The organism is Lysinibacillus sp. FSL K6-0102 (genome assembly GCF_038003545.1).
GTDB classification, from domain to species: Bacteria; Bacillota; Bacilli; order Bacillales_A; family Planococcaceae; genus Lysinibacillus; species Lysinibacillus capsici.
On record NZ_JBBOPH010000001.1, the window covers coordinates 4,437,835 to 4,494,993 of the forward strand.

Genomic DNA, 57,159 nt, shown 5'->3' on the forward strand with positions numbered 1-57,159 from the left:
TATGCGCGACAACAGGTTTGAACGAAAAAACAGCCCTAGCAAATGGCTTTCAAGCAAAAAGTGTTTATTTGATAGCTCCAGACAAAGTAGGACTAATGCCAAATAGTAATCCACTTCACTTTAAGCTCGTTTATGAAACACCGACGGGTAAAATACTAGGGGCTCAAGCAATAGGTAAAGGTAATGCAGATAAGAGGATTGATGTTATAGCTACCCTCATCACAATGGGCGGTACATTAGAAGATTTAAAGGAGCTAGAGTTATCCTATTCTCCAATGTTTAGCACTGCCCGTGATATTGTTAATTTGGCAGCTCTTGTAGCTCAAAATCTATTACACGGACACTTTAAGCAGGTAAAAGTTGATGAAGTAAGGGAACTCATTGAAAATCAAGCCTTTTTCTTAGACGTTCGTGAAAAAAATGAATTTGAATCCGGTCACCTTATCAATGCACACAATATTCCTCTAAGTGAACTTCGGGAAAGAATGGATGAAATTCCGAAGGATCAAGCAGTGTATGTGCATTGCCGATCTGGTCAACGTAGCTATAATGCTGTTATGGCCCTTCAAAATAGCGGTTTTTCTAACGTCTTTAATGTAAGTGGGTCATTCCTAGGGATTTGCTTATACGAATATTTTACAGATATCACAACGAACAGAGATAAAATAGTAACTGCTTATAATTTTAAATAAGTTAAAGGGATGCCAATTATCAGCATCCCTTTTCTTCGTTAATTTGTAGACAAAACTTTTTCCCAGTCAATCGTACCATTTTTAACTTGTTCACGTTTTTCCTTAGTCATGATGTCATTTGGACGCCCGCCTTTTGGCCAATCTTTTTCATGGTTCGCCCACTCTGGACGATCTTGCGATAAAATAAAGGCAGCTAAATCTGCAGCTTCTTGATCTGTTAATGTTCCCGCTGCACCTATCGGCATATTATTTTGAATATAGCCAGCCATTTTTGACATACGTGCCATACCTGCGCCATCATTAAATGAATTATCTCCCCATAAAGCTGGGCCAGTATTAGCACCAGTTCCTGCGCCATCAGCTGCATGACAGGCTATACAGGACTGTGCATAAAGCTCCTCACCATCTGCAACATTTGGAATCGGCACATTCTTCATATCACTTGTGCCCGCCCATTCACGTTTTGCTCCAATTGGAACACCTTCAGAAATATAAGCGAAATACGCCACCATAGCCTCTAGTTCATCACTATTCATTTCGAATTTTTTACCATTCATACTCCGAACCATACAGCCATTAATCCGTTCTTCTATTGTAACTACACCACCTGAGCGTCCAATATACTGTGGATAATTTGCCATTACACCTACTAATGATGAGGCTTGCTCGTCATAGCCAGCACCGGCATGACAGCTTGTGCAAGATAATTGGTTGCCCACATATTCATCTGCCGCAACATGTGTGTTATTAACAAGTTCATAGCCCGTTAATATTGCTTCTTTCATTGGACCATCTGGTACTTCTTCAATACTTGGCGGAGCATAGACCACTGACTGAGCAGCTGCTGTTGTTGGTATTTGTGTTTGCACTGTCGCTTCTTTCTCACTCACATTCGAATCAACTGTAATTTTGTCACTGACAAACGTCCCAACAAAAATGGCGCCTGCTAACAGTACTGTTCCTGCTACTCCTGCTACTATAGGTTTCATCTATAATACCCCCCTTTGTATTCTCACTTATATTTTAGCAACATAACAATTTATTGGATGTGATTTTTCTCACACTACCATAAAATAGAACCATTCAGATGATAAAAAAGGATAAATTATACATTTTATTTTGTTGTATAACACAGAAAACAAGACTTAATACCTCTTGCAGTATTCATTTATTCGAAAAAAAAGCGTCAAGTACACTTACGCACTCGACACCTTTAAAGTCTTTTATAGTTTACACTGTCCATCAGCACATGCCGATTCTCCATTACCATTTATCATTATCGTTGGCTGAATCCCAGCTATTTCCGCAGCTTGATGCAAAGTTCGCACAAACACTTCATTCGGCTCAGCCCCTTTAATACCATAACGATTTTCAAATACAAAGAACGGTACACTTTGTACGCCAAGTTGCTGTGCTTCATAGCGATCCTTGTCTAGCTCTTCACTAAAATCAGTTGAAGCTAATATTCCCGCTGCAACTTCTCTATCCAAATCTAATTGCGCAATAACTTTTAATAAAAACTCATCTTTGTTCAAATCTTCACCATCTTTAAAATAACCAGCCATTAGTGCTTCCGTATAAGCTGTCGCTTTACCAAATTGCTGCGTCCATTTAGCTAAACGATGAGCCTTTTCTGTATGCGCTGTTTTCATCTTAGCAAAATCATAATGCAAACCAACTTCCGTTGCTCTCGTAGCTATACCCTCGACCATATCTTTCACTTCATCTAGCGTGACATCATACTTTTTAGCCAGCGCCTCATAAAAAGAGGGTGCATTCACTTCCGGGATATCTGGGCCTATTTGAAATGCTTTATATTCTATTTCCACTAATCCTGTATAGCCTGCGATGTCAATCGCCCGTTCCAGTTCTCGTTTGCCAATATAACAAAATGGACATGTAAAATCAGAGAAAACTTCAATTTTCATTACCATACCCCCTTATAATATATCCATCCAAATTTTAATAGCTGTTGCTAATATAAGAACCGCTAAAATAATTTGTAGGAATTTAGTATTTAACTTGCCCCCTATTCTCGCACCCAGAGGAGCAGCTATTAGACTAGCTACAATCAAGATGAGCGCTGGATAATATTCCACTTGCCCAGTCATTAATTTACCAATAGTTCCTCCTACTGAGGAGATAAACGTAATAGCAAGGCTTGACGCAATGGTCATACGAGTAGGGATTCCTAAGACCACAAGCATGATTGGTACTAATAAAAATCCACCAGCTGCTCCTACAATTCCGGAACCGATACCAACAACGAAAGCTAATAGGGCCGACAATGGTTTATTAAATGTAACAGCCTGCATCGGTTTATCATCAATTTGCTTTTTCGGTATGAACATCATCACAGCTGCAATCAATGCAAGGATTCCATAGACCATGTTAATACCAGACTCAGATAAAAATTTTGAACCGAAGCTACCCACAAAGCTTCCCGCTAATATGGCGCTCCCCATATAGATAATGAGTGATTTATTTAAATACCCACCTTTACGATAGACCCAAACACCTGAAAGAGCAGCAAAAAGTACCTGAATCGCACTTATTCCTGACACCTCATGTGCAGAAAAGGCCGCAAATCCTAGTAATGGCGGTATATATAGTAGCATCGGGAAATTAATGATGGCACCGCCAATACCTAACATCCCTGATACAAATGAACCGAGAAAACCAATAAGTAAAATGGTTAAGATCCATGCAATATCCATTTAGTTTTCCTTCTTTCTGGCTGTATTCAACAAAAGGAAAGAAGGGTTGTTCTACTGTAATAGACAACCCTCAATCAGCCCTATGCTTTCTGAATGAAAAATGTAATAACGCCAGCCTCTTCAGATTGATCTAAAATGATATGACCTCCTGCTTTTGCCCAAGCAGGAATATCCGCTAAAGCTCCTTTATCTGTCACCTGAACTTCTAAAACTTCCCCAGACTTTAGGGTATCTATTGCTTTTTTTGTCTTCACAATAGGCATTGGACAAGAAAGGCCTTTTGCATCTAGTTGTAAACTTGATTTCATCATATTCTCCTTCAACTCGGCAAAGGTTGTAAGCGATTTTGCCGGTTCTTCTTGTTTTATATCTTCATGAAGGATGAGCGCCTTCAATTCACGAAATTTAAATAAAATAAGCATACATGCATACTCATTGCACTTTAGCATGTTTTATCGTACTGCACAGCGATTTGGTCCAATTTCCATTTCTGTTTGCTCATCTAACGCAGGTGTGATTTTCCCCATATTCACCTGACGAATTTCCTGATAAGCATTTGGTTGTGGAGGTAATTCATCTGTTACCACACGTCTAAATTCTTCTTCATCTTGAATATTTAATCCATGGTTTTGTACAAATAAATCCCCTAGTCGTCTAGCAACCGTCCCATCTTCATTCAGCTCATCAATAATCATAAAATGTGCTGGTAAGACAATAAGTTCATCAGACAATTCTCGATAACGCTTGTAAAGCGTGTCTCGTAAATCTCCAACCCAGTCATCAGCAAGGCCAGCTAAATCAGGACGTCCGATTGAATCGATAAATAAAATATCTCCTGTTAATAAATATTTGCTGTCAACAACAAATGAAGTAGAGCCTATCGTATGACCAGGAGAATAGATAGCTCCTACATCTATTTTTGATGCACCGATTTGAACAGTCGTTCCATCAACTAATGGTGTATAGTGGAACACAACTTCCTCAGCGTCCTTAGGTGGCAAATAATAGGTTGCGCCTGTCATCTCTGCAATATGGCGCCCACCTGAAATGTGATCAGCATGTAAGTGTGTATCAAAAACATGTTTAATTTGGACATTTTTATGTTCTGCAAAATTTATAAACACATCTGTAAAACGTACAGCATCAATAATAGCTGCTTCACCTTCAGAAAGGACCATATAAGACAGACAGCCCTTTCCTAAGCGAACAAACTGATAAAGCTCACCACCGCCTGTTAAATCACCTACTTTAATTGGCTCTAAATATTCACTCCAGGATTTCATACCTCCAGCTAAATAGGCAACCTCAATACCTGCCTCAGCTAACATTTCAGCAACCATTAAAGACGATCCTTCTTTAGCACAAACGACTAATACATCTTTATCAGTTGGGATATTCGGTAAAATATTATCAATACCATCTAACAGTTCAAAATACGGTATATTTAAGTACTCAAAACGATGTCCATCGATTTTCCAATCTTCGAATGCATCCGCATTACGAACATCTAAAATAAACAACTCTTCATTGTGAATAACCTTTTTAGCTACTTGTGACGCGCTCCATTTTTGAATTGACATCTCTTTTACCCCCATTGGTATTGTTTTTATGTTTTTTATAGCGGAGAGGGGTGCCCTCTCCGCTTTTATAGGTAGGTCACTAGAATGTAAGTGACGGTGCTGCGTCTTTCGCGAATTCTAGGAACGTTACGGCTCCTCCCACTTCAATACCCTCAATGAAATCTTCAGTAGTTAAACCCATAACATCCATCGTCATCTGACAAGCAATAAATTTCACACCTAATTCTTGTGCCATTTCCACTAGTTGAGGAATAGCTGGCACATTTGCTTTTGTAAACCCTTCAGCATAGTGTTCTGCTCCAGCTGGCATTGGTAATGCATGCATACCTTGCTTATGAATTAAATTCAAACCTTCAAATGTAAAGAAGATAGCTACCTCTTTCTCAGAAGCTGCCGCAGCTGTTGCGATATTAAATACCTTATACGCATCAAATAAACCACCGTTACTTGCAATGATTGCTACTTTGTTCGACATAAAAAAATTCCTCCAATTTAAATGTTTTTTGTTAAATCGCCTGACCAGGATGTCATACCTGGTAAGACGTTAAATACTTTCGTAAAACCATGTGAAGCCAGCTTTTGCGCAGCCATGTCACTGCGTTTTCCAGTACGACAAATAACATATATCTCCTGCTCTTTATCAAGCTCAGAAAGTCGTGTCTCCAGTTCGCCCATTGGTATCGATTTTGCTCCCGCAATATGCCCAAAAGCGAATTCCGCTTCCTCACGTACATCTAGAATTAATCCTTTACGACTTGTGATTTGCTCTAAATCAATTGTTTGATCAAACGTCATTTCTTCTATTTGGTCGTTTGTACATTTACGAATATAGTGTTTCAGTACACCATCATCTTCTAAAGTACCAATATACTGATGACCTACAGTTTCAGCCCATGCCGCAATATCAGCTTTAGATCCTTTGTCAGTCGCAGCTACTTCTAAAATTTGACCATCTACTAAATCAGCCATCGCTTTTTTTGTTTTCACAATCGGCATCGGGCAAGAAAGACCCTTGGCATCTAGCTGAAAATCCGCCTTCATACTTTTCATAACCTCCATATACCTATAAGGGTATTATTTTAATCAAAAAAATATAGATTTAACCTATTACTGTACTTTTCCCTCCCAAGCTAACATACCACCAATCATGTTAGTTACATTAAAGCCATTACTTTCTAATAGTTGAGTAGCCCGAGCACTTCGTCCACCTGATCGACAAACCATAATATACGACTCCCTCTTATTTAATTCAGGTAGTCGAAACTCTAATAAACCTAGCGGGATATGAATAATGCCCGGGATGTGGCCAGCCTCTACTTCATCTACCTCTCGCACATCAATAAGATTCAGCTTCCCTCCTTGCTCCATCGTTTGTTGAACTTCTTTTGCTGTAATTTCTTTCACTTTTTTCTCCTCCTAGTATGCACTCATTCCACCACGAACATTAGAAACACGCTCAAAACCTTGCTTTTTAAGTTGCTTACAAGCCTGACTACTTCGCATACCACTCTGACAAATAACTATGATCTCTTTATCCTTCGGAAGGTTTTTAAAGCTCGACCCAAGCGGAACATTTTTAAATTGCGAGATATGCCGACCTTTATACTCAGCAGGCGTGCGTACATCAATAAATATCTTATCCTTATCATTCAGCATATCTTTTAATTGGGCTGTAGAAATTGATTGAACGCCCTTCGCTGGCTTCATTCGCCAAACGAAAAAGGCCGCCACAAGCGCGATAATAATCCATATTTCCATATGACCAGTCCTCCTTTTTATACGATTATGGGTATATCAAGTTATCGACTTTTCACGACCAAGTCCATCGCCTCTTGGATAGCAGCATTCATTTTTTCAGCATTGCCTTCAGCAGTCGATACACAATCTAATAAATTTTCACTTACAATGACACCAATCGTCCGGTCAACAGCAGAACGCACGGCAGATAGCTGTGTAATAACATCTTTACAACTTTGACCTTCTTCCATCATGCGTAAAATACCCCGCATTTGACCTTCCATACGTTTCACACGATTTGCAGTGTTTGAGCCATACGCCATTCTGTTATGCCCCCTTTCAAACGATAGATTGAACTTCCTTACGAGATTTATATTATACCCCTATAGGTATGTTGTCAACATAAAGCTTCTATCTTTTTTAAAATGCTGCAATTGCGAGTTACAATGTTCTCCCTATCGCTTTAACCTCATCTATCTGCTTCCTTATTATTTCAACAAAAAACCCTGCTACGAGTTATTACTCATAGCAGGGAGTTTATTTTTATTTAGCTAATTGCATGGCTGGCCCAAAGAATTCATAGTGAATTTTTTCATCTTTCACGCCAATTTCCTGTAAATTTTTAATAACCGCTTCCATAAAGCCTACAGGGCCACATACATATACATCTGCATTATCAGCAACTTTTTCAGCCAGCAATTCTTTTGTAATAAGCTTGTCTTCATCAGAGTATAAAGCTGTATAGGATGCATTCGGTAAGACGTTTACTTTCTTTTGAATGTCATCACTGAACGCTACAACCTTCTCATTACGAGCACATTGGATAAAGTTCACTTCATTCACTGCATTATCATTTAGAGATTGCAGCATACTGTTTAAAGGTGTTACACCGATACCTCCACTTACAAATGTAATTGGTGCAGCCGTTTCTTCTAACACAAATAATCCGGCTGGAGCACTTACATCTACCAAATCTCCAACTTGTAATTGATCATGAATATAATTTGACACTTTACCATTTGGCGTATGATCACTTTCACGTTTCACCGAAATACGATAGCCATCTTCTGCACTCGCTTGTGAAAGTGTATATTGACGGTTCATTAAATACTCTTCTCCTGGCACTTTCACTCGAATAGAGATGTATTGACCTGGTTCATAAGTTGGTAGTGGTGATCCATCTTCATTTACAAAATAAATAGAAGTTACTAAGTCACTTTCTACAACTTTTTTTGCCACTTTCAATGGTTTAAATAGACGCCAACCACCATTGTTCTCAGTTTTTTGGTATAACTCTTCTTCTACTTGAATGAAAATATCTGCGATAACGCCATAAGCCTCGGCCCATGCACCAATAATGTCATCAGTTGCTGCATCACCAAGTACTTCTTTAATCGCTTTTAATAAGTTTTCACCCACAATTGGGTAATGTTCAGGTAAAATTCCTAAACTACGGTGTTTATGTGCAATAAGCATTACGGCTGGTAAAATTGCTTCTAAGTTTTCAATATGAACTGCTGCAGCGTAAACAGTATTTGCTAATGCTGTTTGCTGACGGCCTTGTTCTTGGTTCGTGTGATTAAAAATATTTAGTAATTCTGGATGAGCTTGAAACATATTTTTGTAAAACGTCTTTGTGATTTCAACACCATGAACTTCTAATACAGGTACTGTCGCTTTAATAATTTGAATTGTTTCTTGTTTTAACATATCGCTTACCATCCTTTCGTGATTACAATATAACGCTTTCATTCTCTTAAAGCAATATATAAAATACATCTTTAACAAAATAGACATAATTAATGTATTTTAAATACATCTTTAAAAATAGGTTGTAGATATTATACTTCAATGTAAAAATGCTATAATTATTTTGAATTATAGAAAGTAGGGTGTTTAGATGCGCTTAACTTTATACACAGACTACTCTTTGCGCACACTTATTTATTTAGGCGCAAAGGAAGATGGTCAATTATCGACTATTCAAGAGATCTCAGATGCTTATAATATATCGAAAAACCATTTAATGAAGGTGACACACCAGCTCGGGTTATTAGGTTACATTGAAACAATCCGTGGACGTGGCGGTGGAATTCGCCTTGCTATCGATCCAAAAACCATTACCATCGGTGAAATTGTTCGTCATACAGAAGAGGATTTTCATCTTGTAGAATGTTTCGACAAAGAAAATAACCTATGTAAAATAGCTCCAGAATGTCAATTAAAGGGTGTACTGTATGAAGCTTTGCAAGCCTATTTGAAAGTATTAGATCAATACACCTTGGACGATTTCCTTCATTCTAAGGAAAAATTAATGGCTCTACTGCTCGGTAAATAAAAATACCCGCTCAACATTTGTTGAACGGGTATTTTTTTTAGAAGTTTGCTTATAATTGCTTTGAAAAGAAAATCATATCCAATGCACGAATACCATTTTCATAAATTGGTTCTGGGTAATGACTGAAGAAGTCCTTTTCAATAGCCTCCATGCGAAAGCCTGCTTTTTGATAAAAAGCGATATTATCAATACTTGAGTTCGCCGTTCCAACTAATACCGTTTGATAACCATCCTTTTGACATTCTTCAGTGAGCTGTCGCAATATCTCTTTGCCTATTCCCTTCCCTTGATACTTTGGTACAATAGCAATATTCTTCAATTCAATTGTAGTATTAGTTTGAGGAATGACTAATGCCACTCCCACCAACAGTTCTCCACAATTAATTTTATATAATGTACCCTTATCTAAATATTTCCGAACTGCCACTTCACTCTCATCAGCTAATAAAAGCTGAGGTAAAAAGGCTTCTCGGTTTCCTTCTACCTTTTCTAGGGATGTTCGATAACGGACATAATCTTCTCGTTCAAAAACATTTAACACACATGGTTGCTTTTCCTTCACTTCTAACCACGAATGCTCCTCAGGATAATCTTTTTCCACCCCTAATCGAACAAAAGGTAGCTTTTCTTGTGCTTTTTGTGAACGGATATTAACCTTTCGGGCTCCTGCAAAAACACGTGATAATCCCAGCTCAAAAAACGCAATATCTAAAATAGCCGTTTTTGCTTCAAGATTATAGCCCTTCCCCCAAAATTGATAGCCAAGCCAAGAGCCGATATGACAGCTCTTTTTATGACGATCGATAAACATTAATGATGTCACACCAATGACTTGCCCCTCCTCATCTAAAATCACACGAGGGACGGTCTTACCTTCTTCTTCATCTATACGTTCACGCTTAATAAAATGAATTGTGTCTTCTACCTTGCCAGCAGGTAAGCCTAGGGCATCTCGAACCTGTGGCATAGAAGACAACGCATGCATAGCCTCAGCATACTTCACATCATGCCTTACTAACGTTACTGCCATCTTCTATTCCCCTTTATTTCTTAGGATTGAAAACTTATTCTTTATATATACTCCATATACTATAGATTATTCAAAAGCCTTGTTTTGCTAGTATAACTGAATATCCATCTACTTTATATAAATATAGAAAAATAAAAATTGAGAAAGTGAGCTTTTACTACACTTTCTCAATTATTTTTATGGTTGAACTGGTATAGTGATCTCTAGTTCAGGTATATATTGAATTTTCGGATAACCGTTTTTATCCAATTGAAACATACCTTTTTCGTTTTCCTTGAAAAGATGGATATAGGGTTTTAAGGTTATTGTTTTTGGAACAGATTCAAAAGGAGTGTACCGAAGATCATCAAGATGAATGTTTCCATTGGTAGCGTTCCAACCGTTTCCTCCAATTAATTCAATTTCACGACCATGCTCATCAATAATAACTATCCCCATTGTTAGTAGTGTTAAATTATCAGTGAACGTTGAATTATCAGTTAAAACCATCCGTGTTGTGATACTTGTTGTAACTGGTGTTAGCTTGACCTTTTCAAGAGTCAAATGAATATTGTCATATTGTCGACTTATATTTGGTGCTAAAGCTACATAGTCTTTCACTTTATTTTTCACAGGAATATCAATTTCAATGGGGTTTTCTATACCTTTGACAAAAGCTTGAATGGTTAAATCAAATTGCTCTGGGAAAGGCTTCCCTCCCTGATTTCTCAGATCTGAAAATTCAATAATGACAGAAGCATTATCTTTACCAGGGTACATAAAACCACTAATAGAATTGGACTCACTCGGAGCAAAAGAATTAATAGGCTCATCATTTATAAACAAATTATAATTACTGATACAATCCATTAAAGCTTCTTTCTGATCTTCTTTATAGGGGCGTTCAATAGCAATTGAAACACGTGTACCGTCATACGCTACTTCCGATACACTTAATGTAAACCCCTCCTGTGTCACACTTACCTGTGGTTTTGTAGAAAGTCCTTTTTCATCAGCCATCTGCAACCCCAAATCACCAGCGAGACGGAAAATTGAGGATAGTACAGGCACTTGTTTAAGCGTTGCAGCCATTGTTGGTGAAATAAATGATGTAATAAATAGTAAGCTAACTAGCATGGCTGTTGCAAAAGCAACTTTATAGTGCCATTTCTTCTGGTGCTTTACTACTTGTGGCTGCTCGTTACGTTCATATTTACTAATTACACGATCAACCAAATCAATTTCTACAGGTGTTTCTCGAATTAGCAGCTCTATTCGTGCCATTTCTTTATCCTTCTGCTTTGAATGAATGCTCATAAAATCCACCTCCTAACTTATTTTCCTTTATTAATTTTTTGCGTAATCGTTCATATTTTTTTCTTATTGTAGCTGGTTTCATATCCATAATTTCAGAAATTTCTTCAAAGCTATATTCTTCAATAGAACGAAGCAGTAAAATCCTTTTTTCATCTACATGTAAGTTTTCCAATAGCCTATGCACCATCTCATCATATTCAGGTATCGGTGCTTGCGTCTGTTTCACCTGTTCTCGCTTCACACTTAGCCAAAATTTATAGCCCCTATTTTTTGCTTTTATGACATCAATACAATGGTGGTGAGCGATTTTATAAAGCCACGCCGATAAGGAAACCGTATAAGAAAATTTATGAATATTCTCTAGTCCTTTAATAAAAATATCTTGCGAAGCATCCTCCGCCTCCTCTTTGGTTCCTAGCATATAGTAACAATAAATATAAATTTGCTTTTGAAAACAACGAATGATTTCTGCATAGTCATGCGTATCCCCTGATTGAACTTGCTCCACGATTGATTGAATATCTATATCAGCTCGCTCTTTTGATGGTTCTCGTGTAGTCAATGTTGTCCCCCCTCTCCAATCTATATAACTGAAATTATTAGAAGTTTGTGACACTAGATAAAAAATCTTAAAAATATTATTGAATGTCATCGAGTTACTTGGAGAAATCTTTTATATCTTCCCTTCTTCGCCTATATAACTGAAATCAACAGCCATTTGTGACACACTATAAAAATTTTTTCACAAAAATAAAACGCTTAAGGGTAACCTAAGCGTTTGAGTCTCACTATTTTATTTTGGAGCTTGTTATAAACCCTTTAATAATTGGGATAAATACTCCTATCAATACAATGGGTAGGAACCACCATCCTAATGAATTTACCTCACCAAGACCAATACGAACCATCTGAATCGATATAAAAGCAAATAAAATGAGACAGATATTTTTTACTTGATTTAGTATTTTTCTGCTATTCAAATAAAATGCTTTTACATTACTTTCATCCAAACGTGACGGATAATTATGCATATGAGGTGCTTTTTCTAGCAGCCACATAACAATCCATAAAAATAAACCGATGAACGGAAGAATGAATAATTCTATTTTTGATCCCCATCGATCCACCTCACCTAATCCATTAAAATGACCAGGTATTTCATCAGGCAACTTGCCCCATGCCAATATAATATAAAAGATGGATAAAATAAATATACTACCACCAATATAGTCCCATATCTTTTCTGATCTTGTTTTAGGTAACTTTAAAATTGGCCTATACATTTTCTCCACCCCTGTTCTTTTCCTTTACTACATCTACGTTATGACTACTATTAAAGTTTCAAAATTTATGAAAATTGACTTAATATTCAACATGCACCATTAATTATCCCTATTATTAGTAGCATTATAGCGATAAAATCTACTTTTTTTATTACTTCATATATAATTTATACCCATTTTCAAACTACTAATTACTGTAGAAATACTCATAATACTTTGTAAAATTCATATAATCTGATATAAATGATATATATACATATTTCATTATTTTGTAACATTTCTACTAATTACTGAGAAAGGATATTTCAACTATGCGATTTACTATCTACAAGAAATTATTACTCGGTTTTTTTATAGTTATTTTGGTACTCGTTACAACAATCGGCTTAAATATAAAACAGCTTGATTCTGTAAATAAGACCTATCGTACATTATTGGAGGAACAAACTACTAAATCTATAAGTATTCAGGAATTACGGGTGATTGCAAAACAGGAAATTGTCAGCATGCGAGGCTACTTACTACTTGGAGACAAACAAAACTTTCAAAGTAATCAAGCCTCACGCGAGGAATTCAAACAAAAATCTGAAGAATTAATGGCTACTTTAGATTCAGAAAAATCAATTAAGATGCTTGAAGCTATTAATAAAAGTGAGCAAAATGTGCAAGAATTTGCAGATCGTATGTTTGAGTTAAAAGCTGCTGGAGAAACAGAGAAGTACGAAAAATTGGATAGTACTCAAGGACGCTTAATTATTAAACAATTCGATGAACGTGTTGAAAACCTTTCTAATTATCAAAATGAATATGTAGAAGGTAAAATGGCTGCTACATCCAATCAAATTCAAGACATCAAGCTCCAAATGATGCTTCTTGGAGTCTTTGCTGTTGTCATAAGTCTGATAATTGCTATGGTTGTTGGTAGTCTAATGTCTCGTCCAATTAACGGTATGGCTAAAGCTGCGAAAAAAATAGCTGAGGGTGACTTAACAGCTGAACAAATTCGTATAAAGAATCGTGATGAAGTAGGTGATCTAGCGCTTGCGTTTAATCAAATGGCTACAAATTTAAAGGATTTAATTACGAATGTGCGCCAAAACACTGTACAAGTAAGTGGCTCTGCTGCTGAGTTAACAGCTAGTGCAGAGCAAACTATACAGGCTACAGAACAAATCACTTCTTCTATTCAAGAGGTTGCTAGTGGCTCAGAGGCTCAAGGGAAAAACGCAACTGAAAGCTCAGAAGCAATGAAAAACATGACAAAGGGTATACAACAATTAGCTTCTACTACTGCGGCTGTTTCTGAACTGGCAATCGAAACAAATTCAGAGGCTAAGAAAGGGAATGATTCTTTACATCGTGTTATCTCTCAGATGACAACAATCAACACGGCTGTTTTAGAGTCAGCAAGTGTTGTTAAAAATCTAGACGGGCATTCCATTGAAATTGGCAATATCATTGGCATTATTACTGATATTGCAGAACAAACAAACTTATTAGCACTTAATGCTGCCATTGAAGCTGCTCGTGCAGGCGATCATGGACGAGGCTTTGCAGTCGTTGCAGATGAAGTGAAAAAGCTAGCAGAGCAATCAAAAAAATCCGCTGAGCAAATCGCTACCTTGATTTCTGAAATACAGCAGGATACAAACCGTGCTGTAACGGTGATGGATACTGGAACTCAAGAGGTTCAAATTGGTATGCAAGTAGTGAAGGTAGCAGAAGAAGGTTTCTCTAAGATTGTTGAGCTGATTGAGCAAGTATCCATGCAAATCCAAGAAGCAACGACAGTGTCAGAGGAGATGTCCTCTAGCGCAGAGCAAATCTATGCTTCCTTTGATGAAATTGCAACTATTGCACAGATGTCCTCATCTAATTTACAAAATGTTGCTTCTGCTTCCGAAGAACAATTAGCTACTATCGAAGAAGTAGCTGCTTCAGCAGCAACACTTTCAAATATGGCAGAAGAACTTCACACGCAAGTCTCTCGTTTTAAGCTAGAATAAAAGACTGCTCGTTTTCTTTAGGTTTATAGAAAACGAGCAGTTTCTTCATACAAAGAAAAATAGCATGATTTTTCTACCTATCGTATGCTAACCCTACTCACCATTTTTTCCTAGTAAATACATTCTTCACCACTTTATTTTACACTTCACCAAATATCAAATTTTTAATAAAATAGACATTACTTAAGACAGAATTTAATAAATTTTTAGAATATTATTGACAGGCAGTTAATATCCAAGTAATATTGCTTTCAACAACACATTGCAGGCCAAGATTGGAAATAGTAAAAGTGATTGTGTACTTGTAGAGAGCCGATGGTTGGTGTAAATCGGTAGGCACACATTTTGAACTCGTCCATGAGCTACTCCCTGAACTTTTTAGTAAGGGATGTCGGTTTCCCCCGTTAACAGGATAGACAGTGATAGCTGTCGATAAGGGGACTTTTTCTATAAAGAGAAGGTCAATTAGAGTGGTACCGCGAGCATAAACTCGTCTCTATTTTTAAATAGAGACGGGTTTTTTTATTTTTTTAATGACTTATTGGCCTAAGTGTAGATTTTAGATACTAATCACTAAAAAGGAGTGTTTGAAAATGGGAAGAAAAATTTGGGTGTTTGATACAACTTTACGTGATGGCGAACAGGTGCCTGGAGCAAAGCTAAATCTTTATGAAAAAGTAGAGATCGCACAGCAGCTGAAAAAATTAGGTGTCGATATTATTGAGGCTGGATTCCCCGCTTCCTCTCAAGGTGATTTTGATGCCGTCAAAGCTGTAGCTGAAAAGGTTGGCAATACAAACGACATTATGATTACAGCATTAGCACGTGCTGTAAAGGCTGACATTGATGCTGTCTATAATGCTGTGAAGTATGCTCAAAACCCGATGATTCACATGGTACTAGGAACCTCTGATATTCATGTGGAGAAAAAATTCAGCAAGTCAAAAGATCAAATTTTACAAATTGGCGTGGATGCTGTGAAATACGCTAAAACATTATTGCCGCAAGTTCAATATTCCACAGAGGATGCCTCTCGTTCTGACTTTGAATATCTTTGGAAAACAATTGAAGCTGTTATGAGAGCTGGCGCAACGATGATTAACGTTCCTGATACGGTTGGCTTTGCAGAGCCAGAGGAATTTGGAGAAATGATTTTTAAATTAAATGACCGTATGAAAAATTTAGATGATAGCGTTCTTTTAAGCGTTCATTGTCACAATGATCTTGGCATGGCAACGGCTAATACGCTAGCTGCAATTAAAAATGGTGCAGATAAGGTAGAGTGTACAATCAATGGTATCGGTGAACGCGCAGGTAATGCTGCATTAGAAGAAGTTGTCATGGCACTTAAAACTCGTAGCTCCGTCTACAATGCAGAAACACGTATTAATACAAAAGAAATTATGAATACTTCACGTCTTGTTTCTAGCTTTATGGGCTTAGATGTACAGGTCAATAAAGCCATTACAGGAGATAATGCATTTGCCCATTCTTCTGGTATTCATCAAGATGGTTTGTTAAAATCGCGTGATGCTTATGAAATCGTCCATCCTGAGGATGTAGGTCTTGATGATATGGAGCTAGTACTAACAGCTCGCTCTGGTCGCCATGCAGTGAAAAATGCTCTTGAAAAATTAGGTTTTACTAATCTTTCAACAGAGGAATTTGAAGGTATTTTCGAAGGATTCTTAAAGCTAGCCGATGCGAAGAAAGAAGTATATGATCACGATTTATATGTTATTGTTGAAAGCTATTATGAAAAACATGATGCCAATAATAAAAATGCTACACATTATAGTGAGCAATTCTTTGATTTTGATGATCTACAAGTCGTCAGCAATACAAGCTTCCCTTCAGCAAGTGTTAAGGTTCGAAAAGGCGGCGAAGTATTTAAAGCTAGTGCAGTAGGCTCTGGTCCAATTGATGCCCTCTATTCAGCCATTGCAGAAATTACAAATATGGATGTAAAACTAGTGGAATATAATATCAATAGTGTTTCACGAGGCAAAGAGGCTTTAGGTAAAGTAAAAATTACGATTGAGCATGAAGGCGAAAAGTATATTGCAAAAGCAGCAGATACAGATATTCTTAAGGCAAGTGCATTAGCCTATATTAATGCGATCAATAGCATTGTAGTGACAAAATTAACACCTGTTATGAATTAAATGAAAATAGCAAAGCAGTATGGCACTTGTGCCATACTGCTTTTTCAATCCTAGTGACTATCCCTAACTAGTTTTTGATATTCCTCATCGATTCGTTCGATATCAAGACGTTCAAATAATGGTGTCACCTCTCGAATGACTTTAGGGAGATCTACTTGCTCATGCCACATCATTTCATTTATACCTAACATATTTCTTACTTTCTTTGCTGAAAACGGTAAGAAAGGATGCAGCAGCTGTCCTAAATTCGCAATGATATAGACGCAAGTTGCTAATGTACGATTACCTGCCTCTACGTTTTCTTTTACCTGCAGCCATGGCTGTTGTTCATCAAAATAACGATTAGCACCGCGAATATACTCAAAAATCGATTCTAACGCCTGTTTGAAATGACCACCTTCGATAAGAACACCCGCTTCATTAAACAATTGTACGGTTTGTTTTCGAATGTCGCTATCCACCTCCGCTTGTGGCACCTGACAAGCAAATGATTTCTCAATAAACTTCAATGTACGGTTTACAAAATTGCCATAGGCTCCGAGTAGTTCGCCATTATGGCTATAAATAAATTCCCGCCATGAAAAATCAGTATCACGATTTTCTGGCGCATTCATCGTTAAGAAGTAACGAATAGAGTCCGCATCATAACGGCTTAAAATATAAGGAACCCATACAGCCCAATTCTGACTAGTAGATAATTTGCGTTTTTCTAATGTTAAATACTCATTAGATACGATATGGGTAGGTAATGCCTTGGATCCAATTCCCATTAAAATGGCTGGCCAAATAACTGTATGGAATGGAATATTATCCTTCCCATGTACATAGTATGAAATGGTCTCTTCATTCCATAAATCTTCAATAGCTATTTGATGTTCTTTTGCCCATTCTAAGCTTGCTGTTAAGTACCCTGCTACAGCTTCAATCCATACATATATTTTTTTCCCTTCAAAACCTGGCACTGGAACATCTATGCCATTCGGTAAATCTCTTGTTACTGCTCGGTCGGGAACTCCCTCTGCCAAGTATCGCTCCGTTAACCCTAAAGCATTGTCACGCCAACGTTTCTCGACTTTTGCTTGTGCTAAATAAGACTCCAACCTTCCTTGAAATTGACTAAAGGTAAAATAAAAGTGCTCAGTTTCCCGAATAACAGGTTCGTTCCCACAAATTTTGCAGCGCTTATCAATTAAGTCCAATGGGTCTAAAATTTCTGAGCAGTTATCACATTGATCTCCCCTTGCTTTCGCTCCACAATTTGGACAAAGACCTTCGACAAATCGATCTGGTAGAAATTGATTATCCGTCTCACAGTAAGCCTGTTCAATTTTCTTTTTGTATAAGAAATTATTAGCCAGTAGCTGTAAGAAAAGGGCCTTAACGGATTCATGGTGGTGCTCCGCATCCGTTCTTGTGTACAAATCATAGGTAAATCCTAAATCATGAAAGCATCTTGTAAACTCATCATGATAGTGATTAGCTATAGCCTCTGTCGTTGTATTCTCTTGTGCGGCCCGTATAGAAATGGGTGTACCATTACAATCACTGCCTGATACATATAAAACCTGCTCGCCTTTTTGTCGGTAATATCTAGCCAAAATATCACCTGGTAATAATGCGGCAACATGCCCTAAATGCAAAGAGCCATTTGCATACGGCCAAGCGCCTCCAATAACAATCGTCATTCTAAATTGCTCCCCTCACAGAAAAAATGGTAAAAAAAAATCGCCCTAATCAAATCTGATTAGGACGAGTATACCCGTGTTACCACCTATATTTACAAATAGCTCACACTATTTGCCTCTATCAGTACGTCTTCATTCAAAAAGAGAGATACTGCCGCTGTTGTAACGAGTGCCCATCTCGTCGTAATCTACTGGCTAAAAAGCTTTCGGTACGAAGCTCAAAGGTCATTTTCAAAAGGGTTCACTTACCTCATTTCCACCAACAGAGGCTCTCTACAAAATGCTAATCCAATTTACTTTTCCTTCTCAATGCTTTTTCTATAGGATTGGCATTATTTTACGCCTTCTTGTGAGGAAATGCAATGTTTGTCTCTAAATCATCCCTTATTTTGATACACTTTCTTAAGTTAATCTAATGTAACCTTTACCAATGCAGTTAAATCATCAATTACTATATCTGCTTTTTCTAACTCCTTGTCTTGTGCAAAGTCAAAGCGAACACCTATTGATAGTAATTGATTGTCCTGTGCAGCTTGGATATCCGAAGAACGATCTCCTACCACTGCTCCATAATCAATTTTATTTTCATCTACAACTCTTTTGACCAGATCCGATTTATGCCCACTTGCAATTGCTTGAATGCTATAGATTCCCTTTATAAAACGCTCCAACTGATAGGTTTCGACGATTGCTTGTAAATAGTCAACCTGTCCATTACTCGCTATGTATAACGGATAATTCTCTGACAATGTTGCAAGGGTTTGTTCAGCGTTTGGATACAAAGCACCTTTATGTCCACGTATTTGCTCAATCAGCTTTACATGGAATAATACATTGCTCTCTTCTCGTATCTCTAAAGCATGCATAGGACATAATGTTTCCCACACAACAGGTAAAGGAACCCCCATTATTTCTCTATATTTTTCTATAGGTGTTTCCCCCTGCCACAAGCCGTTTGTCCGCAGCACATCAAATGTTGCATCGAGAGCAGGCTCTAAAATAAGATTGGTTTGAAATAATGTTCCATCCATATCAAAAATAAACGCTTTATTCATAAAATCTCTCCTTAATTAGTTATCAAAAAACGCCATATGCTGCTTTTCTTGCTTATAATAATCCAAACGATCCTGCAAAGTTCCTGTATGAAATTCAAATTTATGACCATCAGGATCTGTAAAGTAAATTGATTTTTTATCCTTTTCATCTCTTTGCCGACCTGCTAAAATATTGACCTTTAGCTGCACCAATCTGTCATACACCTTATCAAAGTCATCCTCAGCGATTGTGAAGGCAATGTGTGTATAGGAATGATGGATGTCATTACGGGGTATATCCTTTTCTACATTCAGAGCTAGCCACAGTCCATTTACATCAAAATAGGCTGTGCTGTTCCCCTTTACTAGCAACTTGGCATCGAATACTTTTTCATAAAAAGTGATGGATTCCTCTAAATTAGAAACTGAAAACAATAAATGATTGATGTTTTGAATTGTCATGGTTGTGCTCCTATTGATTATTTCTTCCCCTTTTTCATTCCCTTGGCTATTTGCTTCCACTTGCGCTGCTCCTCAAGTTTTGCTTGCGTATTTGTTTTGCGCTCCATATAAGCCAATTCTCTTTGCAGCTTAAAATAGCTTTGTAGGCGATATTGGTCCAAGTCCCCATCTACTATAGCTTGCTGGACAGCACAATAAGGCTCTTTTTGATGTGTACAATCACGATAACGACAAGCTGTTGCTAGTTCCTCAATATCTTGAAAGCTAGAAGCTAAACTATCCCCTTGATCCCACAATTGAAGCTCACGCATCCCTGGCGTATCAATTAGACAGCCACCAGCAGGCAATACTACTAGCTCTCGATGGGTTGTTGTATGTCGTCCCTTGGCATCATCCTCACGTATACCCGCTACTTTCATCAGTATCTCACCACATAAAGCATTTGTTAATGTGGATTTCCCTGCTCCAGAAGACCCCAATAGTGCCCCCGTGACCCCCTCTGTGAATAGCGTCTGAATTTCCATTAGACCTTCGCCCGATAGAGCACTCGTTACAAAGATATCCACACCAAAGGCTACAGACTCCACTTCTTGTACTAAGCTCGAAACATCTTCGCATAAATCAGCTTTTGTCAGGACAATAATGGGCTTTGCCCCTGAATCCCAAGCAGCCACTAAATATCTCTCCAAACGTCGAATATTAAAATCTGCGTTCAAGCTCATAACAAGTAACACAATATCGACATTTGATGCGACAATCTGTTCTTGAATTTCCGTTCCTGCAACTTTACGTGAAAATACAGATTTTCGTTGGAATAGCTGATGAATAATTGCTCGTGCCTCTCCGGGCATTTTCTCCACTAGCACCCAATCACCAACTGCTGGATAGTCCTCCCTCGCTAAAGATGTATACGCATAATGACCAGCAATTGTCGCAAGCCATTCTCCCTCTTCAGCTAACACCCGATAAGAATGCTTATGCTCTAAAGTAACCCTTGCAGGCACACAATTTTTTAATTTAGCCTGTTTTTTCATTTCTATCATTTGCTCTTCAAAATATGTTGTAAAACCTAATGTTGTTAAATTCAATTTATTTTCCTCCTAAACGTATGATGCCTCAGCGAAAATAGTTGTCATCCGCAAGAGGCCCTATCGCAATTCACCTTTTGGAACTACAATAAAAAACCTTGTAGCTGCAATTCGGCAGTTACAAGGTTTCACAGGCACGTTTAAAAGATACACAAATACCCCGAGTTATGGCACGGCGTCACTTTGTATATTTTAGGCGTGTGAAATTGAACAAACCGGATTGCAGTTCGCTAATTACAGATCTATTCATCATGTCACATCACCTACTTTCCATTTAGTTGTTATCAATATAGCTAAATTTTCAGAAATTGTCAATTACAATATTATAAGCATTTATTCCAATCATCCACGCATACAATGAACAAAACCATTAAATGCGAGGAGATGTTGGATTGCCTAAAATCATTTCAATTAGCACATATCAACCACCTTACACATTACAGCAAGATAACGCAGAGGAACTAACGAAAGAGCTTTTTTATGCAAAAATTCCAAAACTAGAGCGCTACTTAAAGGTTTTTGAAAATGGTGGCATCAACACACGCCATTTTTGTGTGCCAGCTGAATGGCATCGTACGAATCACTCCTTTGAAGAACGTAATAATTTATATATTGAGTTAGCTACACAATACAGTGTAAGTGTCATTCAAGCATGTTTAGCTAATACAGCTTTTTTATCCTCACCTATTCCTACTGAGGACATCGATGCCATCATTTTTGTTAGCAGTACAGGAATTTCAACACCTAGCATTGACGCACGTGTTATGAACAAGCTTCCCTTTTCAGATCGACTTAAACGCATTCCTCTATGGGGTCTTGGTTGTGCAGGAGGAGCCGCTGGTATAAGCAGAGCCTATGATTTTTGTAAAGCCCATCCACATGCAAAGGTACTTGTCGTTTGTGTCGAGTTATGTAGCCTCACTTTTCAGCCAAATGATTTTTCTAAAAGTAATTTAATTGGTGCTTCTCTTTTTGCCGATGGTGCAGCATGCATACTTGTTTGTGGGGATGAAGTAGCTATCGCAACAAAAAGGCCAACCCCTAATATTCTAGCTACAGGTTCTAAATGGATGCCAGATTCGGAAAATGTAATGGGTTGGGATGTGAAAAACAACGGGCTTCATGTCGTTTTCCAAAAAAGTATTCCTTCTATTATTACCAATTGGCTCGGACCTTTCATTGAGCAATTTTTAATGGAACAAGGACTGTACAGCGAACAATTGACTCATTTTATTGCGCATCCTGGAGGAAAAAAGGTATTAAAAGCTTACGAAGATACACTTTATCTATCTCCCCAAAAAACCGACATTTCTCGGGAAATATTGAGACGACATGGTAATATGTCATCACCGACAGTGCTATACGTATTAGAGCAGTTTATGTTAAATGAAGGACAAGTGGAGGATACAGGCTTGCTCGTAGCTCTTGGCCCTGGTTTTTGTGCAGAAGCTGTATTATTAAACTGGAGGGAGTAACATGATCTTCTATTTTATTTTTATCCTTGTCGTTCTACAAAGATTGACAGAAGTTGTGATTGCCAAGCGCAATGAGAAATGGATGCTTTCACAAGGAGCCTATGAAGTAGGTGCTTCACACTACCCCTATATGGTAGCCATGCATATTAGCTTTTTTCTGTTTTTAATAGTGGAAATCGTCACAAACAACAATGGTATCTCGCCCTTATTTCCGTTATTTTTTATATTATTTTTAGCAGTGCAGGCTTTGCGGATCTGGTGTATTCGCTCTTTAGGCACTTTTTGGAATACAAAAATCCTCATTTTACCTGACGCACAAGTTGTTCGTAAAGGGCCATATGAATATATGCGCCACCCCAATTATGCGGTAGTTTGTTTAGAAATCCTTTTGCTACCACTCATGTTTCAGGCTTACTTTACAGCATTTTGTTTTACATTACTCAATATTACAATGCTTTCTGTCCGAATACCTATAGAAGAAAAAGCATTACGAGATGCTACTAATTATAATCGTGTATTTCAAAAGAAGATTTCGGAGTCTTAGCCGAAATCTTCTTTTCTTCTTTATTGCCATTCCCAGTTAAAGGGATCTTGTAGACGTTCCCAAGGGTTCCGAAACTCTTCATTTGTTAACAAACAGTTGTCCAACTGTTTAGTGATGTCTTCTCGATCTAGATCAATGCCAATAATCACAAGTTGTGTCATTCGATCTCCGAACTCTTCATCCCAATCTTCCAATACTTCAGGGCTTTGCTGGAATACATCCTGCTGCTGGGCTTGAGAAAGTGCCGCTACCCAATAAGAGACTGGTTCAATTTTTGCAGATGACCCCGCTTGCGATAATAATAGCGCAACTTCCTGATGTCTTGCACTCCAAATAATACCCTTCGCTCGTACTATTGAATCTGGCATGTGATCACACCACTCAACAAAGCGCATCGGATGAAACGGTCTTTTGCGTTTATAGGTAAAAGAAGAGATCCCGTACTCCTCAGTCTCTGGTGTATGGTTTTCATGACCAAGCTCCAACTCCTTTAACCAACCAGCCGATTCAGAGACACGTTCAAAGTCAAAGCGCCCCGTATTTAAAATTTCAACTGGATCAATAACACCATTTGTTGTACGTATAAGTTTTGCCTCAGGCTGTAATGCACGTAAAATACGTTCTAATCGCTCAAGCTCCTCTGAGGATACTAAATCGCACTTATTTAAAATAAGGACATCACAAAATTCAATTTGATCAATGAGAAGGTCTGCAACATCACGCTCATCTAATTCACCAACAGCTTCCTTCCGCTCCAATAAGCTTTCCCCAGACTGAAAATCATGCCAAAAACGATGGGCATCTACGACAGTAACCATTGTATCTAATCGACAAAACTTCGTTAAATCAATGCCAAGCTCCTCGTCTAAATAACTAAATGTTTGTGCAACTGGAATCGGCTCACTAATCCCTGTCGATTCAATCAAAATGTAATCAATATTGCCTAGCTTCGAAAGACGTTCCACCTCCTGCAATAGATCCTCTCGTAATGTACAGCAAATACAACCATTCGATAGCTCCACAAATTTCTCTTCTGTACGTGATATACCGCTACCATTTGCGATAAGCTCCGCATCAATATTAATTTCACTCATATCATTCACAATAACAGCGACACGTAAATCTTTTTTGTTTTGCAATACATGATTCATCATTGTTGTCTTACCAGAACCTAAATATCCACTCAATACTGTAACAGGAATTTTCTTTGTCATTCTTACAACTCCTTAAATCGTAATCATTACTATTTACAATTTGTAATTAAATCATATTACTTTGGAAAATGCAAAGCTTTTTATTACTAGTGAAATTAAACTTGACAATCTCCAGTGAGAAATATATTGTTTAAATCGTAATAATTACTATTTAAAAGGAGGTCCTTCAATGCGTGTACAAGTAACACTAGCCTGTACTGAAACAGGTGATAAAAATTATATTACTACTAAAAATAAACGCAATAATCCCGAAAGATTGGAGCTTAAAAAGTACTCCCCTCGCCTGAAGCGTGTAACCCTGCATAGAGAAACAAAATAATATTGGAATGGGGGGTCATGATGAGATCCTCATGAGCGGGTCTGACCTGTTTTAGAGCGGTGTCTTCTACTTTGTGAGCGGGGTTAACCTGCTTTGGAGCGCCTTCCTCTTCTTTGTGAGCGGTTGAACCTTCTTATAAGCTTTTTATGCAAATCAAAAAATGACTGTTTCAAAGGCATATCTTTGAAACAGTCATGATGAAATTTTATAGCTAAAGCTGCTCACTATTGATTTCTAACGCTAGTTCATTCAATTTCGCATCTAATTCATCGAGCATGCGTAATCTAAAATCTATTTGTTCGTCAATATTAACTCCTTGTTTCATTGATGTGCTACCATCCTTAGATTGTTTCTTTAATGCAACGATTTCATTGGATAATCTCTCAATATCTAGATTTTTCGTCTCTAACTCACTTAGTAAATGTCGATGAAGGTTGTCTGATTCTACTTTCTCTCTATGGTATTTTTCTAGTGTCTCTAAAATATTCTCCATTTGTTTACTTGCTATGGTTGTATAGTCACTTAACTTTTTATCTATGCCTTCCACAATAGACCTTTCATTTGAATCGATCGAAGCCTCCTTTGATGCTTGAAATTTGTCCATCAATGACTTTTTTTCAGCCCGCAATTCTGCCAATTCCTTTAATAATGCCTCAATGGATGCAATTTGCTTTTTTCTTTGCGCTTCTCTCTTCTGAATTTCTTCATCGTAAGCTTGCAATTCTTTATCAAAGTCTCTTTTCAACTTTAGGAGTTCCATCGAAAGTTCTTTTTTATGCCTTGTTAATTGAACATTTTCTCGTTCAAGTCGAAGAACCAAAGCATAATAATCACTATCTCTAAGTCTTTTTACTTCATTTTTGTACTTGGCTAACTCGGCCCTTAAAAAAATAATCATTTGTTGGAGCTGTATTGGATCATTGTTTTTCACAATATCATTGTCCATCATCACACCCCCTAGCCTGAATATCTTTTTAGTAAATCGACCACCTCTTCAAGCTGCTCTCTACTTTCCTCTAGTAAATCATCCAGCTGCTTCATCCATTTTTCTTCTAACTTTGAATTCTCTATTTGTTCAACATGACTCTTTTCGTCTGAAACAAGATAGGCTATTAATAGCTGTAATGTACTTTTTTCAAGAAAGGCAAAGCTATTATCTTGTTCATTACGACGACTTAGCTGTTCCTTTACTAATTGTTGAATTACACTACCAAACTCTTGTTTTTCGTTGTCACCCATTGTCTTCCTCCTGTGTTTGGCCCATTCCATTTAGATTAATTGGATTTAAAACAACAACACCTTCTGTGAGCTGATCGCAATATGTAAAACCCATAATCGTGCCTGAATATGATAAATTATGGGACCATTTTATTTGAAAATTGGTAAATGAAATGGTTTCATTCGGTTCGATTGTTGATTTACCAACTGGTCTCAGCCAATACTCCTCTTTGCTTGATTTGTCATTAAAACGCTCCCACTGACTCTGCCCCTGAGTTTTAAAATTCGGAGTGAAATTTTCATGAACATATCTCCCTGAAAAATAAAACGGTGACTCCTTGGGTATTGTTATACACAAAGATGGGTTCGTGACAGCTGCACTACCAATATTACGAATATGATAGGAGCCTAAACATAAACTCTCTTGCTCAGGATCATAAGAAATATTAAGTGCAGTTGTAAAATAACTAATGAGGTTAATCCTATTCGGAATTGCTAATTCCTCAACCAACCTTTTAATATCATGAACATAGGCATTTGTTTGTTCTTTTAGTGCCTGTATCTTGTCTTCAATACGATCTGCCACTTTAAACCTCCTTGTTATTTCCATTAAAAAAAGAGAGGATTACCCTCTCTTCATAGTATGACTTTCTTCTTTTTGTTATCACAATTAACCAACAGTTGGGAAAATAACTGGGCATTGTTGTGGACGAACCGCAGTTGGACATGAGAATGGTAAGTCTGCTCTTGGTTCGCAGAAAGTTGCTAAAAATTCCACAGTAACTGGGAATGTAGATTGAATACTTTGACAAACAGCAACAGTAATTGTCAACGCAGAGAACGTGATTGTACCTGCTGCAGCACCTGTTCCAACACTAAGTGTTCCAGTTGTACAAACGAAGCAATCTAAATCTGTGTATAAAATTTCAACGTCTGTTCCCTTAGGTGCACATAATGTCACTTGCTCACAGCGAGAAACTGGAATATTATTGCTTGTGAAAACAGTACCATTAGGTAAAGTAACGACAATTGTTAGAATGAAGTTCTTTTGAACATTTAGATGTTGCAGACAAACAGTTGATCCATCAATAGAGAATTGGCGATTCTCACGGTTCAGAATCACAATTGGATTTGTAGTTGCTGGAATTACTCGACAAGTAACAATAGCACCTGTTAAGTCAGTAGTTGCTGTAACACCTGGGAATGTAATTGGTCCAGTAGGTGAAATATCAAACGACATTTCTTTTACAATCCAGTCGTATACCTTATCAACATTTATACAGATTAGTTCCTGCGCCTGGGATGGCATATGCTCTTGCATCCTTTTGACACCTCCATAAAATTTTTATCTTTCGTTTGTAGCATATGTTTTTCAGCTATAAGTGCATGGGCTAACAAATAGTTACATTGGATATTTATTAAAATCAATCAAGATTTGTTTTCATACACTTCCCTCATTAACGATACGAATCAAAATGTTGAAAGAACCGTTATATTTGTAACAGAAAGTCAATATTTTTAATAAACTAATAATGGACTGAAAGGGGTGAACTACAATGGAAGAGTCAAAATTGTATACCACTCAAGAAATTGAAAATTTAAAGGAAAAAATTGAATCTTATAGAGAATCGTTAACCTCGTTAAAAATGGGGAAGTCAATTGAAGATTTCCTTTATATGAAGCAGGAGTTTGATGGACTAAAAACACAGATGGCCCATTTAGAAGGGATTACAGAGACATTGGATACTAAACAAAATTCATATATAAAAGGATACGACGATCAAATTAGGGTTCTTTCAACACAGCTTGAGTCTTTGAATCAAACCATTGAAGGAATGAACCAAGAGATTTTATCAATTTTAAATAAACTGTTGCCAGTTAAAGGAAATGATACAAAAACCATAATGCCCTCCATTGACATGCCTGCTCAAACCTATTCTAATCTTTTACCTAGACAACCTAGAATGACACAGACAGCAGATCAAACTACAATTACATCAGCACAACCTTCTTATAGACTACTACAAAGTGTGGCAGGTAAAGCCAAAAACCACCAACCAAATGTAAATATCGGGGGTCCCTCTCCTCAGAATGGTCTACCGGAAACTAAACCTGAAGAACGGCATTTTAATCAGCAATATTTCCAATCAATCAATACGCACCCCAGCCAAATATACAATGGTTTATACAGAAACACGACAGTTGAATCCACCTTCCATTTTAAAAATGCCATGGATGCAAAGGAAGTTCCAGTAAGTGTATATGATCCATCTGCCGTACAGCCTGCTTCAAGAAAAGAAAACATCGAGAATGATACTTTACAATCTTCTATAGTTAATGAATCAGATAGCACTAAAACTGAAACATTAAATAATCCTATGGAGGCTGTGAAAATTGAGAATGAACATAACAATCTTGAGAATCCCATTGTAACGAATGAATCGATAGAACAAGTTATCTTGGAGCAACTTAGCGAACCTGTTAGTCAAGACATTGAAGCAATAGCTAGTGAGCCTCTCAACCAAATCATTGCAGAAACAGTAGCAGAACCTTCAGCTATAGATCATTCTCCTTCATTGGAAACAGAAGAATATGTTGAAGTGTATCATGCTGATGCAACCTATGAGGTTCATCTGTCCTTTGAAGAAGAGATCATGCAACTTGAATCTGTAAACAAGCCGATTGAGGAAGACCATAAAAAGGGAAAAAACTCATTTTTCGATTTCTTTAAAAGATGGAGTTAACATTATCTTAAACATCCACTATGTCAAAACATACATAGTGGATGTCTTTATGTGTCAAATAAAAGCAGTCATTAAGAAATCATTGAATTTATAGGTGAAATAGATAATTGCCCTTAACCCCTAATCTGAAATGAATAGAATAATGAAGAAAGGGGGTGTAAAAATGTGTTTGAATAACTCAATGTGTGGCTGTTCAGGTAACGGTCATGGTAACGGGGAGTGTACTGCACTGGGACCTTTTGTTGCAATTGACGCTGCATGTATTACTCCACCAGTAGCTACTGGTTCTATTATCCCATTCTCATCAGGAATAACTCCTGTTGCTTTAGTGTCTCTTGCTACTGGTTTAGTTGGTACTGTAAGTCTTGTTGGATTTGGTACATCTGTTCCAGGAGTTGCTCTTGCTGGCGTTAATATCGATTTAACATCTAGTCTTGCTACTGAAGCATTTACGGTTCCACGTCCAGGTACAATTACATCTATTTCTGCTACAATCTCAGCAACTGCTGCTTTAACTCTAACTGGAACAGCGACTGTCAGAGCACAGATTTACCGCGCAGTTCAAGGAAGCAATGTATTCAGCCCTACTGCAGCATTTGTTGATTTATTACCAGCTTTACCACTAATAGCATTAGCAGTAGGTACGATTGCAAGTGGTAATGCAAACGTTTCAGTACCTGTAAGTACTGGTGATCGTTTACTAATGGTATTCTCTATGACTACTACAGGAGTTGCTGCTACACTTGCTGGTAACGCAAGTGCTGGTATTACTATCGTATAAAATAAACTTAAATAAAAAATGAAAACAAGTGATTTCCTTATTAGCAGAAATCACTTGTTTTTTCATAAAACATCCATATTTATTTAACCAAAGCATTCTGAATATGTGCCAAATGATGCTTACCATGCCATGCATAAAGGCCAATTGCATGCTCAAGAGTCGTCAGGCCTGAATCAGGATGATTAAAGGCTCTTTGTAATTGTTCATCCGATAAGCTTGACAGTAAATAAACCCAACGTTCATGTAAGCTTTCAATTAAATTAAAAGAAATTGCTACTGGCATTTCAGAATCTGGTAGCTGTGCCCATTCTGCCTCATTGTATGGCTTAATGGTTGGTACATCCTCTGTTAACGCTAGCTTAAAACGAATATAGCTATTCATATGACTATCAGCAATATGATGGACTAGCTGTGTCACTGTCCAGCCATTTTCACGATAAGATTTTACTAAGTCTTGCTCGCTTGCACCACTTAATGCCTCTGCAAGTTGTTTTGGTAACAAACGAATTTCATTAATCCACTCTAGTACTTGCTGTGAATTCATTTCTTTGGGAAATTGGAATTGTCCAATAGGATAACGTAAATCTTTCATATTGCTGACCTCCATTTTACTTTTTATCTTACCAATTTAATATTTTTCTTGCTACAACCATGCACTGTAATTATCTATGTTCAATAGCTTTTCGCATTTAAATTTCTGAATGGCGTCTTCAGCATCTTGTGCATTTCAGAAATATGAAAGCATTACACAATGCAAGCTTACATGCGCTCACCATACACCTCCTTTCCCAATACATATACAAACATCAAAAACCCTTATTTTATAAGTATAAATACTTACAAAATAAGGGTTTACTATTATTCCTGGATATCGTATATCAACGTATCAAAGTATTTTTCATTTGTATACAGTAGAATAGCCCATTCACCAGGCTTAGGAACTTTCACATGAGAAGGTGTATGAGCATCTGCTCCATTAACAGGTCCTCCGAGACCTATGCTCCAACCATTCACTAAAATCGGTTGTATGACTTTAGAGTCTCTATGGTATCCAATAACCGTTAATTCTGTATCTCGTACTTCATCTATTCCCCATAGATGCCACATCCATTTTTGTGTGCTTAAACTTGGCATATCTGCACCAATGACACCCGATTTATCAGCATTACCAATAATACCTCTTTCCCCAAATTCCTCTGCCTTTTGATTCCAATCAACTGATGCAATATCACTTTCTTTCACAAAATCAGGTAGATCCTCTGGCATTGTAACATTTGCTTTGTCTGTACAACCCACTAAAAATAATAGCAATATACATCCAAATACAACTCGTTTCATAACATCCCCCTTTCTTATGAAACGTTTGTTTTAACCAGATTGTTACAGATAATTCTGTAAATTATGAAACTATCATTTTATCGTACTCTTTACAATATCAACTAATGACTTTAATGGATGGAGAATTGTAATCGCCGTGTGATCTTCAAATCGTTGTGCTGCATCCACCATCGATAGCTGGGCAACCGATATGGATTTTTCTTCAGCTGACAAATTATGTAAAGCCCTTAAAATAGCATCATCATAGGCTTCCTTTTTCCCCTGCATAATGAGATTAAATGTATGCTCAATAATTTTTCCCTCTACATCTACTGATACTCCTTGATGCTTAGCATATTGGTGAAGTCTTGCCATCGTTCCTTTGACAGTTGCAGGATTTGTAAAAAGAATAAATTGAGGCTGTTGCTTACATATACTTTCAAAATAGGGCTCATCTATCTTTATGATAGGGATCAAGGGATCGAACAAAGTTTCATCCTCTAATAAAGCAATATAATTTGTACACGTTATTAAAATGGCATCCACATCACAGCTAATCATCCATTCAATTTGCTCCTTAACTTTACGTGCTAAACCATCACTACCTTTAGACACGTGCTGTATCACGCCAGGGTCTACAAAATGGAGTATCTCTATGTCTTCAGCGCTTTGAAAAGCCTGCTCAATGTATTGTATATTGGAATAATGAGCATGCAAGCAGGCGACCTTTTTTCTCAATTAAACTCCTCCTCATTGGAAAGTCTCTTTTCCATTGTTGCTATTACTAGAGAGTTACCATTACGATTCTTCACCATTTCCTCTTTCGTTACAACATAACCTAAAGAACGATATAACTCAATATTACGTGGAACACTCATACGTACTTTGCACTGACTAATTGTAATCCCCTTCGATAGTGTATATTGTTCAAGCCAAGAAATTAGTGTTTTAGCTAAACCTTGTCCCTGTCTTTCTGGGATAACTGAAAGTCTAAAAAAATAAATTCCCTTTGTACTGAGGGTAAACCTTACCATGGCAACTGGCTGTTTATTGATATAGCCAATAAACGCTTGTTCACTTTGCTGCATTGCCTGCTCAATAAAATCCACCGTTTCACTTAGTGCACTGGATGGTGGAGTAGCTTTTTCATATTCTTGAAACGCCTGTAGCATCACCTGATGTATAACTGGGGCATCCTTGCTCTGTGCTAAAACAATTTCCATCCTAAAGCACCTCTTATCGTTTTTTATTCATAATAGTGCATGTTAAAACAAAAAGAAACCGTATTATTTCGAATACGGCCTACTACTTAGTATGTTTATCTTTCACTTTTGCTTCCTTTTCAATATGCTTTCTCGCTATTTTCAAACGTTGGATATCCTTTTTCTTAAGAGGAATAATCTCTTCCTTCATCATCTTAATATAAGAAATCATTAATAAAAGTAACACCACTGTAAAGGGTAATGCAGCAATTAACGAGGCCGTTTGTAATGCTTCAAGACCTCCTGTATACAATAAAACACCTGAAATAGCTGCCATCAAAACACCCCATACAAACTTTGATAAAATGGTGGGATTTAAAGATCCTTTTGTCGTCATACTTGCCATAATAAAGGTGGCGGAATCAGCAGAGGTAATTAAAAATATTATGATTAAAAGTATTCCAATTGTGGATGCAATCATTGAAAGTGGTAAGTGTTCAAAAAGCTGGAAAAGAGCAACCGTTACATCATTATGAACAGATTGAGCGATTTGTGCATCTTGATGTAAATCAAACCACATCGCAGTTCCTCCAAAGGTCGCGATCCAAAAGCAGGCAATGAGGGGCGGAATAATTAATACACCTATAATAAATTCTCGTATAGTCCTGCCTTTGGATACACGAGCTATAAAGGAGCCTACAAATGGTGACCAAGCAATCGCCCATGCCCAGTAAAAGATTGTCCAATCCTTCACCCAAGTTCCCCCAACATATGGCTGCATCCTTAAACTATATTGAATAAAATTTGAAATATAATCACCAATAGCTAATGTAAAGGTTTCAAGTATAAAGATTGTTGGGCCTGTAATAAAAACAAATAAGAGTAAGACGATTGCTAAAGTCATATTGACATTACTCAGAATCTTCATCCCTTTTTGTAGACCTGTTGTGGCTGATAACATATAGCCAATAAACATGATAAGAATAATGGCCACTTGCAAGATAAATGTATCTGGCAAACCAAAGACAAATGTCAAACCTCCATTTGTTTGTAATACGCCTAGCCCTATAGACGTTGCTACCCCCATGACGGTAGCAATTACTGCGAGAATATCGATCGTTCCTTTAACGACTCGATTTGTTCCAGTGACAGGCTCTAAAGCAGTGGAGATGAGCATATTTCTTTTTTTATTGAATTGTACAAAGGCCATAACAAGGCCCAATATGGCATAAACAGACCACTGGCTTAATCCCCAATGAAAGAATGAATATCCCATCGCAAGTCGGGCTGCATCCGTTGATAGAGGCTTTGTGTCACTGAATGGAGGTGAAAAATAATGACTCATCGGCTCAGCTACACCCCAAAAGACCAGACCGACACCAAGTCCAGCTGAAAAGAGCATGGAAATCCATGTTAGAAAACTAAACTCAGGACGACCATCTTCTGATCCTAAACGAATAGTGCCATATTTGCTAATTGCCAGTCCGAATAAAAAAAGAACGATAATAAAGACTGACATTAAATAAAACCAGCCGAAATAATCCGTTGTCATATGAAATACGCTGTTTGCTACGTTCTTAAATTTTTCTGGTATCGTTGCTCCGATAATGACCAAAAGAAAAATTGCTCCACTTGAAATAAGAAATACTGGGTTTCTTAAAATTTTATTTTGCATACAGCGCCTCCATTTATCCCAGACAGATGACCAAATTTCCTTTATTATGCGTATCATTCGTTAATTTTATTAATAAATAAAAAAGAAACCGCATTATCAAAAGACAATGCGGTCTACTATTAATGTGATTTATGCATAAAACGTATGGCTCTACTCATAACAGTTGGTACGATCGAAGCATGATTTTCGTTTAAAGCCTCATAAAATTCAACATTCATTATTTTTTCTAATACTGTCGCCATTTGGCGCGCATCATCCACCATAAAGGTTTCAAGTTCACCAGCGCTCAAAAATAAAGTTTCGTTCATGTCTTGATGCTCGTTCAGAAATACTGAAGCACACTGCACTAATTCATGCTCATTCCACCAAATGGATGGGCTAATAGCTAGATAGCGCTGGAAGCTGGATTGGTGGTGAAATAGTTGCCACAGTGCAAAGTAACCTCCTAGGGAATGACCAAATAAAGCTTGCTGTGCTTGATTTACTGGATATTGTGCCTCAATCGTCGGCTTTAGCTCTTCTTCTATAAAGCGACTAAAATCCACTGCTCCTCCAAGCTTCTCATGACCTTTTCCTTTAAATCTTGCTGGATAAATATAAGACTCCGCAGGTGCTGTAAAATCATAAAATCTTCTTTCACGCATATCGTCGCCATGACCAATTCCAATAACAATAGCTGGAAGGATACCTGTTTTTGGTGCATTACGACTTTGTAGACGCACCGCTTCCTTTACGAGGTTAAAATAGGATGAGCCATCAAGTACATACAAAACTGGAAAGCCATCTTGTGGCGCTTCCTCCTCTGGCACATAGATATTAATCGTGTACAAATAATTTGTCAATTTTGAAGTCATATGTTGTGTAATGTAGTCTACTTTAGTTGTATTCATTAGATATCCTCCTTCAAAATTTCATAGCCATAACATACAGGTGTATTGGTTACAGGATCTTCCATAATGCGTGCATCAATATTAAATACTTTACGCATTACCTCAGCACTTAAAATTTCCTGTGGCGTGCCAGTTTGCATAATAGTACCCTTACGCATTGCAATAAGATGATCTGAATATCTGGCCGCGTGGTTAATATCATGTAGAACCATCACTACTGTACAGCTGTGGTGCTCATTTAAACTTTTAACAATGTCCAATACCTCTAGCTGATGCGCCATATCTAAATAAGTAGTAGGTTCATCCAATAGCAAGATATTTGTTTCTTGTGCTAAGGCCATAGCTAGCCAAACACGCTGACGCTGACCTCCTGAAAGCTGGGCAAGCTCCCTATTTCGATATTCCATCGTATTAGTAACTGTTAAAGCCCATTCAATCATTTCCTCATCCTTATTCGTTAAACGATTGACATTGTTGCGATGTGGATAGCGACCATACGCAATTAACTCCTCCACTTTCAATTGACCAGGAGCTATCGGTGTTTGAGATAATATTGCTAGTTTCTTGGCAATATCTTTGGTCGATAAATTTTGCATATTTTGCTCCTGCAAATATACCGTACCTTGTTGTATTTTTAAAATACGTCCTATCGTTTTAAGGAGTGTAGATTTACCACAACCATTTGGACCGATGATTGTAGTCACTTTGCCCTCTTCTATCGTTAAATTTAACCCTTCAAAGACACGTACCTGCTCATAACCAGAGGCCAGGTTTTCCATTCTAAATGCAGTTTGCACGCCATTTCCTCCTATGCCTTAGATTTCACCAGTAAATACAAGAAATATGGAATCCCAATAATTGAAACGACAATACCTACAGCCAGTTCCGATGGTGCAAAAACGGTTTTACCAATAAAATCAGCGAGGATTAACAGACCTGCACCAATTAAAGCACTCACTGGCATAACATAACGGTGCTGAATACCAACAAGCTGCTTGGCAATGTGTGGGGCCATTAAACCTATGAAGCCAATACTCCCTGATACAGACACACAAGCACTGACAAGACCTACACTGGCTAGTAACAGCTTCATTTTCTCCTTTTCAACAGCTATTCCTAAACTTGTGATGCTATCCTCTTCAAGCTGAAAATAATCGAGTAAATATGATTTTCTATGCACATATATTCCTAAAATCAAAAGCCAAGGTAGCATCGTAAGCGCAAAGATCCAATTCGCATTATAAATTGAACCTGCCATCCAAATAGCCGCTGATTCAAAATCTTGTGCACTCATTTTTAAGGATAGGAACAAGGACAAAGCTCCAAATCCACTATTGATAGCTATTCCAGTTAAGATTAATCGCTGCATATCCAGATGACCATTTTTTAAAGCAAATGAAAAAATCAGGATAGCTGCAATTGTTCCACCGATAAAACCGAATAGTGGCATCATTAAAATTGACATCCAGCTGTTCATATCTGCACTCACTAGCTTTACTTGAAAGAAGTACATGAATAGTACGACTGCTGCACCTGCTCCAGCATTAATCCCTAATATTCCTGGATCTGCTAGTCCATTGCGTGTAATCCCCTGTAATACAACTCCTGCCATACCTAAGCCAATACCGACAAGTCCAGCAATGACAATCCGAGGTAAACGGAATTCAAATATAACAAGATCAAACTTTGAATTTGACTCGATCCGCAGCAATGTTTTGATAACATCCATTACAGACATATCAAAAACACCATTTGTAATATGTAAATAGCTCGCAACTAAAATCATTAAAACAAGCATCAGCATGGTTAAAAAGAATACACTTGAGGTTTTTTTACGCACGTTTTTCACCTCCGTGCTTACGAACTAAATATAAGAAGAATGGTACACCGACCAATGCGGTTAAGACACCAATTGGCGTTTCAAATGGATAATTGACAACGCGGCTCAGGACATCACAAAGCGCTAAGAAAAAGGCTCCAATGACAGCTGCACAAGGAATTATATAGCGATAATCAACACCAACAAGGAAGCGTGTAATATGTGGTATGACTAACCCTACAAAGGCGATTTTCCCTACAAGGGCAACCGCTGTCCCTGTCAAACATACGACAGCTAGCATGCTAATAATACGTACTGCTTTTGTTTTCTGTCCTAGCCCCATGGCAATATCTTCACCTAATGAAGTAATGGTAATCGCTTTTGCCGATAATAAAGCCAAGATCAACCCAGTTAAACCAAATGGAATAGAAAGAATCAGCATATCCATATTTACCATATGTACCTTTGTGTTATACCAAGCACTTACTGTTTGTGATACTTGGAAATACATCGCAATAGCAGTAGCAATACTACTTAAAAATGTGCCAATGACCGTTCCAATTATGGCTAGCCTTACTGGAGATAAGCCATTGCGGATTAACGAGCCAAAACCAAAGACAATACCAGCTCCCAATGCAGAACCAAGCATCGATAATAAAATCATTTGATAGTTTGGTAGCCCTGGAAAAAAAACAATGGCTAATGTAATGACAAATGCAGAGCCATCATTGACACCCATTAATGAAGGCGAGGCTAAATAGTTTCGTGTAATCCCCTGCATGACTGCACCGGCAACTGCTAAAAATGCTCCAACTAGTAATACCGCGGCAACTCTTGGAATACGGCCTGTTCTTATAATTTGATGATCGACATCCGATGGATCAAATGCTGTCATCGACTGCCATACTGTAATGGCACTAATATCTTTTGTCCCATACATAACAGAAATAAGTGCCACAAGGGCAATAAGGAAAGGAGATATCGCTAATATTGAAAACGACACTATGTTTGTTTTTTTCAACTTTCACACCTTTTTCTTTATCCATTTTGCGGTACACAATATCAATTACTTAAGTGTATACCCTTAACAACTGCCTGCAATGAAAAATGCCACATCTTACAAAAGGCTGGTAATAGCCCGGTGATACCACCAAATCTACTACCAGCCTGTTTATACTATTTAAATAATTTTTCAGCTGCAGCATCTAAGAATTTCACCTTAGACCAAGCAGTACCACCTTGTGCTAATGGCTCAATTGTGTTGACGAAAACTTGATTATTTTGTGTTGCCTTTAAGCTAGTGAAAATTGGATTCTTTTGTAGTTCCTCTAAAGCTTTTGGCGTATCCTTATTCTCGGAATCCTCGAATTGCAGGAAAATCACATCTGGATTTACTTGTGCTAATGTTTCAAGTGATAGTTCCGCTTGCGCCTTAGCTGTTGTAACAACTTCTGGTACAGGTGCTCCTAAATCTTCATATAGAACAGGGTTTAAATAAACGCCTGCTGGATAGATGTACATCACTCCACCACGAACACGGATGATTAATACTTGCTTATCTGCTAATTGCTCCTTGGATTTTACTTGGGCATCAGCAACTTTGGCTTCATAGTCAGAGATGATTTTCTTTGCATCCTCTTCCTTCCCAGCTAATTGTGCAAGCAATGTTAAATTTTCTTTCCAATTTGTTGAAATATGTGAGTATGGAATCATTGTTTGAATTTTGTTGAGCTTTTCAGCCGTTTCTTCAGGGAATTTCGAAGTACCCACAATTACATCAGGATCCAGATTAAGAATGGCTTCTGCATTTGGCTCCATTTTATTTCCTACAAGTGTAGCTCCTTCAAAATCTGTTGCTAGATAGGCAGGAACTTTTCCACCTACTTCTAGAACACCTACTGGCTTAATACCAAGCATTGCCGCATCTTCCATTGATTCAAGACTGGCAGCGACAATGTTCTTTACTTCGGCTGGTAGCTCATATTGCTCGCCTAAGTACGTGATGGTCTGCGTTGATTTAGCTTGCTCTGTCTGTGATTCTGTTGCACTTGTTTCTGCTGTATTAGCTGTTGATGTTGATTCCTCTGCTTTGTCTGTTCCACATGCGGCCAGTGATAATGCTAATAGTGCTGGTGCACACATTTTAAAATATTTATTCATAGATATTCTCCCCTAACGAGCTCATATTGATAATGATAATCGTTTTCATATATAAGTCAATATATAATTGATACTCATTATCATTTACGGATACTATCCTAACAAAGTGAAAAAAGATTGTGAATGGACGATTTCGAAAATGACATGGATTTTTGCCGATTTAAGCAATAAAAAAACTGCTTCTTTTTTATAAGAAACAGTCAATTATACATATCTGGCTTCCTCTATTTTTAACTTGCGATAGGCTGAGGGAGATAAACCCGTACACTTTTTAAATACTCTGCTAAAATAAAAACAATCTACATATCCAACACATTCCGCAATTTCAGCTACAGGTATTCCACCATATTCTAGTAAGTCTTTCGCACGTCGTATACGGTATTCTGTTATATATGTACTTGGATTCATACCTGTATGCTGCTCAAATAAATAAGCAAAACGACGACGCTCAATGCCCAATTCCATCGAGATATTTGATACTGAGATTTGCTGTGCATAATTTTCATGTATATACTGTAATGCCTGTTCCATTAATTCGCTGGCACTATCTAAAACCTGCATTTTTGCCGCTACAAGAATATCTTCCAACAAATTCATAAATAATGTCTTAGACTTGAATACAGCCATATTACCAGGAAAGGAATAGCTTTCTACTAATTGCTGAACATGGCTAATAATTTGTGTGTTAAAGCCTGTATTGATTAGAAAATGTTGCTCGGCTAGTGGATATAGATTTATTTCTTCTGTAGGTAGGCTGTAATGAACAACTGCATACTCCTAACCTTTATGGCCAGTCGCTCTCACTTCTATCGGCATCTGGGGGCCAGCATGGGCAATCATTCCTGGCTCCATCATATAGGGGGTTCCATTAAAGCTAAAGATCGCACTCCCTGCAAGTGGCACTACTAAACCACACTTTTCTGGAGCTGTTGTTCTACCAGCATCTACTTCACCTGGCTCCATTTTTTTAGTAAAAACATCTGTAAATTTTACAGAAGCATGTGCAAAGTAATCAATTAAATACTTGATATCCATATGCTAACTCCTATACATGTATAACATTCTGAATCTGTGAAAAATGATGTAAATCATGATTGATTAATCCTACAAAATAGTCGATTATAGTCATTTCTGACTGCCCAATTTTAAATGACCGTTGCCATTGCTCATCTGTCCATTGCTGAATGTCCTGCAATAATTGACGCCTTGTGGAAATAAAATCATTCAATGTTTCCTCCATTGTTTGTTCACGGCTTTTCTTAGCTGCCATCGTATTCAAATGTGCTACATCTGGCCCTTTCGGCAGACGCTCATCTGTAAAGAGAAAAGGAATTCGGTAATTTTGCACAAACTTGTCCCATGGAGGAAGATGCCCAATTACCTCTGCAACCAACCATTTCCCAGGTTCAATGGGCATACGCCATTGTGCCTCAGATAACCCTCGTAAATTATCTATCCAATCTAAAGATTTTATATAGTGTTTAATGACATAGGTTTTATCTTGTTGCAATTGTTCCCCCTCTTTCTTTTTTTATTGAAGATGAATTTTCAATTCTGGCCAACATAAATGCCATTGTTTTTGCTGTATTCTTTGACGATAAATCGCATAGGCATACTTATTTTCTAGGTAAAACGATGTTGGCTCTACTATGCCTGCTCCTAAAAGATGAATACCGTACGGTGCTGCAATCTCTAGTACCCCATCTGATAATTTTACTCCAATTGCCGTTGGGATTTCTGGGAAATGAGAGATTCCATCAACAGCAGACTGATATGGTTTACTACCATTTAGGACATGCATTCGTGCTTGATTTTTCACGGACCAAGGCTCGTTTGGAGATAACATTCTCAGTTCTTGCTCATACTGCTTCTCTACTTCTTCTGCTAAATTTTCTTTATCAAAATATATCACATCAATATCAGCAATTGGTGTTCTTTCCTCCTTATTGTGAAGGTAATCCCATACCTTTGAGCGAATAATTCCTGCGCATATCCACCAATCTGGTAGTTGCAAGTTTTCTACTGTGGATAAAATGCTCATCACCCAGTCATCAGATGCAATTAAGTTCTTCAGCTCTTCCTCCGATTGAAGCAACCTCATTCTGTCAGCCTCCATTAATATAAATTAAATTTATAAATCACTAAAAATTATATATTAGATTTATACATTAACACCATTTACCCTAAAGCTAATAAAAGAAAGGGAGAAGCTTATGAATAAAATGATCATGCTGTTATTATTTGTACTACTTAGCTTAGTTGGACTTTTCTATACAAACATTTCTTTAACACTCATATGTATCGGAATGGTAGCTGCTTTTATTGGTACACTTGCGGGAGGTGGTGGACTAATTACACTTCCTGCCATGATGCTTGTCGGTATCCCTATTCAAACAAGTATTGCCACAAACAAATTTTCGACAGGCATTTCGTCTTTATCCAGTATTTTTTATCTACTCTATCAGAAGGAGCTACATCTCACATCTATCATCAAATATATAGCTCTTGCTATTGTTGGGGGGATTTGCGGCTCACTTTTAGCGGTTTCGCTGTCTGAGCAAACTATGAACTATATGGCCTGTGTACTACTTCTTTTGGCTTTAGTCGTAACTTTAAAAAATAAGGCATGGACGGAAGTTCCTGATTCGCTAGAACATCAAGCACCTCATTTTTGGCAACCATTTTTCATCGCTATGTATGATGGTGGTTTCGGCCCTGGCTCTTCGACATTTAGCATCTTACACTATCTACGTACTCATCATACTTACATAAAGGCTATACAGCTCACTCGAGTACTCCTCTTCGGGAGCTGTACAGGAGCATTTATTGTGTTTTATCACACTGGCTTTATTCAATGGCACTATGCAATTGCTATGGCAGTTGGCTCCATTATAGGCTCCCAATTAGGTCTTATAGTGCTCCCATACATTCCATTAAAAATAGCCAAAACACTACTAACATTGATTATTATATTGTTGCTTGTTCAAGTTACATTGAAAATAATTTAATGACCACTACTCAAATGCTCATGAATTACCTTCCATTGATCGTTAACTAATGTAAAAATATTAGTTGCTCTACCGCTACCTGATACAAATTTTTCGTTATGATAGCCTTCATAGTGATATGTATAAAGACAGGTAGCCGTCGTTTCATCAACGGTTAACCATTTTACATCAGTAGCTGAATAAACCTCTTCTTTAATGACATTCCATGCATGCTTGAAATAAGCCTCAATCTCCTCTGTTGTTGTGCATGTTTTATCAGAGAACCAATAAATTGCTTGTGGATGCAAAATAGCCTTTACTTGATTAAAATCATGGGTATTTGTTGCTTGGATATAATGTTCCAATGCTTGTTGATGTGTCATCTTCACCCCTCCTTTTTTCACAATATTATCCGATAATTAACTTTTTATAAATCACTAGTTCTCTATCCTTTTCTGCTTTGACAGTAAATAGATGGCAGCTATAATTAAGAAAAAACCACAGACCTGAAGATTAGTTATTTTTTCATCCAATAGAATAGAAGATAAAATCATACTACTAATTGGCAATAAGCTAGTAAGTACACCTGCCCAAGATGCTGAAATTACTGCAAGACCCTGTTGCATCAAAAGAAACGCTATGACGGTTACAACAATGCCGAAATACAATACTAATCCCCACTCTGCAGCTGATATTTCTTTAAATTCAAAATATCTGCTTTCAGCTACAGCAAATGGGAAAAATAATATGACGCCAAATAAGCTAACCATAGTTGAGACTGTAAGAGCACTCATACGATAAGAAATTAACTTACCAATGATGATAAATAAAGATTCACAGAATACTGCACCTAAAATGAATAGATTGCCTAATAATGAAGTTGAATAATGGTTAGTAGTAGAATGGTTAGCAATGTTCATAAGGATAGCTCCCACTACGGCAAGAAGTATGCTAATACCCATATTCCTCGTTAATTTCTCCTTCAAAATAAAATAGGATAGGAATGCCGTGCAGACTGGCAGAGTACCAGTAATAATACCAGCTTCCATAGCAGTCGTTTTTGAAAGACCATGGAGCATTAATAGATTAAATAAAAACACTCCTAATAACGCTTGTAAAAAAATCGCTACTAACTCTTTTCTGTTTAATGTTGAAAATCCCTCTATCTTTATCCACAAAGGAATCAAAATAATTGCAGCCACAAGAAATCTTAGTTCATTAGCTAAGAAAATTGGAAAACTTTGAACAACCAATTTGCCCGCAACAACTGAACTACCAACGATACTCATCGCCACAATAACTTTCCCACTACTCCAGATCCACCTATTCATTTTTCTATACTACTCGTTCCATGGATTCATTAATAATATCGGTTACTGCTAAATATAGGTTTTCAGGGTTTTCAGCAATTCGGTGGCAAAGATATAAGTACCACTCATTTCCATACGTTAAATATACTCTACAACGATAATCTTTCCTTCTTAATTCATTGAGTAATGTAGGGCGTACACCATAAAGCATCTCAACTTCAACATTTGAGTTATCAAGATATTGACGTCGCTCTATCTCTTGAATAAGCATTTCATCATGTGTAGCGATTGATAACAGATGATTCGCATTTACTAACTGATCAACATAATCAAGATAATGCTTGTTCAGTTCTTCTGATCTGATCATGGCTATATCGACAGACTCTTGAAAAGCCCCTTTAACAAGTCTTATTTTCCCTGGATATTGCATAAGTTCTTGTAAATCTAACTTTGTACGATAAAGATGCACTTGCAATGTAATTCCAACATTTGTATACTCCGTTGCTATTTTTTTGTAAAGAGTGATAATATCATTAGTCTTAGAGGATTCTTCCATACTTATCATCAAAGTTATTCCATACTGCTGAGCTTTTTGTGTAAGCTCTTCAAGATGCTTATAAGCTATCTCAGCATTAATAGAAAGACCTATATGAGATAAATCGAAAGATACTGTTTGCTTCAAAGATAAAATCCCCATTTCCTCAATTACTTGTAAAAGCTCATCCTTTGCTCTTTGACAATCCCTTAAATTGGTTGTATTTTCCCCAATATATTCAATGGAGATATTATAATTGTCATTAAGATAATTACGTGCAGCAGCGATGGCATCCTCTCTTTTTTCTCCTGTTACATACCTTTTTGCTGCTTTCCATAATAATGGGTAGAGCTCTGTTGATTGCTGCACCGCATATTTCAAGCGCTCGTCTCGTGCCGCGGCTTTTAAGGCCTGAATCACTAATTCTTCTGTTTTCTTCATATTTATTCCCCCTCTTCGGTATTGGTAAGTACTTTATCATGATAAAATTGGTAACTGTAGAACCACTTTAAAGTGATTTTAAAGGTACCACTTTCAAATCGGAGGTATGTAAAATGTTATGGATACCTATAGATCGAGCATTAGATATTCCTTTAAATCGTCAAATCTATCAGCAAATACGGGAAAAAATTTTAAGTGGACAACTTCAGGCAGGAGAAAAATTAGTATCAACACGAGAGCTTTCAGTAGAATTAAAAGTATCAAGAAATGTCATATTAGAAGCTTATGATCAGTTACTTGCCGAAGGATTTTTAATTGCACGAAGAGGAGCTGGTACATTTGTTGCAGAAGGCACATTGTTACCACAACAGACCAAACCTCTTATTACAAATAAAGCAGGAGATCCAATAGTAGGGAAAGAGGTTGTAAACTTACGCTCGGGTATTCCAGCACTCGACTTGTTTCCTCGTAAAACTTGGGCGAGGATAAGTAACCAGCTATGGCACGATAGTGAGTCCTCCATATTAGGATACGGGGTTCCAGAGGGGCGCATAGAATTAAGGCATACTCTTGCCCACTACTTATTAAGGACAAGGGGCGTTGAATGTCATCCAGAGCAAATTATTATTACATCTGGTGCGACACAGGCAATGATGCTTGTGTCGAGATTATTGCTGTCATCTAATGATATTGCTATTATGGAAGATCCTATAACGAATGATATTCAAACTATCTTTAAAGCTTCTGGTGCTACCATTTATCCGGTACCAGTAGATGATTTCGGGATGAAAACAAGCCTATTACCAGATAATATAGATCCTAAACTTGTCTTTCTAACTCCCTCTCATCAATTTCCTTTAGGAAGTACCTTACCTATTCAGCGTAGAATTCAATTAATTGAGTATGCTAGAAAGAATCATTGCTTTTTAATAGAAGATGATTATGATAGTGAGTTTCGCTACGAAGGGCCACCTGTTAGCTCTTTACAGGGCCTAGATCCAGAGCTAGTTCTCTACATCGGTTCTTTTAGTAAAATTCTCTCTCCCGCATTAAGAATAGGATACATTATCCTTCCAACACAGCTTACTGAAAAATGCCGTCAATTAAAATGGTTTACGGACTTACATACACCTTCCTTAGACCAGCTTATCCTTTCTCGCTTTATACAGGAGGGCTATATGGAAAGACATATCACAAAAATGAAGAAGTTCTATAAAAGCCAACGTGATTTTCTGATTCAATGTTTACAATCCACTTTTTCACATAACATAAAAATATTTGGCTATTCTACAGGTATGCACTTAGTTGCAGAATTTGAGAAGATTGATTTTACCCGAAACTTATTAGTGAAAATAGAACAATTTGGTGTAAAGGTTTACCCAGTAGAGGATCATACAATTAAAAAGGGAAAATATAATAACAGATTGATTATTGGCTATGGTCATTTACAAAAGCATGAAATTGAACTAGGCATCACTAGACTTTTTCAAGCAATTTATCATTAGGAGGATGTCTGTGCTAGCTACTATTGAAAAACAATCAAATTACCATATTGCTACATTCAAACGGCCATTACTATATTCAATAGATGCCGTTTGGGCCGCTATGACTAACAATGAAAACCTACAAAAATGGATGAGTAATTTAGAAATCATTGAGCTACGTAAGAACGGGAAAATACATTTTAATATGAATGATGGAACAGGTAATTTTGAGGAAATAACCATCACAGATTATGTTGAGAAAGAAGTATTAGGATTTGGTTGGGGAACAGATACGGTGAGATTTGAATTATTTTCTACTGAAAAGGGTTCTTTATTGGTATTAGTGGAGACACTTCAAAATCTGACAGAGCATACACCGAAGGATTTAGCAGGATGGCATATTTGTCTTGATATGTTAAAAGATCTACTAAATGGCGTTGACCATCAATATTTCCCAATGGATGAATGGCAGCAAAGATTCAGCGAATACCAAAAAATGCTGAATAGTATAAAGTAAAATAATACAAAAAATCCTAGAGCAGCATTACTCTAGGATTTCTATTATTGATAAAAGGCTGTAGCAATTGCTAGTGCTTTTAAAGGATCTTTGATTGAATCCAGTGTGTAAACAAGCTTTTCATCCTGCCACACAATTAAATTACCTGATTGATAGACATCTAGCTGAGCCATGCCATATTGCCTTGGAATAGGCAGCATGTGGTTTTCTAAATACGCTACTGCCTGCTTAGCAAGTTTGACACCTGCATCAGGATTATCAGTTCGTGTATGAGTGGCAATTGCCCATCGCCCTTCGTTCCAACCAGTCCATAATGAACCAGCGCCTGCATCTTGATAACCTTTTATATTGTAACCAAGATCAACCTCTTGCCCGCCATTTTGATTAAAATTATCAAATGCTATCTGTGTGCTTGCACCTTCCACACTTTTATATTTCTTGACCAGCAATCTTCCAATAACAGTCGCTGATTTCTTTAATCGAATATCGTTAATTGGCATATTCTCTTTGCTCTCATAAAAAATAACTTCAACCTGGTCGCCCTGTGTTCTTGCTGTAGCTGATAAAAATGTACCCTCTGCAATAGGTAACGTTGTTGGCATTTTTATTGGAACATTGAAATGTATCTGCTCCTTTATTTGTTGAAGAGCTTCAGTTGCTTGAACCGTATCAATTTGATCATTATTAGACAGTGCTACAGATGTACTTGTTTCAATCTCATGTTCTTGTGCATTCTTATTTCGTTCAGCACAAGCACTTAAGCTACAAATGCTTAACAATAAAAAGAGAAATACTACCTTTTTCAACATGTTAACCCCCATTTAAGAAATGCCTTCTCTCCATATTTTCCCCTGAAAAAGGTTAACTTAAACGCTTCAGCTATCGAAGTTCATTGATGCGCTTCGTCAGCTCATTAAACTTCTGATCAAGCATGGTGTAGTCCTTATCTTTTACTGTTAGAAAGCTCAGTTTGCCTAAAATCTCTTGTCTTTCCGTTTCAAGCTTTAAACGGAGAGCCGCTGTATCATCCACTTTATTCGGTGTGACTTCTGTCCACTTTTTCTTGATGTGCTGACCGTGAAGCTCCCAAACACTGTTCGTGACTTTTTCTAGAAAGTATCGATCATGTGAAACGACAAGCAATGTTCCATTATATTGAGTAAGAGTATGCTCTAACTGCTCACGAGAAGGTAGATCAAGATGGTTTGTCGGCTCATCTAAAATAAGAACATTTTTATCCTCTAAAATATAAGCCATCAGCTTACACTTTACGCGTTCTCCCATACTCATTTTGCCTATGGGAGATGTCCAATGTGTCAGTGTAAACCCTAAATTCTTCATCAAGTTGCGCACTTTAGCACGCTCTTCAAATGTCTCTTGATAAAAATATTGCTCTGGTGTCTGATCAAGTGGTAAATCAAATACTTCCTGTGTCAGATAACCAATGTTTGCAGCTGGTGATACCCATACTTCACCCTCAGCTTCTAGCTTGCCTAAAAGAACTTTTAAAAAGCTTGTTTTCCCACTTCCATTCTTTCCTGTTATAGCTATCTTATCTCCAAATTGAGCCGTAATATTCACATCGTTAAATAGTATGCGTTCACCAAATTTTAAAGATAAATGCTTGATTTCCAGTAAGCGCTTGCCAACTCGTTGATTCGTGCCTAAAGAAAAACGAATCTCTGCTTCTGGCTCCACTGCTTCCACTCTTGTCTTCGCAAGTTCAGCCTCTAATCGCTTTTTCTTAGATTTCACCTGAGAATCTAAACGCTTTGCTTTCACACGATGGTACTCCTTAAAACCTTCCAGTTTTGTTGACTGGGCGTGGCCCTTTTGTGACCAAGACGTCAGTTCCGACATTTGAGCCTCAATTCGTTCAATGTTTTTTTGCTGCTTCTCGTAGGCACGTTGCTGTGTTAATCGTCGGTGTTCCCTATCAGCCATGTAGCTTGTATAATTGCCATCATGTTCAATCAGGCTTTTTTCCTCAATAGACCAGATTTTTGTGGCAACCTTATCTAAAAAATAGCGATCATGTGATACCACGATGATTGTCCCCTTATAGTTTTGTACTTGTCTGATGAGGAATGCGGTACTTCGTTCATCTAAATGATTCGTTGGTTCATCAAGTAATAAAATTTGAGCATTCTGGGAAAAACCTTCTGCAAGACGCATTTTCAGCTTTTCACCCCCACTTAACGCTGCAAATGACACATTAGGTACCTGCCACTTAGCCAGCAGATCAGCTTCTCTTGCGGATACTTCTAGTTTGTCAAAATGAGCTAGCTCCTGTTCAACAAATGTAATTTTTAAAGCCTGTGCTCCCTGAATTACTCCCATAGTTGGTGATAATGTACCTTGAATCAATTGTAATAATGTCGATTTCCCAGCACCATTCCTCCCTATAATGCCGATGACTTCGCCTTTTTTTACTGTGCCTGTCACATGCTCAAATAACAACATATCCTTTATTTCATAACGTACATCCTGTAATTTTAAAAGTTCCTTCATACTATCCATCCTCTCCAGTTGGAGGGACAAAAAAATCCCTCCAATTCATTTGGAAGGATTAGTCGCTACAATATCATACACAAATAAGCTCCAAAATTATTGTGAAAACAAGCTTTGGAGTAGCTAAATATCGGCAGTGGTTTGCGAATATAAAGCAATTATTATGAAAAATGGGCAGACTAATCCTATTTTTGTTGTTCGTGAAATATAAAATTTCCTATACAAAAATTAAGATTAGTTATTCATTAGCCACCCATCTTCCCTTCATTCATCGTTATCGTCATTGTAACATCATTTTTTTAAAAATAAAACTCCATACCTTGAGCTAAGTCTATCTAAAACATTCATAGGAACGAATTTGGTTTCTAGAAATGGTACGGAAATACCAGCCATATCTTCGACTCCATCTAAAGCCAGCAATGATTTCCCTTCCTACAGCTGTTGGGAAAAACCAAAAACTTCTACCACTATTCATCCAAATATACGTATTTCTAAATAAACAGGAGCGTATACCACTAGAACCTTCTCGCCAAGCAGGAATTGGTGGTGAAAAACCTGGTGGTGTACTCATTGGCATTTGTCCTGCGGGAGGGGGGCCGAAATGAGTTGGCCCAAATGACGTTGTTTCAAAATCATTATAACCTCCCCAACCACCAGGTCTTCTAAAATTATCTTCTCTAAATGGATTATTATACACACAAACCCTCCTTTTACATTATTCAATATATGTAAAAGGGCGATTCACCGTTGAGCCATTGCCCATTTACCAAAGGTAACCTAGTTCCTATTATTGTATAATGGAAGGAAAATCCTTCAAAAAGGAGTACTTATGAAAAAATTATTGATACTCTTATTAGCCCTGCTTATCGCAGGTAGTATGTGGATGCTGCTTGCTAAAAATTCAGTCTCTTCTTCCATAAATTTTCAAGCAAAGCTTGCTGATGTGAAAGATTACACATACTACTTAGATAAAGGCAACGATGCCATTGGCAAGAGCATGACGAAGTTAGATTTAGTGATTGTAGAACCTCTTGAAATGCAGCAAAAGTATATCGTCAATGCTCAAAAAAGCGGTACTTTAGTGTACGGCTATATTAATGTGATGGAAGCAGACAAATGGAATACAGCACTCTATCAACAATTAAAGGAAGAAGATTTTTATCGAGACAAACAGGGTGAAAGAATGTATTTTGCCAAATGGGATTCTTTTTTAATGGATTTGACTTCTACGCACTATCAAGACATTTTGCTAGCAGAAATAGAGCAGCAAATTGTTCAGAAAGGCTTAGACGGTGTGTTTTTAGATACGGTTGGTAATATCAATTCCTATTTACCTGAAGATGAACAAAAGTGGCAAAATGAAGCCATGTTATCTTTTATCCAACAAATCAAAAAACGACATCCAAATATATCTGTTGCTCAAAATTGGGGATTTCAAACACTCGCCGATTATACAGCACCATATATTGATTTTATTATGTGGGAGGATTTTTCGTATCCTGTGGTAGGAAAAGATAAATGGTCACTCGATATGATGCAACAGCTTGTCCACATACGCAATAAATTTGGTACACAGGTGATGGCAATTGGTTTTGAAGAAGAATCAAAAAGCCGTGCATTAGCTGAGAAGCATCATTTCAAATTCTTTTACAGTCCTGCTGGTTCTTACTATAATAGCTGGCAATCATCCTTACTTCCCTCTGACAAACGACTGTTTTGAGGGATATTTGTTTAAGAGCTCATCTCAGGGGTAGACTAAAAGAAAATCAGCTTGAGGTGATAGGATTGGATATGACCAATATGTATGAAGAACAAAAACATCAGCATGAAAATCGCTTTCAATATAAGCAGCGTAACATGTGGACTGGGATTTTATTTGGGCTTGGGGTTGTTGCATTTATAGATGAGGTGATTTTTCACCAATTATTACACTGGCATCATTTCTATGATAAGTCTACAGCAGCTATTGGACTAGTTTCAGATGGTTTATTTCATGCATTCAGCTTTTTTGCTACCATTGGATCTGCTTTTTTATTGGCTGATCTAAATAGAAAACATGGGTTTTGGCTAAAAAGATGGCTAGGCGGTATTTTTCTTGGAGCAGGCTCATTTCAGCTTTACGATGGAATTATACAACATAAATTCATGAAACTTCACCAAATTCGTTACAATGTTGAAATACTTCCCTATGATATCGTTTGGAACATATTGGCGGCGCTATTAATAATTATCGGTATTGTCTTACTGCTCCAAACAAATCAAAAAGATCAATAGGAGGTGGCGCATCTTGCATTCTCACGATGTTCATGCTCAAAACTTTCCTATTATGGTTCAGCTTCTACTGGCCTTGCCATTTGTTCTAGCTCTTATAGGCTATATCCTCGCTGTTATTATTTCGAATCAACATAAAAAACAATGGCCTCATTTCCGTACTATCTGTTGGATTGTTGGAAATGTCTGTGCTCTGATTACATTAATCGGCCCATTGGCTGCTCTTAGTCATATTCATTTTGACGCACATATGATAGGACATTTATTGCTTGGCATGCTGGCACCATTACTTATGGCTTTAGCAGCACCAATGACTCTGCTGTTAAGAACCTTACCAGTAAACAGGGCACGTATTCTCTCTCGACTACTAAAAAATCCGTATGTTCGTTTTATTCGTCATCCAATTATTGCATCTATTCTAAATGTAGGAGGCCTATGGTTACTCTATACAACCTCACTTTTCAATTTGATGCATGAACATATACTATTGTATGTATTCATTCATCTCCATATTTTTCTAGCGGGTTATTTGTTTACTATTGCCTTTATTTATATTGATCCTACTCCACATTCATACTCTTATGTTTTTCGATCCCTTACATTAGTAGTAGCATTGGCTGCTCATGCCATATTGGCAAAATTTATTTTTGCAAATCCGCCTCATCATGTACCATCCACTGAGGCAGAACTAGGTGCTAAGATCATGTACTACGGTGGAGATGCTATTGAAATCCTTCTTGTGTATATTCTCTTTTATCAATGGTTTAAAAGCACAAGGAATAGTATTCAACCCAAAGCAGCTACTTCATCACGCTAATCTCGCCCTGTTGATTAGGTTAAATAGGATTGGATAATCTGCCAGTCCTCTAGCTTTTCAGTGAACGTTTTAATATTTTTCCCTGGTATTGGACTTGTTGATGGCATTTTTTTATAGGCTCGTCCTTCTAGAAGCCCTAAGCCAATATGCTTTTTAAAAACCTCAAATGCTTTCGCTCCATTAAAAAGCACTAATTGAATATTAGGGTATTGTTCAAAAAGGGTTTGAAAATCATTGGGCTTTTCATTGCGTATCGCTGCATCTAAACTTCCTTCACGTTCACAAGTTGCAATCGTGTCCCAAAGACCGATTGCATTGTTTTTTAATAAGGCTATTCTCTCTGTATAATCATTTGGAATCGCTATCTGTAATAACTCACCCATAATAGGCCAAAAGTGATTGCGTGGATTGCCATAGTACTGCTGTTTCTCTAACGATTGTTTTCCTGGCATGGATCCAACAATGAGCACCCTTGTTGATGAGTCTACAATTGGTAATAATATATTTTTTAATTCATTGGACACAACAATCACTCCTTTTCTCTATTGTAGCGGAAAATTCGAACCAGTAAGTAAATCTTGGCTTGAAATGAATAAGGGATGTTGGCATAAATGGTTCATTTTATACGACTGCACAATTTTGTAGCCTATACAGTAGCCTATCCAAGGTGGAAGGGCCCCCCCGTATAGAAATGGATGATGTTGTTTGATTCCTTGAAGTTGTAAATTCGGTAAAAAATGATGCTCCCATAAAGCTAAAAGTTCTTTTTCTGAGTAGGATTGTAACCAAGGAGCAATCCACCTTTCTCCGTATAAATCTTTCACCGCATCTTCTGCTAAGCCTTCTAAAATGAGAGAATCCAATAAAGTCATATCATCTAAAGTTTTTTTTAATATGTGTATACGACAAACATGGTTATATTCATGAGCAAATAATGCTTGAAGCTCCTGCTTTTCTAAATCACCCACAAATAAAAAAAGCGAATGAGGATAAGCGACACCATTTTTATTGGTTATCGTTTGCTGCTGAGTAATTGGGAAAATATAAATTGGTATTGATGGGCCATTCCATTTCCTCTGTAAGTATAGGAACTCCTGCTGTACACTGGCCCATACTTTTTGCCTCTTTAATTTTTCAACATCGACTTCCTCATGAGGTAAAAAAAGACCCTGTTGCTGTAATGTATAGTGAATTTCTTCTGGAAGCCCATCTCGAAATAGTTTGACTAATCGACCGCAAAGAATCGAGCATTGTAAGCTTGTTCGCTCATCCTTTCTAGTTGATTTTCTAGCACTTACAAATTCATCTAACCACTTATCCGTTGACACAACTGCCATATTATCACCTCTTCACAGCATATGTCTTGAATAGACAATCGGCTAGTGATAAATGCATCAAATCGCATATATTAGCTTGTAATGACAATGAAAGGAGGGATATGTGTGAATCCAGCTGATGCTTATAGTCTTTGCTGTAAATATCATGGTAAACGTGTTCGAATCTCGGATTCATCTGGTAAAGTACATGTTGGAGAAATCACAAGGGTAGATAGAAGACAGGTATGGATTCTACCTGATAGAAGATATAGTGGTTATGGTTTAGGGTTTTGGGGATTTGGAGGAGAAGGTTTTGGCTATGGAATTGCTCTAGGAACAATTTTAGGTATTGCGCTAGCTCCAATTATTTTCTTCTAATTCAAACCTTTTATTTAAGTGAAAAAGAAGCCATTTCAAACATTCTTGAGATGGCTCATTTTTCATTATTGAACTTGTTCTTGTTGCTGTTTGCTTTCAATCAGCTCGGATATTGTAACAAATGTGTAGCCTTGCTTTTTTAATGCAGGTAGTATTTCTTCTAGTGCTTGAATTGTTTGTGTACGGTTCCCGCCACCATCATGAAATAAAATAACATCTCCAGGCCTTGTTCCCTTCATTACCTTTTGCACAATTTTCCTTACACCAGGCTCTTTCCAATCTTGCGTATCCTGATGCCAGGACCACATTACTACCTTATAGCCGTCCTTAACAGCAGCATTAATCATAGCATCCGTGTAATTTCCACCAACGGGACGGAATAAAATTGGGGAAAAACCAGTAATACTATAAATCGTGTCATTTGTCTGTTGAAGCTCCTCTTGCAATTTTTTGATGGAAACTTTAAATGGATGTGTATACGTATGATTTGCTAATTCATGGCCTTCTGTATAAGAACGTAAAACAAGCTCTGGATATTTTTCTGCATTTTTTCCAATAATAAAAAAGGTGGCTTTTGCATCATATTTTGCTAATAAATCTAGCACAGCAGCTGTGTATTTAGGATGTGGACCATCATCAAAGGTGAGTGCAACAATTTTATCCTCTGTTTTGATATCCCAAACAACTTCACCTGTCTCCTCATAATAAGGACGACCTCTATCTGCGTAGCCTTCCTGCACTAAAAATCCCGAGATGATTAAAAAGAAAACCATAAAAATGAATACGTAATTACGTGTCATAGCATCACCTCCCAAGTCCGAAATCACAGAACTCCGTCAACTTACTATTTACGAATTACCCGGAAATATACTTGTGAAGGATTGTCTGTTTTCTCCTTTTAATTATTTCAAAAAAATTTTAAACGTTCTTTATAATTTTGAACAATATGTGAAAATCTTTGAATAGTACTTTATTTTTTTATTTATTGATGTAAAATTAAATCAAATCTGATATATAACAGTTATTATAAATATATAAATGTTATGCAACACAATAAAGGGGATGACATATATGTGGATTATTACAGTATTTGAAGAAAACACTTATCGCATGTTTGAGTATAGTTCTAAACGTGAGGCAACAAATGCATTACATAAATTTAAAGAAACTGCTTTGCTTTCTTATACAAGATAAGAAAGGATAAAAGGAATCTATTCATTTGAGTAGATTCCTTTTTGTTAAAAAGTACCTCCGATGCTTCCCCTAATTCCTTTCATCCTTATACATCTAGCAACATATTTAGTTTTTTTTTCATGAAAATGTCGAACACCTTGCTAGCCTTCACCATATGTATATAGAGAAAAGGAGTGATTTCAATGGTGACAATTGAACCTATTATGATTAAAGGGCATTTCTTCACTGCAGTAGTTGTTCAATTACCTAAAACAACATTACTAACGATTTCTAATGATACAGGCTACATTATGTGTGGTGCTTTAGATGTCGGCCTATTAAATAGTCGCTTAGTTGATCGAAAAATTATTGCTGGTCGTGCAGTAGGCGTGAAAACAATTGACGAGCTATTAACAGCTCCATTAGAATCTGTAACATATGAAGCAGAACAGCTTGGTATTACAGAAGGAATGACTGGTGTAGAGGCACTTTTAAAAATGATCTAATTGGCTAAAAAAGCGTCAACTAGACGCTTTTCTTTTTTGTTTGCTAACTATTTGAATAAGCAATTTCCCCATTTCCCATACTGTTGGACAAAGGGAGTTGTTAGTATGAATAGTAGGCAACATGTTAAAATACACGCCACATTACTTATTATTGTTTTAATTGTTTTCATCTGGTCTGTTATAAAGCCGTCCTCCTATTTAGATTGGCTAGCTGAAGTTAGTCCTGGAATTGTGGCAATAACAGTCGTTGTTTGCATTTATCATAAATTTCGCTTTACCACATTTTCTTATTTTATTATCGCTCTCTTGTCGATCCTGACATTTATAGGTGGGCATTATACCTATTCGGAAGTCCCTTTTTTTAATTGGATAAAAGATGAATTTCATTTACAACGTAATCACTATGATAGGTTTGGTCATTTTTTAAAAGGTTTATTAGCCATCGTAATAAGGGAAATACTAATCAGGAAAACACCACTTACAAAAGGAGCTTGGCTTACAGGTATTACGATCAGTATTCTGCTCGCAATTGCTGCTTTTTATGAAATCATTGAATGGTTAAGCACAAGAATCTCGAAGGGAAGTAAAGGAGCAAAGGATTTTTTAGGCATGCAGGGAGATAAATGGGATGCACAATGGGACATGTTTTTAGCCTTGCTGGGAGCTATTTTAGCTTTACTTCTATTCACAAAGCTCCATGACAAATTTTTAAAAAGAATAAACAAATCATAAATATTTTTGCATAGCATGATTATATAACCTATGAAAGGTGGTATTAGATGTACTATGCACAGGTCAATCAACAAACACATCATCCATCACGTACTATGATTGTAATCGGCTATGGACAGGTAATGGCTACACCAAGCTCTGTACAATTACAAATTGAAGTCCAAACACAGGGCAACCATGTACAAGGTCCTCAACAGGAAAATGCGGCAATCATGAATGAAGTTATGCAATCACTTATCGCACTTGGTATTCCAAGAGAACAAATTCAAACTGCTAGTTATACAATCACACCACTATATAATTTCGAAGATGGCAAACAAATTTTTAATGGCTATGAAGTAGTCAACGCCATTTCCGTCAACGTTTCGGATACCAATGATTTGGGCTTAATCATTGATACGGCTGTAGAAAATGGGGCAAATCGAATAACCAATATTCAGTTCAAAATGGACCATACCGATGCTTACTATCAGCAAGCATTAAGTTTAGCGCTACAGAATGCTCAATTGAAGGCGAAAACAATAGCAGAAACTATGCACCTGCCTTTGCAGCCACTCCCTGTAGAGATTGTGGAAGAGCAGGCTAACACACCTATCCTTTATCGCTCTATGGCTGTATCCTCGGGAATCACGCCTATAGAACAGGGACAAATTGCTATTGATGCTACTGTTCGTGTGAAATTTCAATACTAAAGTTAGGAGCCTTCCGCTACTCAAAGTGCAGAAGGCCCTCATTTATTTTACAAGTGTATTTTTTTCAATAAGGATTTCATCATCCTGAGTTTTAATAACCATATCAAAATGTTGGCAATGTGGATGCATAAATAATTCATATTGAATACGTCGCTCATCATGTGATTGTTTTAAATAATTTATATCTGTCCCTCTTTCAAGCACATCACGATCTGATCTTCTTTTAAGTTCTGTAGCCCCATCCGTATAAAAATAAATCTTTAAATCGAATAACTGCGGATCTATAAATGCTACACACATTCCTTCTACTATCGTGATCTGTTTTTTTGAAGAAATTAATGCACTTTTCATATAATGTGTATCGATTGTCATTAAATCGAGTCCTTCTCTTATCATCTGAACATCTCGCTCCAATGATGGTAGATGATGAGCAGCGGGATGACAAGCCGTCATTTTAAAACGATGATGCTCATTTTGATATGTATATTCAAGTATTGATTGTTTGCGAATATCCGAATCCACAATATACGGATCAGTATTTAAATAATTCACTTCATCTTGATCTAAAGCATGTATAAGTTTTTTGGCAAATGTCGTTTTTCCAGCAGCTCCATGACCAGAAATGCCGATTATGATTTTTTTATCAGCTTGTTTAACCCATCTTAAAATTTCTTTTAATATCGTCTCCATCATACTCTCCTTCACTATAAAAGGTATGGCAAGAAACAATTCCTACCATACCACTTAATATTAGCCTTCATTATACGGGGAATCCCATATTCGCTCTATCATTACTCCATTATGCTTAGGGCTTAGTAGAAAAACATCTGGGTTGCTTAAATTTTTCCAACAGTGAAAATCAACATCCTTATCATAATACTTCAGTAGCAAAGAGATGATATTGCCATGACTCACAATTAATGTATTATCAACATCCTGAGCAAATGCATCTTTTGCAAGGTCTACAATTCGATGCATCGCTTCATTACTGGATTCTCCACCATCATATTTTAAATCC

69 protein-coding genes and 2 other annotated features (2 of these 71 cut by a window edge) are annotated in these 57,159 nt (G+C 37.2%); of the genes, 20 read left to right on the forward strand and 49 right to left on the reverse strand.

All coding sequences use genetic code 11. The features are described from left to right. Positions 1–692, forward strand: partial view of an FAD-dependent oxidoreductase gene (locus NYE73_RS22505; protein WP_259950535.1) — the 3' portion only. Its footprint begins 1,003 nt before the window's first position; 692 of the gene's 1,695 nt are visible here — the last part of the coding sequence; the start codon falls outside the window, past its left edge; its stop codon occupies positions 690–692. A gap of 38 nt (positions 693–730) precedes the next feature. Here the strand turns inward: NYE73_RS22505 and NYE73_RS22510 are convergent, their stop codons facing one another. From NYE73_RS22510 to hmpA, 11 genes are all read right to left on the reverse strand, one after another. Further along, positions 731–1,681: a c-type cytochrome gene (locus tag NYE73_RS22510; protein WP_004231872.1), complete on the reverse strand. Its 951-nt coding sequence runs from the start codon at positions 1,679–1,681 to the stop codon at positions 731–733. Between the two features lie 234 nt (positions 1,682–1,915). Further along, entirely contained in the window at positions 1,916–2,620 is a 705-nt protein-coding gene (locus NYE73_RS22515) for a DsbA family oxidoreductase (RefSeq protein ID WP_048394144.1), read from the reverse strand. Positions 2,621–2,632: 12 nt separating this feature from the next. Beyond that, positions 2,633–3,409: a sulfite exporter TauE/SafE family protein gene (locus NYE73_RS22520; protein WP_259950534.1), complete on the reverse strand. Its 777-nt coding sequence runs from the start codon at positions 3,407–3,409 to the stop codon at positions 2,633–2,635. 80 nt (positions 3,410–3,489) lie between these two features. Continuing rightward, positions 3,490–3,720, reverse strand: a complete 231-nt coding sequence (locus tag NYE73_RS22525; RefSeq protein ID WP_112118009.1) for a sulfurtransferase TusA family protein — start codon at positions 3,718–3,720, stop codon at positions 3,490–3,492. A 141-nt stretch (positions 3,721–3,861) separates the two neighbouring features. After that, positions 3,862–4,989 (reverse strand): MBL fold metallo-hydrolase, encoded by a 1,128-nt coding sequence (locus tag NYE73_RS22530; RefSeq protein WP_048394139.1) that lies wholly within the window; start codon positions 4,987–4,989, stop codon positions 3,862–3,864. Positions 4,990–5,068: 79 nt separating this feature from the next. Further along, positions 5,069–5,464 carry a DsrE/DsrF/DrsH-like family protein gene (locus NYE73_RS22535; protein ID WP_048394137.1) on the reverse strand — a complete coding sequence of 132 codons (396 nt, stop codon included), beginning with the start codon at positions 5,462–5,464 and terminating at the stop codon, positions 5,069–5,071. Between the two features lie 17 nt (positions 5,465–5,481). Next, positions 5,482–6,048 carry a sulfurtransferase TusA family protein gene (locus tag NYE73_RS22540; RefSeq protein ID WP_175400768.1) on the reverse strand — a complete coding sequence of 189 codons (567 nt, stop codon included), beginning with the start codon at positions 6,046–6,048 and terminating at the stop codon, positions 5,482–5,484. Positions 6,049–6,096: 48 nt separating this feature from the next. Then, positions 6,097–6,393 (reverse strand): rhodanese-like domain-containing protein, encoded by a 297-nt coding sequence (locus tag NYE73_RS22545; protein WP_048394133.1) that lies wholly within the window; start codon positions 6,391–6,393, stop codon positions 6,097–6,099. A gap of 12 nt (positions 6,394–6,405) precedes the next feature. Continuing rightward, positions 6,406–6,747, reverse strand: a complete 342-nt coding sequence (locus tag NYE73_RS22550; RefSeq protein WP_066037989.1) for a rhodanese-like domain-containing protein — start codon at positions 6,745–6,747, stop codon at positions 6,406–6,408. Between the two features lie 41 nt (positions 6,748–6,788). Continuing rightward, the gene (locus NYE73_RS22555) at positions 6,789–7,049 is read right to left on the reverse strand and encodes a metal-sensitive transcriptional regulator (RefSeq protein WP_048394130.1); all 261 of its coding nucleotides are present in this window, start codon (positions 7,047–7,049) and stop codon (positions 6,789–6,791) included. A 220-nt stretch (positions 7,050–7,269) separates the two neighbouring features. Then, positions 7,270–8,436, reverse strand: a complete 1,167-nt coding sequence (gene hmpA / locus NYE73_RS22560; protein WP_054549641.1) for an NO-inducible flavohemoprotein — start codon at positions 8,434–8,436, stop codon at positions 7,270–7,272. A 190-nt stretch (positions 8,437–8,626) separates the two neighbouring features. On the opposite strand from hmpA, the gene NYE73_RS22565 reads away from it, so the two are divergent. Continuing rightward, entirely contained in the window at positions 8,627–9,064 is a 438-nt protein-coding gene (locus tag NYE73_RS22565) for an Rrf2 family transcriptional regulator (RefSeq protein ID WP_048394127.1), read from the forward strand. Positions 9,065–9,113: 49 nt separating this feature from the next. On the opposite strand, the gene NYE73_RS22570 is transcribed toward NYE73_RS22565, so the two are convergent. From NYE73_RS22570 to NYE73_RS22585, 4 genes are all read right to left on the reverse strand, one after another. Continuing rightward, on the reverse strand, positions 9,114–10,094 hold the full coding sequence (locus NYE73_RS22570; protein WP_048394125.1) for a GNAT family N-acetyltransferase: 981 nt from the start codon (positions 10,092–10,094) through the stop codon (positions 9,114–9,116). A gap of 177 nt (positions 10,095–10,271) precedes the next feature. After that, on the reverse strand, positions 10,272–11,390 hold the full coding sequence (locus NYE73_RS22575; protein ID WP_115673140.1) for a DUF4179 domain-containing protein: 1,119 nt from the start codon (positions 11,388–11,390) through the stop codon (positions 10,272–10,274). Next, complete coding sequence (locus NYE73_RS22580; protein WP_048394121.1) at positions 11,362–11,952, reverse strand: RNA polymerase sigma factor; 591 nt, start codon at positions 11,950–11,952, stop codon at positions 11,362–11,364. Before NYE73_RS22580 ends, NYE73_RS22575 begins: the two co-directional genes overlap by 29 nt. Before the next feature lie 226 nt (positions 11,953–12,178). Further along, on the reverse strand, positions 12,179–12,673 hold the full coding sequence (locus NYE73_RS22585; RefSeq protein WP_259419937.1) for a DUF1648 domain-containing protein: 495 nt from the start codon (positions 12,671–12,673) through the stop codon (positions 12,179–12,181). Between the two features lie 311 nt (positions 12,674–12,984). Here NYE73_RS22585 and NYE73_RS22590 point away from each other — a divergent pair, with 311 nt between their 5' ends. Both NYE73_RS22590 and NYE73_RS22595 read left to right on the forward strand, forming a co-directional pair. Beyond that, entirely contained in the window at positions 12,985–14,679 is a 1,695-nt protein-coding gene (locus tag NYE73_RS22590; RefSeq protein ID WP_259950531.1) for a methyl-accepting chemotaxis protein, read from the forward strand. Between the two features lie 262 nt (positions 14,680–14,941). Beyond that, positions 14,942–15,180: a binding site (T-box leader), on the forward strand. A gap of 92 nt (positions 15,181–15,272) precedes the next feature. Then, positions 15,273–16,844 (forward strand): 2-isopropylmalate synthase, encoded by a 1,572-nt coding sequence (locus NYE73_RS22595; RefSeq protein WP_036079516.1) that lies wholly within the window; start codon positions 15,273–15,275, stop codon positions 16,842–16,844. A gap of 50 nt (positions 16,845–16,894) precedes the next feature. Here the strand turns inward: NYE73_RS22595 and metG are convergent, their stop codons facing one another. The 4 genes from metG to rsgA all read right to left on the reverse strand — a co-directional run bounded on the left by metG (position 16,895) and on the right by rsgA (position 21,113). Next, complete coding sequence (gene metG, locus NYE73_RS22600; protein ID WP_048394115.1) at positions 16,895–18,529, reverse strand: methionine--tRNA ligase; 1,635 nt, start codon at positions 18,527–18,529, stop codon at positions 16,895–16,897. Between the two features lie 57 nt (positions 18,530–18,586). Continuing rightward, positions 18,587–18,848 (reverse strand) — a binding site (T-box leader). Between the two features lie 88 nt (positions 18,849–18,936). Beyond that, positions 18,937–19,584, reverse strand: coding sequence for an HAD hydrolase-like protein (locus NYE73_RS22605; RefSeq protein WP_054549646.1), 648 nt, complete (start codon positions 19,582–19,584; stop codon positions 18,937–18,939). 15 nt (positions 19,585–19,599) lie between these two features. Continuing rightward, positions 19,600–20,025, reverse strand: a complete 426-nt coding sequence (fosM, locus tag NYE73_RS22610; protein ID WP_054549647.1) for a FosM family fosfomycin resistance protein — start codon at positions 20,023–20,025, stop codon at positions 19,600–19,602. A gap of 17 nt (positions 20,026–20,042) precedes the next feature. Continuing rightward, positions 20,043–21,113, reverse strand: a complete 1,071-nt coding sequence (gene rsgA / locus NYE73_RS22615; protein WP_103118927.1) for a ribosome small subunit-dependent GTPase A — start codon at positions 21,111–21,113, stop codon at positions 20,043–20,045. Positions 21,114–21,505: 392 nt separating this feature from the next. Here rsgA and NYE73_RS22620 point away from each other — a divergent pair, with 392 nt between their 5' ends. Then, positions 21,506–22,588, forward strand: coding sequence for a type III polyketide synthase (locus NYE73_RS22620; RefSeq protein ID WP_054549649.1), 1,083 nt, complete (start codon positions 21,506–21,508; stop codon positions 22,586–22,588). Between the two features lies 1 nt (position 22,589). Continuing rightward, positions 22,590–23,132, forward strand: a complete 543-nt coding sequence (locus tag NYE73_RS22625; RefSeq protein WP_036079526.1) for an isoprenylcysteine carboxyl methyltransferase family protein — start codon at positions 22,590–22,592, stop codon at positions 23,130–23,132. A 20-nt stretch (positions 23,133–23,152) separates the two neighbouring features. Here the strand turns inward: NYE73_RS22625 and NYE73_RS22630 are convergent, their stop codons facing one another. Continuing rightward, complete coding sequence (locus tag NYE73_RS22630; protein ID WP_054549650.1) at positions 23,153–24,346, reverse strand: GTP-binding protein; 1,194 nt, start codon at positions 24,344–24,346, stop codon at positions 23,153–23,155. Between the two features lie 169 nt (positions 24,347–24,515). On the opposite strand from NYE73_RS22630, the gene rpmG reads away from it, so the two are divergent. Continuing rightward, a complete protein-coding gene (gene rpmG / locus NYE73_RS22635) occupies positions 24,516–24,665 on the forward strand; it encodes a 50S ribosomal protein L33 (protein WP_004231780.1) in 150 nt (49 codons plus the stop codon). 211 nt (positions 24,666–24,876) lie between these two features. Here the strand turns inward: rpmG and NYE73_RS22640 are convergent, their stop codons facing one another. From NYE73_RS22640 to NYE73_RS22655, 4 genes are all read right to left on the reverse strand, one after another. Continuing rightward, positions 24,877–25,611 carry a hypothetical protein gene (locus tag NYE73_RS22640; protein ID WP_054549651.1) on the reverse strand — a complete coding sequence of 245 codons (735 nt, stop codon included), beginning with the start codon at positions 25,609–25,611 and terminating at the stop codon, positions 24,877–24,879. Between the two features lie 11 nt (positions 25,612–25,622). Further along, a complete protein-coding gene (locus NYE73_RS22645; protein ID WP_048394106.1) occupies positions 25,623–25,904 on the reverse strand; it encodes a hypothetical protein in 282 nt (93 codons plus the stop codon). Further along, positions 25,897–26,469, reverse strand: a complete 573-nt coding sequence (locus NYE73_RS22650) for a hypothetical protein (RefSeq protein ID WP_048394104.1) — start codon at positions 26,467–26,469, stop codon at positions 25,897–25,899. The genes NYE73_RS22645 and NYE73_RS22650 overlap by 8 nt, the downstream gene beginning before the upstream one ends. A gap of 84 nt (positions 26,470–26,553) precedes the next feature. Then, positions 26,554–27,204 (reverse strand): hypothetical protein, encoded by a 651-nt coding sequence (locus tag NYE73_RS22655; RefSeq protein WP_004231775.1) that lies wholly within the window; start codon positions 27,202–27,204, stop codon positions 26,554–26,556. Positions 27,205–27,439: 235 nt separating this feature from the next. On the opposite strand from NYE73_RS22655, the gene NYE73_RS22660 reads away from it, so the two are divergent. Continuing rightward, positions 27,440–28,627, forward strand: coding sequence for a hypothetical protein (locus tag NYE73_RS22660; RefSeq protein WP_259950530.1), 1,188 nt, complete (start codon positions 27,440–27,442; stop codon positions 28,625–28,627). Positions 28,628–28,790: 163 nt separating this feature from the next. Next, positions 28,791–29,408 (forward strand): exosporium glycoprotein BclB-related protein, encoded by a 618-nt coding sequence (locus NYE73_RS22665; RefSeq protein WP_054549653.1) that lies wholly within the window; start codon positions 28,791–28,793, stop codon positions 29,406–29,408. 79 nt (positions 29,409–29,487) lie between these two features. On the opposite strand, the gene NYE73_RS22670 is transcribed toward NYE73_RS22665, so the two are convergent. The 14 genes from NYE73_RS22670 to NYE73_RS22735 all read right to left on the reverse strand — a co-directional run bounded on the left by NYE73_RS22670 (position 29,488) and on the right by NYE73_RS22735 (position 40,572). Continuing rightward, positions 29,488–30,000, reverse strand: coding sequence for a YfiT family bacillithiol transferase (locus tag NYE73_RS22670; protein ID WP_048394098.1), 513 nt, complete (start codon positions 29,998–30,000; stop codon positions 29,488–29,490). Positions 30,001–30,266: 266 nt separating this feature from the next. Continuing rightward, a complete protein-coding gene (locus NYE73_RS22675) occupies positions 30,267–30,746 on the reverse strand; it encodes a DUF4871 domain-containing protein (RefSeq protein ID WP_259950526.1) in 480 nt (159 codons plus the stop codon). Positions 30,747–30,818: 72 nt separating this feature from the next. Then, positions 30,819–31,463 (reverse strand): aspartate/glutamate racemase family protein, encoded by a 645-nt coding sequence (locus tag NYE73_RS22680; RefSeq protein ID WP_259950525.1) that lies wholly within the window; start codon positions 31,461–31,463, stop codon positions 30,819–30,821. After that, positions 31,460–31,948 carry a GNAT family N-acetyltransferase gene (locus NYE73_RS22685; RefSeq protein WP_259950523.1) on the reverse strand — a complete coding sequence of 163 codons (489 nt, stop codon included), beginning with the start codon at positions 31,946–31,948 and terminating at the stop codon, positions 31,460–31,462. The genes NYE73_RS22680 and NYE73_RS22685 overlap by 4 nt, the downstream gene beginning before the upstream one ends. Before the next feature lie 82 nt (positions 31,949–32,030). Beyond that, the gene (locus NYE73_RS22690) at positions 32,031–33,602 is read right to left on the reverse strand and encodes a BCCT family transporter (protein ID WP_066037974.1); all 1,572 of its coding nucleotides are present in this window, start codon (positions 33,600–33,602) and stop codon (positions 32,031–32,033) included. 119 nt (positions 33,603–33,721) lie between these two features. Then, positions 33,722–34,492: an alpha/beta hydrolase gene (locus tag NYE73_RS22695; protein WP_112116804.1), complete on the reverse strand. Its 771-nt coding sequence runs from the start codon at positions 34,490–34,492 to the stop codon at positions 33,722–33,724. Beyond that, positions 34,492–35,271: an ABC transporter ATP-binding protein gene (locus NYE73_RS22700; protein ID WP_259950604.1), complete on the reverse strand. Its 780-nt coding sequence runs from the start codon at positions 35,269–35,271 to the stop codon at positions 34,492–34,494. Before NYE73_RS22700 ends, NYE73_RS22695 begins: the two co-directional genes overlap by 1 nt. A gap of 29 nt (positions 35,272–35,300) precedes the next feature. After that, positions 35,301–36,296: a FecCD family ABC transporter permease gene (locus tag NYE73_RS22705; protein WP_016993066.1), complete on the reverse strand. Its 996-nt coding sequence runs from the start codon at positions 36,294–36,296 to the stop codon at positions 35,301–35,303. Between the two features lie 28 nt (positions 36,297–36,324). Next, entirely contained in the window at positions 36,325–37,332 is a 1,008-nt protein-coding gene (locus tag NYE73_RS22710; RefSeq protein WP_009370610.1) for a FecCD family ABC transporter permease, read from the reverse strand. 155 nt (positions 37,333–37,487) lie between these two features. Further along, a complete protein-coding gene (locus tag NYE73_RS22715; RefSeq protein WP_048394087.1) occupies positions 37,488–38,471 on the reverse strand; it encodes an ABC transporter substrate-binding protein in 984 nt (327 codons plus the stop codon). Between the two features lie 204 nt (positions 38,472–38,675). Further along, positions 38,676–39,098 carry a helix-turn-helix domain-containing protein gene (locus NYE73_RS22720; protein WP_259955554.1) on the reverse strand — a complete coding sequence of 141 codons (423 nt, stop codon included), beginning with the start codon at positions 39,096–39,098 and terminating at the stop codon, positions 38,676–38,678. A gap of 150 nt (positions 39,099–39,248) precedes the next feature. Further along, complete coding sequence (locus NYE73_RS22725; RefSeq protein WP_259950519.1) at positions 39,249–39,506, reverse strand: hypothetical protein; 258 nt, start codon at positions 39,504–39,506, stop codon at positions 39,249–39,251. Between the two features lie 10 nt (positions 39,507–39,516). After that, positions 39,517–39,981, reverse strand: coding sequence for a DinB family protein (locus tag NYE73_RS22730; protein ID WP_259950518.1), 465 nt, complete (start codon positions 39,979–39,981; stop codon positions 39,517–39,519). A gap of 21 nt (positions 39,982–40,002) precedes the next feature. Further along, positions 40,003–40,572, reverse strand: a complete 570-nt coding sequence (locus NYE73_RS22735) for a nucleotidyltransferase family protein (protein WP_259950517.1) — start codon at positions 40,570–40,572, stop codon at positions 40,003–40,005. Positions 40,573–40,684: 112 nt separating this feature from the next. Here NYE73_RS22735 and NYE73_RS22740 point away from each other — a divergent pair, with 112 nt between their 5' ends. Beyond that, entirely contained in the window at positions 40,685–41,479 is a 795-nt protein-coding gene (locus tag NYE73_RS22740) for a sulfite exporter TauE/SafE family protein (RefSeq protein WP_259950516.1), read from the forward strand. Here NYE73_RS22740 and NYE73_RS22745 read toward each other — a convergent pair. The 3 genes from NYE73_RS22745 to NYE73_RS22755 are packed head-to-tail and all read right to left on the reverse strand — an operon-like array spanning position 41,476 to position 43,744. After that, positions 41,476–41,841, reverse strand: coding sequence for a YybH family protein (locus tag NYE73_RS22745; protein WP_066037968.1), 366 nt, complete (start codon positions 41,839–41,841; stop codon positions 41,476–41,478). The two genes, NYE73_RS22740 and NYE73_RS22745, sit on opposite strands and share 4 nt — an antisense overlap. A gap of 54 nt (positions 41,842–41,895) precedes the next feature. Beyond that, positions 41,896–42,789, reverse strand: coding sequence for a DMT family transporter (locus tag NYE73_RS22750; protein ID WP_259950514.1), 894 nt, complete (start codon positions 42,787–42,789; stop codon positions 41,896–41,898). 4 nt (positions 42,790–42,793) lie between these two features. After that, the gene (locus NYE73_RS22755; RefSeq protein ID WP_259950513.1) at positions 42,794–43,744 is read right to left on the reverse strand and encodes a proline dehydrogenase family protein; all 951 of its coding nucleotides are present in this window, start codon (positions 43,742–43,744) and stop codon (positions 42,794–42,796) included. 113 nt (positions 43,745–43,857) lie between these two features. On the opposite strand from NYE73_RS22755, the gene pdxR reads away from it, so the two are divergent. Together pdxR and NYE73_RS22765 are read left to right on the forward strand one after the other, a co-directional pair. Then, a complete protein-coding gene (pdxR, locus tag NYE73_RS22760) occupies positions 43,858–45,249 on the forward strand; it encodes a MocR-like pyridoxine biosynthesis transcription factor PdxR (protein ID WP_259950512.1) in 1,392 nt (463 codons plus the stop codon). A 4-nt stretch (positions 45,250–45,253) separates the two neighbouring features. After that, on the forward strand, positions 45,254–45,745 hold the full coding sequence (locus NYE73_RS22765) for an SRPBCC family protein (RefSeq protein ID WP_233436270.1): 492 nt from the start codon (positions 45,254–45,256) through the stop codon (positions 45,743–45,745). 44 nt (positions 45,746–45,789) lie between these two features. On the opposite strand, the gene NYE73_RS22770 is transcribed toward NYE73_RS22765, so the two are convergent. From NYE73_RS22770 to NYE73_RS22780, 3 genes are all read right to left on the reverse strand, one after another. Next, complete coding sequence (locus tag NYE73_RS22770; protein WP_231595682.1) at positions 45,790–46,554, reverse strand: hypothetical protein; 765 nt, start codon at positions 46,552–46,554, stop codon at positions 45,790–45,792. Between the two features lie 70 nt (positions 46,555–46,624). Continuing rightward, positions 46,625–48,256: a ribosomal protection-like ABC-F family protein gene (gene abc-f / locus NYE73_RS22775; RefSeq protein WP_257961876.1), complete on the reverse strand. Its 1,632-nt coding sequence runs from the start codon at positions 48,254–48,256 to the stop codon at positions 46,625–46,627. 331 nt (positions 48,257–48,587) lie between these two features. Next, positions 48,588–48,953, reverse strand: a complete 366-nt coding sequence (locus NYE73_RS22780; RefSeq protein WP_054549664.1) for a hypothetical protein — start codon at positions 48,951–48,953, stop codon at positions 48,588–48,590. Positions 48,954–49,085: 132 nt separating this feature from the next. Here NYE73_RS22780 and NYE73_RS22785 point away from each other — a divergent pair, with 132 nt between their 5' ends. The 3 genes from NYE73_RS22785 to NYE73_RS22795 all read left to right on the forward strand — a co-directional run bounded on the left by NYE73_RS22785 (position 49,086) and on the right by NYE73_RS22795 (position 51,344). Then, a complete protein-coding gene (locus NYE73_RS22785; protein WP_259950508.1) occupies positions 49,086–49,976 on the forward strand; it encodes an endo alpha-1,4 polygalactosaminidase in 891 nt (296 codons plus the stop codon). 71 nt (positions 49,977–50,047) lie between these two features. Continuing rightward, positions 50,048–50,530, forward strand: a complete 483-nt coding sequence (locus NYE73_RS22790) for a DUF2243 domain-containing protein (RefSeq protein ID WP_196333044.1) — start codon at positions 50,048–50,050, stop codon at positions 50,528–50,530. Positions 50,531–50,543: 13 nt separating this feature from the next. Then, positions 50,544–51,344, forward strand: a complete 801-nt coding sequence (locus NYE73_RS22795; RefSeq protein WP_115673128.1) for a cytochrome c oxidase assembly protein — start codon at positions 50,544–50,546, stop codon at positions 51,342–51,344. 14 nt (positions 51,345–51,358) lie between these two features. Here NYE73_RS22795 and NYE73_RS22800 read toward each other — a convergent pair whose 3' ends face one another. Both NYE73_RS22800 and NYE73_RS22805 read right to left on the reverse strand, forming a co-directional pair. Continuing rightward, complete coding sequence (locus NYE73_RS22800; RefSeq protein WP_066037962.1) at positions 51,359–51,868, reverse strand: DNA-deoxyinosine glycosylase; 510 nt, start codon at positions 51,866–51,868, stop codon at positions 51,359–51,361. Between the two features lie 18 nt (positions 51,869–51,886). Continuing rightward, positions 51,887–52,681 carry a DUF2268 domain-containing protein gene (locus tag NYE73_RS22805; RefSeq protein ID WP_066037961.1) on the reverse strand — a complete coding sequence of 265 codons (795 nt, stop codon included), beginning with the start codon at positions 52,679–52,681 and terminating at the stop codon, positions 51,887–51,889. A gap of 105 nt (positions 52,682–52,786) precedes the next feature. Between NYE73_RS22805 and NYE73_RS22810 the strand changes: the two genes are divergently transcribed. After that, positions 52,787–53,038: a hypothetical protein gene (locus NYE73_RS22810; protein WP_259950507.1), complete on the forward strand. Its 252-nt coding sequence runs from the start codon at positions 52,787–52,789 to the stop codon at positions 53,036–53,038. A gap of 65 nt (positions 53,039–53,103) precedes the next feature. Here NYE73_RS22810 and NYE73_RS22815 read toward each other — a convergent pair whose 3' ends face one another. Continuing rightward, positions 53,104–53,838 (reverse strand): polysaccharide deacetylase family protein, encoded by a 735-nt coding sequence (locus NYE73_RS22815; RefSeq protein ID WP_259950506.1) that lies wholly within the window; start codon positions 53,836–53,838, stop codon positions 53,104–53,106. Between the two features lie 271 nt (positions 53,839–54,109). On the opposite strand from NYE73_RS22815, the gene NYE73_RS22820 reads away from it, so the two are divergent. The 4 genes from NYE73_RS22820 to NYE73_RS22835 all read left to right on the forward strand — a co-directional run bounded on the left by NYE73_RS22820 (position 54,110) and on the right by NYE73_RS22835 (position 56,141). After that, on the forward strand, positions 54,110–54,232 hold the full coding sequence (locus NYE73_RS22820) for a hypothetical protein (RefSeq protein ID WP_004231718.1): 123 nt from the start codon (positions 54,110–54,112) through the stop codon (positions 54,230–54,232). A gap of 182 nt (positions 54,233–54,414) precedes the next feature. Continuing rightward, positions 54,415–54,717, forward strand: coding sequence for a YunC family protein (locus NYE73_RS22825; protein WP_004231716.1), 303 nt, complete (start codon positions 54,415–54,417; stop codon positions 54,715–54,717). 105 nt (positions 54,718–54,822) lie between these two features. Further along, a complete protein-coding gene (locus tag NYE73_RS22830) occupies positions 54,823–55,449 on the forward strand; it encodes a DUF2238 domain-containing protein (protein WP_103118945.1) in 627 nt (208 codons plus the stop codon). Positions 55,450–55,496: 47 nt separating this feature from the next. Then, a complete protein-coding gene (locus NYE73_RS22835) occupies positions 55,497–56,141 on the forward strand; it encodes an SIMPL domain-containing protein (RefSeq protein ID WP_048394056.1) in 645 nt (214 codons plus the stop codon). A 42-nt stretch (positions 56,142–56,183) separates the two neighbouring features. Here NYE73_RS22835 and NYE73_RS22840 read toward each other — a convergent pair whose 3' ends face one another. After that, entirely contained in the window at positions 56,184–56,831 is a 648-nt protein-coding gene (locus NYE73_RS22840) for a uridine kinase family protein (RefSeq protein WP_054549670.1), read from the reverse strand. A gap of 60 nt (positions 56,832–56,891) precedes the next feature. Continuing rightward, positions 56,892–57,159, reverse strand: the 3' portion of a protein-coding gene (locus NYE73_RS22845) for a histidine phosphatase family protein (RefSeq protein WP_259950504.1). It continues 290 nt past the right edge of the window; only the last 268 of its 558 coding nucleotides appear in the window; its start codon lies beyond the right edge, outside the window; the stop codon is at positions 56,892–56,894.

Coding starts and splice junctions, on each gene's coding strand:
- NYE73_RS22590 (WP_259950531.1), top strand. CDS start 12,985: ATGCGATTTACTATCTACAAGAAATTATTACTCGGTTTTTTTATAGTT.
- NYE73_RS22805 (WP_066037961.1), bottom strand. CDS start 52,681: ATGGCAGTTGTGTCAACGGATAAGTGGTTAGATGAATTTGTAAGTGCT.
- NYE73_RS22555 (WP_048394130.1), bottom strand. CDS start 7,049: ATGGCGTATGGCTCAAACACTGCAAATCGTGTGAAACGTATGGAAGGT.
- NYE73_RS22840 (WP_054549670.1), bottom strand. CDS start 56,831: ATGGAGACGATATTAAAAGAAATTTTAAGATGGGTTAAACAAGCTGAT.
- NYE73_RS22830 (WP_103118945.1), top strand. CDS start 54,823: ATGAATAGTAGGCAACATGTTAAAATACACGCCACATTACTTATTATT.
- NYE73_RS22540 (WP_175400768.1), bottom strand. CDS start 6,048: ATGGAGGTTATGAAAAGTATGAAGGCGGATTTTCAGCTAGATGCCAAG.
- NYE73_RS22585 (WP_259419937.1), bottom strand. CDS start 12,673: ATGTATAGGCCAATTTTAAAGTTACCTAAAACAAGATCAGAAAAGATA.
- NYE73_RS22630 (WP_054549650.1), bottom strand. CDS start 24,346: ATGACAAAGAAAATTCCTGTTACAGTATTGAGTGGATATTTAGGTTCT.
- fosM (WP_054549647.1), bottom strand. CDS start 20,025: ATGACAATTCAAAACATCAATCATTTATTGTTTTCAGTTTCTAATTTA.
- NYE73_RS22720 (WP_259955554.1), bottom strand. CDS start 39,098: ATGGCTGTATTCAAGTCTAAGACATTATTTATGAATTTGTTGGAAGAT.
- NYE73_RS22660 (WP_259950530.1), top strand. CDS start 27,440: ATGGAAGAGTCAAAATTGTATACCACTCAAGAAATTGAAAATTTAAAG.
- NYE73_RS22765 (WP_233436270.1), top strand. CDS start 45,254: ATGTCTGTGCTAGCTACTATTGAAAAACAATCAAATTACCATATTGCT.
- NYE73_RS22530 (WP_048394139.1), bottom strand. CDS start 4,989: ATGTCAATTCAAAAATGGAGCGCGTCACAAGTAGCTAAAAAGGTTATT.
- NYE73_RS22785 (WP_259950508.1), top strand. CDS start 49,086: ATGAAAAAATTATTGATACTCTTATTAGCCCTGCTTATCGCAGGTAGT.
- NYE73_RS22510 (WP_004231872.1), bottom strand. CDS start 1,681: ATGAAACCTATAGTAGCAGGAGTAGCAGGAACAGTACTGTTAGCAGGC.
- NYE73_RS22790 (WP_196333044.1), top strand. CDS start 50,048: ATGACCAATATGTATGAAGAACAAAAACATCAGCATGAAAATCGCTTT.
- NYE73_RS22770 (WP_231595682.1), bottom strand. CDS start 46,554: ATGTTGAAAAAGGTAGTATTTCTCTTTTTATTGTTAAGCATTTGTAGC.
- NYE73_RS22700 (WP_259950604.1), bottom strand. CDS start 35,271: ATGGAAAACCTGGCCTCTGGTTATGAGCAGGTACGTGTCTTTGAAGGG.
- NYE73_RS22645 (WP_048394106.1), bottom strand. CDS start 25,904: ATGGGTGACAACGAAAAACAAGAGTTTGGTAGTGTAATTCAACAATTA.
- NYE73_RS22725 (WP_259950519.1), bottom strand. CDS start 39,506: ATGGATATCAAGTATTTAATTGATTACTTTGCACATGCTTCTGTAAAA.
- NYE73_RS22550 (WP_066037989.1), bottom strand. CDS start 6,747: ATGGAAATATGGATTATTATCGCGCTTGTGGCGGCCTTTTTCGTTTGG.
- abc-f (WP_257961876.1), bottom strand. CDS start 48,256: ATGAAGGAACTTTTAAAATTACAGGATGTACGTTATGAAATAAAGGAT.
- NYE73_RS22690 (WP_066037974.1), bottom strand. CDS start 33,602: ATGCAAAATAAAATTTTAAGAAACCCAGTATTTCTTATTTCAAGTGGA.
- NYE73_RS22745 (WP_066037968.1), bottom strand. CDS start 41,841: ATGACACATCAACAAGCATTGGAACATTATATCCAAGCAACAAATACC.
- hmpA (WP_054549641.1), bottom strand. CDS start 8,436: ATGTTAAAACAAGAAACAATTCAAATTATTAAAGCGACAGTACCTGTA.
- NYE73_RS22670 (WP_048394098.1), bottom strand. CDS start 30,000: ATGAAAGATTTACGTTATCCTATTGGACAATTCCAATTTCCCAAAGAA.
- rpmG (WP_004231780.1), top strand. CDS start 24,516: ATGCGTGTACAAGTAACACTAGCCTGTACTGAAACAGGTGATAAAAAT.
- NYE73_RS22535 (WP_048394137.1), bottom strand. CDS start 5,464: ATGTCGAACAAAGTAGCAATCATTGCAAGTAACGGTGGTTTATTTGAT.
- NYE73_RS22705 (WP_016993066.1), bottom strand. CDS start 36,296: ATGCTGATGCTTGTTTTAATGATTTTAGTTGCGAGCTATTTACATATT.
- NYE73_RS22625 (WP_036079526.1), top strand. CDS start 22,590: ATGATCTTCTATTTTATTTTTATCCTTGTCGTTCTACAAAGATTGACA.
- NYE73_RS22735 (WP_259950517.1), bottom strand. CDS start 40,572: ATGAGGTTGCTTCAATCGGAGGAAGAGCTGAAGAACTTAATTGCATCT.
- NYE73_RS22575 (WP_115673140.1), bottom strand. CDS start 11,390: ATGAGCATTCATTCAAAGCAGAAGGATAAAGAAATGGCACGAATAGAG.
- NYE73_RS22520 (WP_259950534.1), bottom strand. CDS start 3,409: ATGGATATTGCATGGATCTTAACCATTTTACTTATTGGTTTTCTCGGT.
- NYE73_RS22685 (WP_259950523.1), bottom strand. CDS start 31,948: ATGGAAATTGTTTTAGCACAGAGCAAGGATGCCCCAGTTATACATCAG.
- NYE73_RS22715 (WP_048394087.1), bottom strand. CDS start 38,471: ATGAATAAATATTTTAAAATGTGTGCACCAGCACTATTAGCATTATCA.
- NYE73_RS22825 (WP_004231716.1), top strand. CDS start 54,415: ATGGTGACAATTGAACCTATTATGATTAAAGGGCATTTCTTCACTGCA.
- NYE73_RS22525 (WP_112118009.1), bottom strand. CDS start 3,720: ATGATGAAATCAAGTTTACAACTAGATGCAAAAGGCCTTTCTTGTCCA.
- NYE73_RS22750 (WP_259950514.1), bottom strand. CDS start 42,789: ATGAATAGGTGGATCTGGAGTAGTGGGAAAGTTATTGTGGCGATGAGT.
- NYE73_RS22695 (WP_112116804.1), bottom strand. CDS start 34,492: ATGAATACAACTAAAGTAGACTACATTACACAACATATGACTTCAAAA.
- NYE73_RS22515 (WP_048394144.1), bottom strand. CDS start 2,620: ATGAAAATTGAAGTTTTCTCTGATTTTACATGTCCATTTTGTTATATT.
- NYE73_RS22835 (WP_048394056.1), top strand. CDS start 55,497: ATGTACTATGCACAGGTCAATCAACAAACACATCATCCATCACGTACT.
- NYE73_RS22640 (WP_054549651.1), bottom strand. CDS start 25,611: ATGGACAATGATATTGTGAAAAACAATGATCCAATACAGCTCCAACAA.
- NYE73_RS22675 (WP_259950526.1), bottom strand. CDS start 30,746: ATGAAACGAGTTGTATTTGGATGTATATTGCTATTATTTTTAGTGGGT.
- NYE73_RS22570 (WP_048394125.1), bottom strand. CDS start 10,094: ATGGCAGTAACGTTAGTAAGGCATGATGTGAAGTATGCTGAGGCTATG.
- metG (WP_048394115.1), bottom strand. CDS start 18,529: ATGACGATTGTTATTGGAGGCGCTTGGCCGTATGCAAATGGCTCTTTG.
- NYE73_RS22665 (WP_054549653.1), top strand. CDS start 28,791: ATGTGTTTGAATAACTCAATGTGTGGCTGTTCAGGTAACGGTCATGGT.
- NYE73_RS22820 (WP_004231718.1), top strand. CDS start 54,110: ATGTGGATTATTACAGTATTTGAAGAAAACACTTATCGCATGTTTGAG.
- NYE73_RS22740 (WP_259950516.1), top strand. CDS start 40,685: ATGAATAAAATGATCATGCTGTTATTATTTGTACTACTTAGCTTAGTT.
- NYE73_RS22605 (WP_054549646.1), bottom strand. CDS start 19,584: ATGAATAAAGCGTTTATTTTTGATATGGATGGAACATTATTTCAAACC.
- NYE73_RS22595 (WP_036079516.1), top strand. CDS start 15,273: ATGGGAAGAAAAATTTGGGTGTTTGATACAACTTTACGTGATGGCGAA.
- NYE73_RS22755 (WP_259950513.1), bottom strand. CDS start 43,744: ATGAAGAAAACAGAAGAATTAGTGATTCAGGCCTTAAAAGCCGCGGCA.
- pdxR (WP_259950512.1), top strand. CDS start 43,858: ATGTTATGGATACCTATAGATCGAGCATTAGATATTCCTTTAAATCGT.
- NYE73_RS22655 (WP_004231775.1), bottom strand. CDS start 27,204: ATGCAAGAGCATATGCCATCCCAGGCGCAGGAACTAATCTGTATAAAT.
- NYE73_RS22565 (WP_048394127.1), top strand. CDS start 8,627: ATGCGCTTAACTTTATACACAGACTACTCTTTGCGCACACTTATTTAT.
- NYE73_RS22815 (WP_259950506.1), bottom strand. CDS start 53,838: ATGACACGTAATTACGTATTCATTTTTATGGTTTTCTTTTTAATCATC.